Annotated in this window: 50 protein-coding genes (1 of these 50 only partly in view); 26 read left to right on the forward strand and 24 right to left on the reverse strand. The window is 73.5% G+C overall.

The window, feature by feature from the left end; all coding sequences use genetic code 11:
• On the reverse strand, nucleotides 1–492 hold the start of the coding sequence (uvrC, locus tag O2W53_RS21695; protein WP_269165145.1) for an excinuclease ABC subunit UvrC. 1,566 nt of this gene lie to the left of the window's left edge; only the first 492 of its 2,058 coding nucleotides appear in the window; it begins with the start codon at nucleotides 490–492; its stop codon lies beyond the left edge, outside the window.
• A gap of 265 nt (nucleotides 493–757) precedes the next feature.
• Here uvrC and O2W53_RS21700 point away from each other — a divergent pair, with 265 nt between their 5' ends.
• Complete coding sequence (locus O2W53_RS21700; protein ID WP_269165146.1) at nucleotides 758–1,318, forward strand: hypothetical protein; 561 nt, start codon at nucleotides 758–760, stop codon at nucleotides 1,316–1,318.
• Between the two features lie 192 nt (nucleotides 1,319–1,510).
• Here O2W53_RS21700 and O2W53_RS21705 read toward each other — a convergent pair whose 3' ends face one another.
• The 3 genes from O2W53_RS21705 to O2W53_RS21715 all read right to left on the reverse strand — a co-directional run bounded on the left by O2W53_RS21705 (nucleotide 1,511) and on the right by O2W53_RS21715 (nucleotide 7,017).
• Complete coding sequence (locus O2W53_RS21705; protein WP_269165147.1) at nucleotides 1,511–2,431, reverse strand: alpha/beta fold hydrolase; 921 nt, start codon at nucleotides 2,429–2,431, stop codon at nucleotides 1,511–1,513.
• Between the two features lie 55 nt (nucleotides 2,432–2,486).
• The gene (gene uvrA, locus O2W53_RS21710) at nucleotides 2,487–5,381 is read right to left on the reverse strand and encodes an excinuclease ABC subunit UvrA (RefSeq protein WP_269165148.1); all 2,895 of its coding nucleotides are present in this window, start codon (nucleotides 5,379–5,381) and stop codon (nucleotides 2,487–2,489) included.
• A gap of 181 nt (nucleotides 5,382–5,562) precedes the next feature.
• Nucleotides 5,563–7,017, reverse strand: a complete 1,455-nt coding sequence (locus tag O2W53_RS21715; protein ID WP_269165149.1) for an amidase — start codon at nucleotides 7,015–7,017, stop codon at nucleotides 5,563–5,565.
• A gap of 47 nt (nucleotides 7,018–7,064) precedes the next feature.
• Here O2W53_RS21715 and O2W53_RS21720 point away from each other — a divergent pair, with 47 nt between their 5' ends.
• Nucleotides 7,065–7,733: an MBL fold metallo-hydrolase gene (locus O2W53_RS21720; RefSeq protein ID WP_269165150.1), complete on the forward strand. Its 669-nt coding sequence runs from the start codon at nucleotides 7,065–7,067 to the stop codon at nucleotides 7,731–7,733.
• A 33-nt stretch (nucleotides 7,734–7,766) separates the two neighbouring features.
• On the opposite strand, the gene O2W53_RS21725 is transcribed toward O2W53_RS21720, so the two are convergent.
• Complete coding sequence (locus O2W53_RS21725) at nucleotides 7,767–8,045, reverse strand: hypothetical protein (RefSeq protein ID WP_269165151.1); 279 nt, start codon at nucleotides 8,043–8,045, stop codon at nucleotides 7,767–7,769.
• A gap of 175 nt (nucleotides 8,046–8,220) precedes the next feature.
• Between O2W53_RS21725 and O2W53_RS21730 the strand changes: the two genes are divergently transcribed.
• Nucleotides 8,221–8,469, forward strand: coding sequence for a hypothetical protein (locus tag O2W53_RS21730; protein WP_269165152.1), 249 nt, complete (start codon nucleotides 8,221–8,223; stop codon nucleotides 8,467–8,469).
• A complete protein-coding gene (locus O2W53_RS21735; protein ID WP_269165153.1) occupies nucleotides 8,466–8,900 on the forward strand; it encodes a hypothetical protein in 435 nt (144 codons plus the stop codon). The genes O2W53_RS21730 and O2W53_RS21735 overlap by 4 nt, the downstream gene beginning before the upstream one ends.
• 25 nt (nucleotides 8,901–8,925) lie before the next feature.
• On the opposite strand, the gene O2W53_RS21740 is transcribed toward O2W53_RS21735, so the two are convergent.
• Both O2W53_RS21740 and O2W53_RS21745 read right to left on the reverse strand, forming a co-directional pair.
• Entirely contained in the window at nucleotides 8,926–10,977 is a 2,052-nt protein-coding gene (locus O2W53_RS21740; protein WP_269165154.1) for a S9 family peptidase, read from the reverse strand.
• A 46-nt stretch (nucleotides 10,978–11,023) separates the two neighbouring features.
• Complete coding sequence (locus O2W53_RS21745; protein WP_269165155.1) at nucleotides 11,024–12,361, reverse strand: MFS transporter; 1,338 nt, start codon at nucleotides 12,359–12,361, stop codon at nucleotides 11,024–11,026.
• Nucleotides 12,362–12,444: 83 nt separating this feature from the next.
• On the opposite strand from O2W53_RS21745, the gene O2W53_RS21750 reads away from it, so the two are divergent.
• Nucleotides 12,445–13,689, forward strand: a complete 1,245-nt coding sequence (locus O2W53_RS21750; RefSeq protein WP_269165156.1) for a metal-dependent hydrolase family protein — start codon at nucleotides 12,445–12,447, stop codon at nucleotides 13,687–13,689.
• A 40-nt stretch (nucleotides 13,690–13,729) separates the two neighbouring features.
• Here O2W53_RS21750 and O2W53_RS21755 read toward each other — a convergent pair whose 3' ends face one another.
• The 3 genes from O2W53_RS21755 to uvrB all read right to left on the reverse strand — a co-directional run bounded on the left by O2W53_RS21755 (nucleotide 13,730) and on the right by uvrB (nucleotide 18,475).
• On the reverse strand, nucleotides 13,730–14,827 hold the full coding sequence (locus O2W53_RS21755) for a TerC family protein (protein ID WP_269165157.1): 1,098 nt from the start codon (nucleotides 14,825–14,827) through the stop codon (nucleotides 13,730–13,732).
• 111 nt (nucleotides 14,828–14,938) lie between these two features.
• On the reverse strand, nucleotides 14,939–16,063 hold the full coding sequence (locus O2W53_RS21760; protein ID WP_269165158.1) for a TerC family protein: 1,125 nt from the start codon (nucleotides 16,061–16,063) through the stop codon (nucleotides 14,939–14,941).
• 279 nt (nucleotides 16,064–16,342) lie between these two features.
• A complete protein-coding gene (gene uvrB / locus O2W53_RS21765; protein ID WP_269165159.1) occupies nucleotides 16,343–18,475 on the reverse strand; it encodes an excinuclease ABC subunit UvrB in 2,133 nt (710 codons plus the stop codon).
• Between the two features lie 581 nt (nucleotides 18,476–19,056).
• Between uvrB and glgX the strand changes: the two genes are divergently transcribed.
• Nucleotides 19,057–21,165, forward strand: coding sequence for a glycogen debranching protein GlgX (glgX, locus tag O2W53_RS21770; RefSeq protein ID WP_269165160.1), 2,109 nt, complete (start codon nucleotides 19,057–19,059; stop codon nucleotides 21,163–21,165).
• On the forward strand, nucleotides 21,162–23,510 hold the full coding sequence (gene treY, locus O2W53_RS21775; protein ID WP_269165161.1) for a malto-oligosyltrehalose synthase: 2,349 nt from the start codon (nucleotides 21,162–21,164) through the stop codon (nucleotides 23,508–23,510). Before glgX ends, treY begins: the two co-directional genes overlap by 4 nt.
• A 47-nt stretch (nucleotides 23,511–23,557) precedes the next feature.
• On the opposite strand, the gene O2W53_RS21780 is transcribed toward treY, so the two are convergent.
• Genes O2W53_RS21780 through O2W53_RS21790 form a run of 3 tightly spaced genes read right to left on the reverse strand, consistent with a single transcriptional unit; the run spans nucleotide 23,558 to nucleotide 26,516 of the window.
• Nucleotides 23,558–24,769 carry an ABC transporter permease gene (locus O2W53_RS21780; RefSeq protein ID WP_269165162.1) on the reverse strand — a complete coding sequence of 404 codons (1,212 nt, stop codon included), beginning with the start codon at nucleotides 24,767–24,769 and terminating at the stop codon, nucleotides 23,558–23,560.
• Nucleotides 24,766–25,494 carry an ABC transporter ATP-binding protein gene (locus O2W53_RS21785; protein ID WP_269165163.1) on the reverse strand — a complete coding sequence of 243 codons (729 nt, stop codon included), beginning with the start codon at nucleotides 25,492–25,494 and terminating at the stop codon, nucleotides 24,766–24,768. Before O2W53_RS21785 ends, O2W53_RS21780 begins: the two co-directional genes overlap by 4 nt.
• Nucleotides 25,491–26,516: an efflux RND transporter periplasmic adaptor subunit gene (locus O2W53_RS21790; RefSeq protein ID WP_269165164.1), complete on the reverse strand. Its 1,026-nt coding sequence runs from the start codon at nucleotides 26,514–26,516 to the stop codon at nucleotides 25,491–25,493. Before O2W53_RS21790 ends, O2W53_RS21785 begins: the two co-directional genes overlap by 4 nt.
• Before the next feature lie 217 nt (nucleotides 26,517–26,733).
• Here O2W53_RS21790 and treZ point away from each other — a divergent pair, with 217 nt between their 5' ends.
• From treZ to O2W53_RS21830, 8 genes are all read left to right on the forward strand, one after another.
• Nucleotides 26,734–28,485 (forward strand): malto-oligosyltrehalose trehalohydrolase, encoded by a 1,752-nt coding sequence (treZ, locus tag O2W53_RS21795; RefSeq protein WP_269165165.1) that lies wholly within the window; start codon nucleotides 26,734–26,736, stop codon nucleotides 28,483–28,485.
• Between the two features lie 2 nt (nucleotides 28,486–28,487).
• A complete protein-coding gene (locus tag O2W53_RS21800; RefSeq protein WP_269165166.1) occupies nucleotides 28,488–29,198 on the forward strand; it encodes a dihydrofolate reductase family protein in 711 nt (236 codons plus the stop codon).
• Between the two features lie 57 nt (nucleotides 29,199–29,255).
• On the forward strand, nucleotides 29,256–29,786 hold the full coding sequence (locus O2W53_RS21805) for a putative immunity protein (protein WP_269165167.1): 531 nt from the start codon (nucleotides 29,256–29,258) through the stop codon (nucleotides 29,784–29,786).
• Between the two features lie 87 nt (nucleotides 29,787–29,873).
• On the forward strand, nucleotides 29,874–31,418 hold the full coding sequence (locus O2W53_RS21810; RefSeq protein ID WP_269165168.1) for a DUF222 domain-containing protein: 1,545 nt from the start codon (nucleotides 29,874–29,876) through the stop codon (nucleotides 31,416–31,418).
• A gap of 202 nt (nucleotides 31,419–31,620) precedes the next feature.
• Nucleotides 31,621–32,694, forward strand: a complete 1,074-nt coding sequence (locus tag O2W53_RS21815) for an ATP-dependent DNA ligase (protein WP_269165169.1) — start codon at nucleotides 31,621–31,623, stop codon at nucleotides 32,692–32,694.
• 139 nt (nucleotides 32,695–32,833) lie between these two features.
• Nucleotides 32,834–34,393: an alpha/beta hydrolase gene (locus O2W53_RS21820; RefSeq protein WP_269165170.1), complete on the forward strand. Its 1,560-nt coding sequence runs from the start codon at nucleotides 32,834–32,836 to the stop codon at nucleotides 34,391–34,393.
• A gap of 56 nt (nucleotides 34,394–34,449) precedes the next feature.
• Nucleotides 34,450–35,517 carry a non-homologous end-joining DNA ligase gene (gene ligD / locus O2W53_RS21825; RefSeq protein WP_269165171.1) on the forward strand — a complete coding sequence of 356 codons (1,068 nt, stop codon included), beginning with the start codon at nucleotides 34,450–34,452 and terminating at the stop codon, nucleotides 35,515–35,517.
• Between the two features lie 30 nt (nucleotides 35,518–35,547).
• Nucleotides 35,548–36,399, forward strand: coding sequence for a hypothetical protein (locus O2W53_RS21830; protein WP_269165172.1), 852 nt, complete (start codon nucleotides 35,548–35,550; stop codon nucleotides 36,397–36,399).
• 23 nt (nucleotides 36,400–36,422) lie between these two features.
• On the opposite strand, the gene O2W53_RS21835 is transcribed toward O2W53_RS21830, so the two are convergent.
• On the reverse strand, nucleotides 36,423–37,331 hold the full coding sequence (locus tag O2W53_RS21835; protein WP_269165173.1) for an EamA family transporter: 909 nt from the start codon (nucleotides 37,329–37,331) through the stop codon (nucleotides 36,423–36,425).
• Nucleotides 37,332–37,399: 68 nt separating this feature from the next.
• On the opposite strand from O2W53_RS21835, the gene O2W53_RS21840 reads away from it, so the two are divergent.
• The 3 genes from O2W53_RS21840 (at nucleotide 37,400) to O2W53_RS21850 (ending at nucleotide 39,178) form a co-directional block, all read left to right on the forward strand.
• Nucleotides 37,400–38,254 (forward strand): LysR family transcriptional regulator, encoded by an 855-nt coding sequence (locus O2W53_RS21840; protein WP_269165174.1) that lies wholly within the window; start codon nucleotides 37,400–37,402, stop codon nucleotides 38,252–38,254.
• Between the two features lie 115 nt (nucleotides 38,255–38,369).
• Nucleotides 38,370–38,825, forward strand: coding sequence for a hypothetical protein (locus tag O2W53_RS21845; protein WP_269165175.1), 456 nt, complete (start codon nucleotides 38,370–38,372; stop codon nucleotides 38,823–38,825).
• 149 nt (nucleotides 38,826–38,974) lie between these two features.
• Nucleotides 38,975–39,178 (forward strand): cold-shock protein, encoded by a 204-nt coding sequence (locus O2W53_RS21850; protein WP_014741881.1) that lies wholly within the window; start codon nucleotides 38,975–38,977, stop codon nucleotides 39,176–39,178.
• Between the two features lie 98 nt (nucleotides 39,179–39,276).
• Here the strand turns inward: O2W53_RS21850 and O2W53_RS21855 are convergent, their stop codons facing one another.
• Entirely contained in the window at nucleotides 39,277–39,735 is a 459-nt protein-coding gene (locus tag O2W53_RS21855) for a hypothetical protein (protein WP_036338783.1), read from the reverse strand.
• A 221-nt stretch (nucleotides 39,736–39,956) separates the two neighbouring features.
• Between O2W53_RS21855 and O2W53_RS21860 the strand changes: the two genes are divergently transcribed.
• Nucleotides 39,957–40,505, forward strand: coding sequence for a hypothetical protein (locus O2W53_RS21860; protein WP_269165176.1), 549 nt, complete (start codon nucleotides 39,957–39,959; stop codon nucleotides 40,503–40,505).
• An 88-nt stretch (nucleotides 40,506–40,593) separates the two neighbouring features.
• The gene (msrB, locus tag O2W53_RS21865) at nucleotides 40,594–41,013 is read left to right on the forward strand and encodes a peptide-methionine (R)-S-oxide reductase MsrB (RefSeq protein ID WP_269165177.1); all 420 of its coding nucleotides are present in this window, start codon (nucleotides 40,594–40,596) and stop codon (nucleotides 41,011–41,013) included.
• Nucleotides 41,014–41,285: 272 nt separating this feature from the next.
• On the opposite strand, the gene hemQ is transcribed toward msrB, so the two are convergent.
• From hemQ to hemE, 4 genes are read right to left on the reverse strand one after another with little or no spacing between them, the layout of a single operon-like run.
• Nucleotides 41,286–42,002, reverse strand: a complete 717-nt coding sequence (gene hemQ, locus O2W53_RS21870; protein WP_269165178.1) for a hydrogen peroxide-dependent heme synthase — start codon at nucleotides 42,000–42,002, stop codon at nucleotides 41,286–41,288.
• Between the two features lie 47 nt (nucleotides 42,003–42,049).
• Nucleotides 42,050–42,970, reverse strand: coding sequence for a DMT family transporter (locus tag O2W53_RS21875; protein WP_269165179.1), 921 nt, complete (start codon nucleotides 42,968–42,970; stop codon nucleotides 42,050–42,052).
• On the reverse strand, nucleotides 42,967–44,340 hold the full coding sequence (gene hemG / locus O2W53_RS21880) for a protoporphyrinogen oxidase (protein ID WP_269165180.1): 1,374 nt from the start codon (nucleotides 44,338–44,340) through the stop codon (nucleotides 42,967–42,969). The genes O2W53_RS21875 and hemG overlap by 4 nt, the downstream gene beginning before the upstream one ends.
• Entirely contained in the window at nucleotides 44,337–45,383 is a 1,047-nt protein-coding gene (gene hemE / locus O2W53_RS21885; RefSeq protein ID WP_206330755.1) for a uroporphyrinogen decarboxylase, read from the reverse strand. Before hemE ends, hemG begins: the two co-directional genes overlap by 4 nt.
• Before the next feature lie 169 nt (nucleotides 45,384–45,552).
• Between hemE and O2W53_RS21890 the strand changes: the two genes are divergently transcribed.
• The 3 genes from O2W53_RS21890 (at nucleotide 45,553) to O2W53_RS21900 (ending at nucleotide 48,270) form a co-directional block, all read left to right on the forward strand.
• Nucleotides 45,553–46,173: a DUF3000 domain-containing protein gene (locus O2W53_RS21890; RefSeq protein ID WP_269165181.1), complete on the forward strand. Its 621-nt coding sequence runs from the start codon at nucleotides 45,553–45,555 to the stop codon at nucleotides 46,171–46,173.
• 127 nt (nucleotides 46,174–46,300) lie between these two features.
• On the forward strand, nucleotides 46,301–47,011 hold the full coding sequence (locus tag O2W53_RS21895; protein ID WP_036338804.1) for a LuxR C-terminal-related transcriptional regulator: 711 nt from the start codon (nucleotides 46,301–46,303) through the stop codon (nucleotides 47,009–47,011).
• Complete coding sequence (locus O2W53_RS21900; protein WP_269165182.1) at nucleotides 47,008–48,270, forward strand: ribonuclease D; 1,263 nt, start codon at nucleotides 47,008–47,010, stop codon at nucleotides 48,268–48,270. Before O2W53_RS21895 ends, O2W53_RS21900 begins: the two co-directional genes overlap by 4 nt.
• 3 nt (nucleotides 48,271–48,273) lie before the next feature.
• Here the strand turns inward: O2W53_RS21900 and O2W53_RS21905 are convergent, their stop codons facing one another.
• The 4 genes from O2W53_RS21905 to O2W53_RS21920 all read right to left on the reverse strand — a co-directional run bounded on the left by O2W53_RS21905 (nucleotide 48,274) and on the right by O2W53_RS21920 (nucleotide 52,145).
• Complete coding sequence (locus O2W53_RS21905) at nucleotides 48,274–48,810, reverse strand: DUF1697 domain-containing protein (RefSeq protein WP_269165183.1); 537 nt, start codon at nucleotides 48,808–48,810, stop codon at nucleotides 48,274–48,276.
• Nucleotides 48,811–48,903: 93 nt separating this feature from the next.
• Nucleotides 48,904–50,187, reverse strand: a complete 1,284-nt coding sequence (locus O2W53_RS21910) for a sugar ABC transporter permease (protein ID WP_269165184.1) — start codon at nucleotides 50,185–50,187, stop codon at nucleotides 48,904–48,906.
• A 9-nt stretch (nucleotides 50,188–50,196) separates the two neighbouring features.
• Nucleotides 50,197–51,003, reverse strand: a complete 807-nt coding sequence (locus tag O2W53_RS21915; RefSeq protein ID WP_269160459.1) for an ATP-binding cassette domain-containing protein — start codon at nucleotides 51,001–51,003, stop codon at nucleotides 50,197–50,199.
• A gap of 71 nt (nucleotides 51,004–51,074) precedes the next feature.
• On the reverse strand, nucleotides 51,075–52,145 hold the full coding sequence (locus O2W53_RS21920; RefSeq protein WP_269165185.1) for a sugar ABC transporter substrate-binding protein: 1,071 nt from the start codon (nucleotides 52,143–52,145) through the stop codon (nucleotides 51,075–51,077).
• A gap of 253 nt (nucleotides 52,146–52,398) precedes the next feature.
• Between O2W53_RS21920 and O2W53_RS21925 the strand changes: the two genes are divergently transcribed.
• Nucleotides 52,399–53,604, forward strand: a complete 1,206-nt coding sequence (locus O2W53_RS21925) for a thiolase family protein (RefSeq protein WP_269165186.1) — start codon at nucleotides 52,399–52,401, stop codon at nucleotides 53,602–53,604.
• Nucleotides 53,601–55,679, forward strand: coding sequence for a 3-hydroxyacyl-CoA dehydrogenase NAD-binding domain-containing protein (locus O2W53_RS21930; protein WP_269165187.1), 2,079 nt, complete (start codon nucleotides 53,601–53,603; stop codon nucleotides 55,677–55,679). Before O2W53_RS21925 ends, O2W53_RS21930 begins: the two co-directional genes overlap by 4 nt.
• Nucleotides 55,680–55,787: 108 nt before the next feature.
• Here the strand turns inward: O2W53_RS21930 and O2W53_RS21935 are convergent, their stop codons facing one another.
• A complete protein-coding gene (locus O2W53_RS21935; RefSeq protein WP_269165188.1) occupies nucleotides 55,788–56,192 on the reverse strand; it encodes a VOC family protein in 405 nt (134 codons plus the stop codon).
• 76 nt (nucleotides 56,193–56,268) lie between these two features.
• On the opposite strand from O2W53_RS21935, the gene O2W53_RS21940 reads away from it, so the two are divergent.
• Entirely contained in the window at nucleotides 56,269–56,859 is a 591-nt protein-coding gene (locus O2W53_RS21940; RefSeq protein WP_269165189.1) for a TetR/AcrR family transcriptional regulator, read from the forward strand.
• Nucleotides 56,860–56,878: the final 19 nt, after the last annotated feature.

The following is a 56,878-nucleotide window of genomic DNA, read 5'->3' on the forward strand; positions in this document are numbered from 1 at the left end:
GGCTCGCTTGAAGACGCCGTTGGAGCAGGTGCGGGCCGGGAAGACCCGGGTGAGCGTGTCGACCGTCTCGCGGATCGCCCAGGCGTGTGCGTAGGGGCCGAAGTACCGCACGCCCTTCCGCTTGGGGCCGCGCATGACCTGCAGCCGCGGGAACTCCTCGTTGAGCGTCACGGCGAGGCTGGGGTAGCTCTTGTCGTCCCGGTACCGGACGTTGAACCGGGGGTCGAACTCCTTGATCCAGTTGTACTCGAGCTGGAGGGCCTCGACCTCGGTGCCGACGACGGTCCACTCGACGCTCGCCGCGGTGGTGACCATCTGCCGGGTGCGCGGGTGCAGGCCCCAGACGTCGGCGAAGTAGCTGTTCAGCCGCTGCCGGAGGCTCTTGGCCTTGCCGACGTAGACGACCCGGCCGGCCGGGTCGCGGAACTTGTAGACCCCGGGGCTCTCCGGGATGCTGCCGACCGCTGGGCGGTACGTGGACGGGTCGGGCATGCCCCCAGGTTAGGTCTGCCCACCGACAACCCGTCGCCCGCTCCTGGCAGCCCCGCCGACGCGCGCGGCAACCGGGCGGATGGCGGCCGCCTGAGCAGCAGGTACCCGGTCCTGCCGGGGAGAGGCCGCACGTCCCGGTGGTGGACCGGGGTGCCGCGGAGCGGGTTCGTCGTGCACGGCGATCGGCCTGTGGACGACGCCGGCACCACACCGGCCGCGGCTGCCAGGGTGGCCCTCTCAGCGACGGGCGGAGGGCGGGACGGGCATGCGCGGGACGGCGAGCAGCGAACGGGGCGGCGTGGTGGTCACCGACCGCTGGGGCGGCAACTGGCGGGTCAGCTGCTTCCGCGCGGGGGTGTTGCCGGCCCCCGTGGCCCGGCCGGACGCCGCGGCGGTCGGGCGGCTGCTGCTGCCCTGGGGCACGCCCACGGGCTCACCCCCACCTCCGCCCCGGGCCAGCTGGGTGCTGGGGAGGTCGGCCCGCTGGCAGGGCTGGGCCGCTCCCGGGGCCGGGGCGGACCCGTGGCGAGAGGAGGTCTCCGCCCTCCGCCCGATCGCGTTGACGGCCGGGCTCGGGTCGGTCGCCGCCTTCGTCCTGCTGCTGCGCGGTCGCCGGATCAGGCAGCTGGCGGCGGCGGAGCGGACGCACCCGTGGCTGGTGGAGCTCACGGCCTGCGTCGGGCCCGCGCGGTCGGCAGTCTGGCTGGTCGAGGGGCCCGATGCGGCGCAGGCGGCCGTGGGCGAGGTGACCGGCGCGGTGCAGGCCGGACGGCCACCCGCGCCGAGCGGCGGTCGACTCCTGGACGTGCAGGACCGTCGCAGCTGACCCGTGCCCCCGCGGGGGCCGCGCACGGACCACCGCCGGAGCACCGGACGCCGCTGGCCGGGCGGGGCGCCCGGAGTCCACCGGACGCCGCCCGCCGGACGAGCGCCCGGCGCCCTGGAGGCCGACCGGCGCGGCAGCCGCTCCGGGGCGGCCGCCGAGCCTCCGCGTCGTTCGTCGAGGCGAGCCTCCCGGTCAACCGCCGAGGCGAGCCTCGAGCCAGCCGAGCAGGTCGGCGACGACCTCGTCGCGGTTGGTCTCGTTGAAGACCTCGTGCCGCGCCTCGGGGTAGACCCGCTGGTCGACCGGCAGGCCGCGTTCCCGGAGCAGCCCGGCCAGCGCGGTGACCTGCTCGGCGTCCCGGCCGCCGACCGGGTCGTGCTGCCCGGACAGCAGCAGCACCGGCAGCCCTCCGGGCAGTGCAGCGACCCCCTGCGGGCTGGCCGCACGGACCGACATGCCGAAGACGCCGGCCGCGTACCCGTGGGTCAGCGGCACCTGGTCGCCGGCGAGCGGGTCGGCCAGGTAGGCGTCGACCTCGGCCGGGTCACGCGACAGCCAGTCGTAGGGGGTGCGGGCCGGCTCGAACGGCTCGTTGAAGGCGCCGAGGGCGTCCAGCGGCTGGTCTCCCAGCCCGGCAGCCACGGCACCGTCCAGGGCGGACACCGTCTCGGCCAGCTCCGGCGACACCCCGATCGGTCCGGACAGCACCAACCCGCTCAGCCCGGCGCCGTCCCGCTCGGCGCTGGCCAGCGCGATGATCGAGCCCATCGAGTGGCCCAGGAGCACCCGTGGCAGGCCCGGGTGCTCCTCGGCGGCGAGCCGGTGCAGGGCCTCCACGTCGTCGAGGACGCCGTCGGCGCCGGGCGCCCCGAACCGACCGGGGCCGGTGACCTCGGCGGTGCGACCGTGCCCGCGCAGGTCCATCGCGTAGACGGCCAGGCCGCGCCCGGTGAGCGCACCGGCCAGGCGCTCGTAGCGGCCGGAGTGCTCGGAGGCGCCGTGGACCAGCTGCAGGGTGCCCCGGACCTCGCCGGCGGGCAGCCACCGTCGGTAGCGGACGTCCACCCCGTCGGGGCGCGGGAGCACGGGCAGGTCGCCGGACGTCGTCGTCACGGTGGGTCCTCTCGTCCGGGGCGCACGAGGCGGCCGCAACCGCCCCGTGCACCGGTCAGCTGGCCTTCTTGCGGGCCTTCTTCTTCGGGCCGGCGGCCGCCGCGGCGACGGCCTCCGGGTCGAGGATGTTGGCGAGGAACCTGCCGGTGTGGCTCTCCGGGACCGAGGCCACGAGCTCCGGCGGCCCCTCGGCCACGACCATGCCGCCGCGGAAGCCACCTTCCGGGCCCATGTCGATCAACCAGTCGGCGCTCTTGATCACGTCGAGGTTGTGCTCGATGACGATGACCGAGTTGCCCTTGTCGACCAGCCCCTGGATGACCTGCAGCAGCTTGTTGATGTCCTCGAAGTGCAGCCCGGTCGTGGGCTCGTCGAGGACGTAGATGGTGCGGCCGTTGGAGCGCTTCTGCAGCTCGCTGGCGAGCTTGACCCGCTGCGCCTCGCCACCGGACAGCGTCGTCGCCGGCTGGCCGAGCCGGACGTAGCCGAGACCGACGTCGGTGAGGGTGCGCATGTAGCGGGCGATCGCCGGGATGGCCGCGAAGAAGTCGGCGGCCTCCTCGATCGGCATGTTGAGCACCTCGGCCACGGTCTTGCCCTTGTAGTGCACCTCGAGGGTCTCCCGGTTGAACCGGGCGCCCTTGCAGACCTCGCAGGGCACGTAGACGTCCGGGAGGAAGTTCATCTCGATCTTCAGCGTCCCGTCGCCGGAGCACGCCTCGCAGCGGCCGCCCTTGACGTTGAAGGAGAACCGGCCGGGCTGGTAGCCGCGGACCTTCGCCTCCGAGGTGCTGGCGAACAGCTTGCGGACGTGGTCCCAGACCCCCGTGTAGGTGGCCGGGTTGGACCGCGGGGTGCGGCCGATCGGCGACTGGTCGACGCCGACGACCTTGTCCAGCTGGTCCAGGCCGGTGATGGTGCGGTGCCGGCCCGGCACCATCCGGGCGCGGTTGAGCTCGTTGGCCAGGGTCGTGTAGAGGATGTCGTTGACCAGGCTGGACTTGCCCGAGCCGGAGACGCCGGTGACGGCGACCAGCACGCCCAGCGGGAACGCCACGTCGATGCCGCGCAGGGTGTTCTCCCGGGCGCCCTTGACGACCAGCTCCCGGCCCGGCGTCCGCTCGCGACGGATCTTCGGGATGGTGATCTCCCGGCGGCCGGACAGGTACTGGCCGGTGATCGACCGCTCGCTGGCCAGCAGGTCCTCGTAGGTGCCGCTGACCACGACCTCGCCACCGTGCTCGCCGGCGCCGGGACCGATGTCGACGATCCAGTCGGCCTGCTTGATGGTGTCCTCGTCGTGCTCGACGACGATCAGCGTGTTGCCCATGTCCCGCAGCCGCACGAGGGTCTCGATCAGCCGGACGTTGTCGCGCTGGTGCAGGCCGATCGAGGGCTCGTCGAGCACGTAGAGGACGCCGACCAGCCCGGAGCCGATCTGGGTGGCCAGCCGGATGCGCTGCGCCTCCCCACCGGCCAGCGTGGCGGCCGGGCGGTCCAGGGACAGGTAGTCCAGCCCGACGGAGACGAGGAAGGAGAGCCGGGCCTGGATCTCCCGGAGCACCTGGACGGCGATCGCCCGCTCGCGCTCGCCGAGCTCCAGGGCGTTGAGCCACTCGGAGGCCTCGCCGATCGACAGCCCGGTGACCTCGGCGATCGAGCGGCCCATCAACTTGACGGCGAGGATCTCCGGCTTCAGCCGGGTGCCGTGACAGACGGGGCACGGCACGTCGCGCATGTAGCCCTCGTACTTGTCCTTCATGAACTCGCTGTCGGTGTCCTCGTGCCGGCGCTCGAGGAAGGGCAGCACGCCCTCGAAGGCGGCGTAGTAACTGCGTTCGCGGCCGTAGCGGTTCTTGTAGCGGACGTGCACCTGGTCCGGGGAGCCGTGCAGCACCGCCTTCTGCACCTTCGCCGGCAGCTCCTCCCAGGGCGTGTTCATGGAGAAGCCGATCATGTCGGCGAGCCCGCCGAGCAACCGCTGGAAGTACTGGTTGCTCATCGAACCGGCCCACGGGGCGATGGCGCCCTCACCGAGGCTCTTGCCGGGGTCGGGGACCACGAGGTCGGGGTCGACCTCCTTGCGGGTGCCGATGCCGGTGCACTCGGGGCAGGCGCCGAACGGCGAGTTGAACGAGAACGACCGCGGCTCGAGCGCCTCGAAGGACAGCCCGTCGTCGATGCAGGCCAGGTGCTCGGAGAAGGTGCGCTCCCGGTGTGCGTCGCCCTCGGGGAGGTCGACGAAGTCGAGCACCACCAGGCCACCGGCGAGCCCGAGCGCGGTCTCGACCGAGTCGGTCAGCCGTCGCTTGGCGTTCTCCTTGACCGTCAGCCGGTCGACGATCACCTCGATCGTGTGCTTCTCCTGCTTCTTGAGCGTCGGCGGCTCCGTCAGCGGGTGGATGGTGCCGTCGACCCGCACCCGGGAGAAGCCCTGGGTCTGCAGCGAGCTGAACAGGTCGACGTACTCGCCCTTGCGCGCCCGGACGACCGGCGCCAGCACCTGGAACCGGGTGCCCTCCTCCATGGCCAGCACCTGGTCGACGATCTGCTGCGGGGTCTGCCGCGAGATCGGCTTCCCGCAGTTGGGGCAGTGCGGCTGACCGGCCCGGGCGTACAGCAGCCGCAGGTAGTCGTAGACCTCGGTGATCGTGCCGACCGTCGACCGCGGGTTGCGGTTGGTCGACTTCTGGTCGATCGACACCGCCGGGGACAGGCCCTCGATGAAGTCGACGTCCGGCTTGTCCATCTGGCCGAGGAACTGGCGGGCGTAGGCCGACAGCGACTCGACGTAGCGGCGCTGGCCCTCGGCGAAGATCGTGTCGAAGGCCAGGCTGGACTTGCCCGAGCCGGAGAGCCCCGTGAACACGATCATCGCGTCGCGGGGCAGGTCGAGGTGGACGTCCTTGAGGTTGTGCTCTCGGGCGCCGCGGACGACGAGCCGGTCCATGTGATCCCTGTCGGTCGCAGTGGTTCGGTGCTGGTCCGGTCGCGGGGCGGCGGGGACCAGTGGTGCGGTGCTGAGGCCGGTGCGGTGCATCGGACCGTGGAACGGTGGCCCGGACGGTGCGCTTCCCGGCCCGGGTGTCGGCTGGGTCTCCCCCACCGCGGGCCGAGGCGACGCTGCCCGGTCAGCCGGCGGGGCCGCCGACCGGTCCGGCCGGGTCGAAGACCGGCGCGTGCCGGCGCCAGGGCAGCCGGCCCTCGAGCTCCCCGGCCAGCCAGAGTAGCCGCGTCTCGGCACCGGCCGGGCCGACGAACTGGACGGAGCTGGGGAGCCCCTCCCGGCCCGGACCGGCGGGCAGGACGAGCGCCGGCAGGCCGGCCACGTTCCAGGCCGACGTCCACGGCGCCCAGCGGGCATTGGCCGTGATGTTGGCCAGGAAGCCCCGCTCGTGCCAGGGCCGGGCGGCGAGCGGCGGACCGGAGACGACCGGGCTGAGCAGGACGTCGACGTCGGAGAAGAAGTCGGCCATCCGGGCCCGGAACGCCGCCGCCGTCTTGGGCCGGACCAGGCCGGCCCGGCGCACCCAGCGGCCCAGCCGGGCATGGGTGCGACTGCGCGGTTCCAGGGCCTGGCGGTCGAGCCCGAGGGCCTCGGCGTCGGAGTCGGCGCCGGCCAGCCACCGGGTGATGGTGCCCACCGCCGCAGCCGGGGTGATCAGCGGCTCCTTCTCGACCACGACGTGCCCGGCGGCCCGCAGTTCGGCCACCACGGCGTCCAGCGCAGCGCGGCCGGCGGCGTCCAGCCGGACGCCGGGCACGGGCGACCGGGTCGACACCGCGATCCGCAGCGGGCCGACCGGAGCCGCCGGCGGGGCCGGCTCGGTGCCGGCCAGCACGGCGAAGCCGACGGCCAGGTCGGCGACGGTGGTGGCCAGCACACCGTTCTCCGCCATGCCGGACCAGCTGTCGGCACCGATCAGGGCCGGGACCACGCCGGAGCCGGGCTTGAGCGTGACCAGCCCGCAGGCGGCGGCGGGCAGCCGGAGGGAGCCCATGCCGTCGTTCCCCTGGGCCAGCGGGACGACACCGGCGGACACCGCGGCGGCGCTGCCCCCGGAGGAGCCGGCGGCCGACCGTGCGGTGTCCCACGGGTTGCGGGTGACCGTGCCCGGACCGTCGGTGGCGCAGTAGAGACAGAGCTCGGGCACCCGGGTGATGCCGACGACGACCGCCCCCGCGGCCCGCAGCCGGGCCACCACCGGGTGGTCGGCGCTCGCCGGCGCCGGCAGGTGGGCCGACGACCCGTCGGTGGCCACCTCGCCGGCCACCGCGACGTTGTCCTTGACCGCGATCGGGACACCGGCCAGCGGCAGCCGGGCCCGGTCGGGGCGGGCGTCGACCGCGGCGGCCTCGGCCAGGGCGGCTTCGGTGCGGACGACCCGGAACGCCCCGATCCGCGCCTCCACGGCGGCCAGGTGCCGCAGATGTGCACGGACGACGTCGACTGCGGAGAGCTCACCGGCGCGGACCCTGGCGGCCAGCTCGGTCGCCGGCAGCCCGACCACCCCGTCGAGCGTCGGCTCGCCGGACCCCGCCGCGGCCGGCGCGCCGGAGGGCCTGGAACCTGCACTAGCGTCCATGCCGACGAACCTAGACGGCGGCACCGACAGTCTCAGACGGGAGCGGGATGAGCGGGCAGACGTACACCGGTGACGTGCAGGTCGGTGGCCCCGCCGACGTCCGCGAGCTCCCGGGGCTGACCATCCGGAAGCTGGCCGTCAGCGAGATGGCGAACAACGTCTACCTGCTCACCAGCACGGCCACCGGGGAGTCGCTGCTGGTCGACGCGGCGGCCGAGCCGGCGGCGCTGCTGGAGCTGATCGGCGACGCCGACGTCCGCACGGTGGTGACCACGCACGGCCACTGGGACCACCACCGCGCACTCCTGGAGGTGGTGCAGGCGACCGGCGCGGAGACCGTCGCGCACCCGGCCGACGCAGCCGACCTGCCGGTGCCGGTCACCCGGCCGGTCTCCCACGGCGACACCGTCCCCGTGGGCGACCAGACCCTCGCGGTGGTGCACCTGCGCGGGCACACGCCGGGCAGCATCGCGCTGGTCTGGCGCGGCCCCGAGGGCGCCGGCACGCACGTCTTCACCGGCGACAGCCTGTTCCCGGGCGGCGTCGGCAACACCCAGTCCGACGCCGCCCGGTTCACCAGCCTGGTCGACGACGTGGAGAGCCGGTTGTTCGGCGAGCTGCCCGACGACACCTGGGTCTACCCGGGCCACGGCGCGGACACGACGATCGGCGCCGAGCGCCCGAACCTGCCGGAGTGGCGCGCCCGCGGCTGGTGACCGGCGCGGCGCCGGGGCCGGTCCTCGAGGGCTCTAGTCCTCGAAGAGCTCGACGAGCTCCTCCGCCGTCCCGGCCACGTGCAGCGGCACCACCGAGATCGACCAGTCGGGGCGGCGCTCGTCGAGGTCGACCGCGAGGTCCCAGGCCGCCCTCGCGGTGAGCGGGCCGAAGCACGCGTCGTCCCCGTCCTCCCCCACCGCGATCTCGACCAGCCAGTTGTCGGAGAGATCGGCCGCGAGCTCGGCGAAGTCGGCCTCGCTGTCCTCGTCGGGCTCCGGGAGGTCGGCCTGGACGGGGTAGATGAGCGCCATGCGGACACGCTAGACCGGCCCGCGGCCCGGACCGCCCTCCTCCGCCGCGTGCTCCGGACGCCGGTTCGTCGACGCCATACCGGGTAGTGCACAACCGGAGCCGTGGACGAGCGCGCCCGCGGCACGTCCGGCAGCGCCGCGTCCGTGCGGCCACCGCCCGAGCGAGGAGAGCTCCATGACCATGTCGAACAGCGACACTGCGACCGGCAAGCGCGACATCAAGTCCCACGAGACGACCAGCTTCGCCGACCTGGGCAAGGAGATGTGGGCCTACCTGACGGGCAAGGGCGCGGCGATCAACTACGAGTTCGTGGACATGACCGTCGAGGTCCCGCGGGAGACCGGCCCCGACGCCCCCCGCGCCACCTGGAAGCTGAACGGGACGCTGCGCATCACCACCGCCGAGAACGCCAGCAAGGGATGAACCCGGAGGTGGCCCGCCTCGACGTGACGGGCGACCTGTCCATCGAGGTCGACGGCGCGCCCGTGCAGGTCACCGCCGCCGGCGGTGACGTCCACGTGGTCGCCGACGACGTCCGCGGGTTCGTGCTGGGCCTGCGCTCGGCGGCCACCGCCCGCGCCGGGACCCGGCCCGGCCGCGCCGATCTCGCCGAGCTGGCCGGCGCGCTGGCCGATGCCGGGCTCACCGCCCGGCTCGACTCACCGTCGCAGCACATCGTGACCGTCGGCGCGGGCGTCGACTCGTCGCTCGGTGGAGCGCTGCTGGGCACCCGGCAGGCGCACCCGGACGCCGTCGGCATCGTCCGCGCCAGCGTCCGGGCCCGGGCTGTCGAGACCGTGCTGGGCGCGACGCTGCTCGTCCTCGGCTACGCGGTGGTCCGCCGCCGCAGGTGAGCGGGGGCGTGGACCAGCGCGCTCCTCAGTCGACCCGGGTCGCCTGCACGGTCAGCGGTTCGGCCGGGTCCGGCCCGCCCGGGCCGGACCCGGCCGGCAGCGCGCCCATCGCCGCGCTGTTCTGCGGGGTCGGCAGCCAGCGGCTCCACCAGCGCAGCACGTGCTCGAGCCGCGCCCGGCGGTGCTTCGGCCGGCCGGACCGGGACAGCTCGTGCCCCTCCCCCGGGAAGAGCAGCAGCTCGGTGGGGACGCCGCGGCGCTTGAGCTCCACGTAGAGCCGGGTGCCCTGCTCCAGCGGGCAGCGCCAGTCCTCCTCGGAGTGGATCACCATCGTGGGGGTGGTGATGCGATGCGCCGAGGCCATCGGCGACTGCGCGACGATGCGCTCGGGATCGGTGCCCACGTACTCGTCGGGGAAGAAGAACCCGATGTCGGAGGAGCCGACGAAGCTCACCGGGTCGTTGAACCCCCGCTCGCTGATGCCGGCGACGAACCGGTCGGTGCGGCCGAGCAGCAGCGTGGTCATGAACCCGCCGTACGAGCCGCCCATCAGCCCGACGCGGGAGGAGTCCAGCCCTGGGTCGGTCAGCGCCTCGTCGAGGAAGGCCAGCACGTCGTCGGCGTCCAGCTCACCCATGTGCTCCTTGACCACCCGGCCGTGCGCCTGGCCGTAGCCCGACGACCCGCGGGGGTTGCACATCAGCACGGCGTAGCCGGCCTCCACGTAGGCCTGGGTCTCGTCGAACAGCGTCCAGCCGTACTGGCTGAACGGCCCGCCGTGCACGGTCAGCAGCACCGGGTGCGGCCCCGGCCCGGGCGGCGTGGTGACCCAGCCGTGCACCGGGTAGCCGTCCGGCGAGGTCGCCGTCGTCTCCCGCATCCGGTGCAGCCGGCCGGTGGCCTGCAACGGCGCACCGAAGCCGGTGATCAGCCGGCGCCGTCCCGGCGTGACCGCGATGAGCTCGCCCGCCGAGCGGTCGTGCGCGACGGTGGCGACGACGACGCCGCCCCCGACGGCCATCCCCCGCACCGTGTACTGCCCCTCGACCAGCACCTCGGGCTCGCCTCCGTCGAGCGGGACCCGCAGCAGCTCGACGGCGCCGCGGCGCTGGACACCGATGAGGGCGGCGCCACCGGCCACGACGGTCGCCGGCGTCTCGTCGCCGCGGTCGTGCTCCTCCGGGTCGAGCAGCGGCACCACCCGGCCACCCGCGGCGCTGACCTGCGCCAGGGTGGTGTTCCGGCCGACGAAGTCCCGGCCGACCGGGCCCAGGTCGGGGATCGCCGTGAGGTAGATGGTGCTGCCGGTGGGATCGTCCGGGTCGTAGGCCGGGTGGCTGCACGTGGACCGGGAGTCGGTGACCCGGCGCAGCCCGCTGCCGTCGGGCCGGACGACGTACACGTCGGAGACCAGGTCCAGGTCGGCGCCCTCGTGCCGAGCGGAGACGAAGGCGAGCTCGGCGCCGTCCGGACGCCAGGCCACGTCGGTGTCGTCGACGTCGCCGCCGGTGACCTGGAACGGCGTGGGCTGCTCGACGGCGTCGTCGTCGGTGTCCGCGGGCAGGTCGACGACGAAGACGTGACTGCGGCGGTCGTTGGTGAAACCGATGTCGTCGGCCCGGTACTTCAGGGTGGTGATCAGCCGGGGAGGCTCCGCGCCCGGCGACACGTCCTCGTCGGTGCCGTACCGCCCCTGCTCGGGCACCCGTGCCGTGTAGGCCAGCCGGCGGGAGTCCGGCGACCACACCGGGGTGCCCGCGCCCAGGTGGTGGTCGGTCAGCCGGCGGGCCGTGCCACCGCCGGCGGGCAGCACGTGCAGCTGCGGCCGCCCCTTCGGCTCGGCCGACAGGTAGGCCAGCCAGTGGCCGTCCGGGGAGAACACGGGTGCCGAGTCGTGCTGGCCGTGGGTGAGCGGTCGGGCCGGCGCGGAGCCGTCGGTCGGGACGGTCCACAGCTGGCCGCGGTACTCGTCGGCGTCCAGGTCCAGCCGGCTGACGGCGACGACGGCGGTCGCCCCGTCCGGGGACACCGTCGGCACACCGGGCACGCGCAGCAGGGAGAGGTCGGTCGGCCGCATGCGGGGCACGCTAGCCCAGCGCACGGCGGCGCGAAGATGAGCCCTGCTAAGGGGTGAGTGCTCCCGGGTCGCGCCGTTCCGCCCGGATGCTGCCGACCAGGCCCAGCGCACCGATCAGCGGCAGCACGGCGAGCAGCAGCAGACTGCGGTCCAGCCCGAGCACCTCGCCCGCACCGCCGACCACCGCCGACCCCACCCCGCCGCCGACCAGGAAGACCAGCGTGGCGATGCCCAGCGCGACGCCGCGCACCTCGTCGGGAACGGCACCACCCACCGCGGCCATCAGTGCCGGCTGGCCCAGCCCGAAGGCGACCGTCACCAGGACGACGGCCGTCACCAGGCCGGGGGCGGAACCAGCGGTGGCGCCCAGAGCAGCGACCAGCAGCGCGACGGTCGCGATGATCCCGGAGATGGCCAGCGAGCGGGCGGGGCCGAGCCGGGCCAGCAGTGGGCCGGCCAGCCGCGGGGCGAGGAAGCCGGTGACCGCGCTGGGCACCAGCGCCAGGCCGATGTGCAGCGGCGTCCACCCCTCGCCCGCGAGCACGGCGGGGACGGCGATCAGCAGCGCGAACCAGGCAGCCGGGACGGCGGAGGCGGCCAGCGCGCTGCGGACCACCACCGGCTCCCGCACGACGGCCCTGGGCAGGAAGCCCTCCGGCCGGCGGCGCACCTGCGCGGCGACCGCCGGGACGCCCAGCCCCAGCAGCGCAGCACCGACGGCGGCGATCACCACCCCGGAGGCCGGGGACTGCACGAGCAGCACCAGCCCGGCGGCGGTGCCGGCGACCAGGACCGCGCCCAGCACGTCCAGCCGGGCACCGGTGCCCACGGCGGGGACCGACCGCCACAGCACCGGCACCAGCAGCAACCCGAGCGCCGGCAGCACCACGACCGCCCGCCAGCTGGCGACGTCGGCCACCAGCCCACCGACCAACGGCCCCAGCGCGCTGACCGCCGCCGCGGTGCCGGCGACCTTGCCCAGCGCGGCGGTGCGCACCGCTCCCTCGTACCGCGCGCTGACGATCGCCATGCCGAGCACCGGGACCGCAGCCGCACCCAGGCCCTGGAGGATGCGGGCCCCCAGCAGCACCGGGTAGCTGGGGGCCAGACCGCCGAGCACCGCCCCGGCGGTCATCAGGGCCACGCCGACGACCAGCGGCAGCCGGATGCCGGCCAGGTCGGCGATCCGGCCGTACACGGCGGTCGCCACGGCCAGCATCAGCGCGTAGAGGCTGATCACCCAGGAGACGCCACCGGTCGTCAGGTCGAGGTCGGCGGCGATGGCCGGCAGCGTGACCGCGACCGCAGCACTGCCCATGCCGGCGAGTCCGAAGAGGATCCCGACCAGGCCGGCGACGCGGCCGACGTCGGTCGGGGGGCTCATGACCGGGAGCCAACCACGCGCCGGCCGACCTCCCCCGGCCGCACGGTCCTGCGGCCCACTGACGGATCGCTAGTGTGACCCGGATGACACGACGGGTGTTCGCCGGTGGCCAGGTGTTCGACGGCACGGGCGGGCCCGCTGCCCTCGCCGACGTCCTCGTGGAGGACGGCCGCGTCCTGGACGTCGGCACGGGGCTGGAGGGCGACGAGGTCGTCGACTGCGCCGGCGCGACCGTGCTGCCGGGCCTCTTCGACTGCCACGTGCACGTGATGCTCAGCGGCGTGGACATGCTGCGGCTGCTCCAGACGCCGTTCAGCTACGGTTTCTACGAGGCGGTGCTCAACCTCCGCCGCACCCTGGCCGTGGGCATCACCTCGGTGCGGGACGCCGGCGGCGCCGACCTGGGGGTGGCCCAGGCCGTGCGCGACGGGCTGATCGCCGGGCCGCGGATGCAGATCGCGATCAGCATGCTGTCCCAGACCGGCGGGCACGGCGACGGCTGGCACGTCTGCGGCGCCGAGCTGCCGCTGATGGGGCCGCACCCCGGTCGGCCGGGAACGGTCGTGGACGGCGCCGATGAGATGCGCCGCACCGTGCGCGAGCTGCTGCGCGCCGGCGCCGACGTGCTCAAGGTGGCCACGAGTGGCGGCGTCCTCTCCGCTCGGGACGACCCGCGGCACCCGCACTTCCGGCCGGCCGAGCTCGACGTGCTCGTCGAGGAGGCGGCGGCGGCCCGGGTGCACGTGATGGCCCACGCGCAGGGCGCGGAGGGGATCAAGGCCGCCGTCCGGGCCGGGATCCGCTCGATCGAGCACGGCATCTACCTCGACGACGAGGCCATCGACCTGATGCTGGCGCACGGGACCTGGCTGGTGCCCACGCTCGCCGCCCCCCGGGCGGTGCTCGCCTCGGTCGCCGCGGGAGCGTCGCTGCCCGAGGCCGTGATCGAGAAGGCCCGGACGGTGCAGGCCGTGCACGACGAGTCCGTCCGCCGGGCGGTCGAGGCCGGGGTGAAGGTCGCGATGGGCACCGACAGCGGGGTGGGCCCGCACGGCGACAACCTCTCCGAGCTCGGCCTGATGGCCGGCTGCGGGATGACCGCGGACCAGGCCTGGCACGCCGCGACGCTCTCGGCCGCCGAGCTGCTGGGCGTCGACGGCGAGCTGGGCAGCCTGCAGCCCGGCAAGCGGGCCGACCTGGTGGTCCTGGACGGCGACGCGGGCGACCTCACCGGCCTGGCCGGGCGGGTGCGCGAGGTGTGGCGGGACGGCGTCCTGGTCGCCGCCGGCGGCTCGACCGTCGAGCCGGGGACGATCCCGCCTCGCTGACTCCACGGCGGCGGCCCGGGAGGCCGGGCCGCCGCCGCACTCAGCTGGTGCGGTGCGGGTCCTCGCCGGTGGCGGCGCGGGCGCGCTGCTCGTCCTCGGTCAGCGCGGCGGGCCGGCCGGGCTCACCGGTGTCGGTGCCGGCCGGGTCGATCGCGGCACCCTCGGTGTCGGGCACCTCGCCGCGGGTCTTGACCAGGCTGGCCACGGTGGCGACCAGCAGGACCACCAGGATGACCGTCAGGGACAGCCAGGTCGGGATCGCCGGGATGCTCTCCAGCGGCTCACGCTCGCCGGCGAAGGGGTACTGGTTCTCGTGCAGCGCCTCGAGGATCAGCTTGACGCCGATGAAGGCCAGGATGACGGCCAGCCCCAGGGACAGGTAGACCAGGCGCTTGAGCAGGCCGCCGAGCAGGAAGTACAGCTGGCGCAGGCCCATCAGCGCGAAGATGTTCGCGGTGAAGACGATGAACGGCTCGCGGGTCAGCCCGAAGATCGCCGGGATGCTGTCCAGCGCGAACAGCAGGTCGGTCGTCCCCAGTGCCAGGAACACCACGATCATCGGCGTCCACAGCTTCTTGCCGTCCTGGACGACGCGGATCTTGCTCTCGTGGAAGTCCTGGGTCATCGGCAGGATCTTGCGCATCCGCCGGATGAGGCCGTTCTCCTCGTAGTCCTCGTCCTCCTCGCGGTGCCGGACCAGGTTGATCGCGGTGTAGACGAGGAACGCACCGAAGAGGAAGAAGACCCAGATGAACCGCTCGATGACGGCAGCGCCGGCGAGGATGAAGAGGCCGCGCAGCACCAGCGCGATGATGATCCCGACCATCAGGACCTCTTGCTGGAGCTTCCGGGGCACCCGGAAGCGGGCCATGATGATCACGAAGACGAACAGGTTGTCGACCGAGAGCGAGTACTCGGTCAACCAGCCGGCGTAGAACTCGGTCGCGAACTGCCCGTTGGTCACCGCCAGGACGATCCCGCCGAAGGCCAGCGCCAGGGCCACGTAGAAGACGACCCACGCCGTCGCCTCCTTGACGGAGGGCTCGTGCGGACGACGGACGACGAGGGCGAGGTCGGCGAGCAGCAGGACGGTGAGCCCCACGAACGTCGAGATCTCGAACCAGACGGGGAGCTCCACGTTCCGGCACTCTACGGGTTCGTTGCCCCGTGCATCGGTTGACGACCCGTGTCCCCGACCGCTGTGGCGCGGGGCCAGGAGCGACGTTCGTCACCCCTGACCCCGCGACGCTCAGTCGGTGCGCGACTCCGGCCGGCTCACCGGCACCTCGCGCGGGTCGGCCGGCGCTTCGGCCGTGTCGGCGTCCGGGTCGCCCGGTGCGTCGATGTGCCGCCCGGTGCTGTCGGCCGCCGGGTCGCCGGCGCCACGCTGCTCGCGCCGCTGGGCGTCCTTCTTGTTCTTCCGCAGGCTCGCCCAGGTGGTCACCAGCAGGGTCACCAGGATGACCAGCAGCGACAGCCAGGTCGGGATCTCCGGGACCAGGGTGACGTGCTCGCCGCCGTTGATGAACGGCAGCGTGTTCTCGTGCAGCGCGTGGATCAGCAGTTTGATGCCGATGAACCCGAGGATGATCGCCAGGCCGTAGGCGAGGTACACCAGCCGGTCGAGCAGGCCGTCGATGAGGAAGAACAGCTGGCGGAGCCCGAGCAGCGCGAACGCGTTCGCGCTGAAGACCAGGTAGGTCTCCTGGGTGAGACCGAAGATCGCCGGGATGGAGTCGACGGCGAAGAGGATGTCGGCGCTGCCGATAGCGATCAGCGCGATCATCAGGGGGGTGATGAACCGCTTGCCGTTGATCTTCGTGGTCAGGCGGTCGGAGTGGTACTCCTCGGTCGTCGGGAGCACCTTGCGGGTCAGCCGCAGGACCGAGTTCTCCTTGAACTCCTCGTCGTCGTCGTGGCCGCCACTGCGGGCCTGGGCGATCGCGGTCCAGATCAGGAAGCCGCCGAAGATGTAGAAGACCCAGCTGAAGTTCTCGATCGCCGCGGCCCCGAGGAAGATGAAGATCGTCCGCAGCACGAGCGCGAAGGCGATCCCGAACAGCAGGACCTTCTGCTGCAGCTCCCGAGGCACGGCGAAGCTGGCCATGATCAGCACGAAGACGAACAGGTTGTCGACCGAGAGGCTCTTCTCGGTCACCCACCCGGCGAAGTACTCACCGGCGTAGGTACCGCCCCAGAACACCAGCACCACCAGGCCGAACAGCACGGCGATGGCGACGTAGATCGCCGACCACTTGCCTGATTCCTTCAGGGTCGGCGCGTGCGGTGTCCGCACGTGGCCGTAGAAGTCGAAGACGAGCATCCCGATGATCGCAGCCACCGTGATGCCCCACACCCACAGGGGGACGTCCATGCACTTCCTCCGGTCGTCTGGCTCATGTCAGCACCGGAGGTCTCTCCCACCGACCCGCCAGGCAGGTCGGCCGGCAGCGCCGGGGACCGTGGGATCCCGTGTTGACGACACTGCCGCGGGCGGGATACTCCCCTCCACGTGGGGCCTGCCCGGTCCGGCGCGGCAACGCACCGACCCCGGCGGTCCAGGTCCCAGGGTCCCCTACGAACGACCGCCCCGCAGAGTTCCCGCGGACCGCGAGGACCTGTGCCCGCGGACGGCGAGGACCTGCGAACCGGCTCAGGCGTGCGCGGCGTCGAACTGCCGCAGCTCCCTCTTCAGCTCGGTCAGCTCGTCGCGCAGCCGGGCCGCCACCTCGAACTGCAGCTCGCGGGCCGCCGCCAGCATCTGCTCGTTCATCGAGGTGATCATGTCGGCGAGCTCGTTGCGCGGCAGACCCTGGACGTCGATCGACCCGGCCTTCGCCCGACTCTTCGACGACAGCCCGGGCACCGGCGACTTGCCGCGTGACTGCTGACGCCCCGAGCCGCCCAGCAGCTCGGTCGTGGCCCCGCCGGTGACCTCCTCGGTGTCCTCGGCGGCCTTGTAGATGCCGTCGAGGATGTCGACGATCTTCTTGCGCAGCGGTTGCGGGTCGACACCGTGCTCGGTGTTGTAAGCGATCTGCTTCTCCCGCCGCCGGTTGGTCTCCTCGATCGCCTGGGCCATCGACGGGGTGATCTTGTCGGCGTACATGTGCACCTGGCCGGAGACGTTGCGCGCCGCCCGGCCGATGGTCTGGATCAGCGAGGTGCCCGAGCGGAGGAAGCCCTCCTTGTCCGCGTCGAGGATCGCCACCAGCGACACCTCGGGCAGGTCGAGCCCCTCGCGCAGCAGGTTGATGCCGACCAGCACGTCGTACTCACCCTGGCGCAGCTCCCGCAACAGCTCGACGCGACGCAGGGTGTCGACCTCCGAGTGCAGGTAGCGCACCTTGATGCCGAGCTCGAGCAGGTAGTCGGTGAGGTCCTCGGACATCTTCTTGGTCAGCGTGGTGACCAGGACCCGCTCGTCCTTCTCCGTGCGCAGCCGGATCTCGTGGACCAGGTCGTCGATCTGGCCCTTGGTCGGCTTGACCACGACCTCCGGGTCGATCAGCCCGGTCGGGCGGATCACCTGCTCCACGACGTCACCCTGGACCCGGCCGAGTTCGTAGTGACCCGGGGTCGCCGACAGGTAGACGGTCTGGTGGATGCGGTCGGTGAACTCCTCCCAGCGCAGCGGGCGGTTGTCCATCGCCGAGGGCAACCGGAAGCCGTGCTCGACCAGCGTGCGCTTGCGGCTCATGTCGCCCTCGTACATGCCGCCGATCTGCGGCACCGTGACGTGCGACTCGTCGATGACGAGCAGGAAGTCGTCGGGGAAGTAGTCGATCAGGCAGGCGCCGGCGCTGCCGGGTGACCGGCCGTCGATGTGCCGGGAGTAGTTCTCGATGCCCGAGCAGAACCCGACCTGGCGCATCATCTCGATGTCGTAGGTGGTGCGCATGCGCAACCGCTGCGCCTCCAGCAACTTGCCCTGCTTGTCCAGCTCGGCGAGCCGCTGCTCCAACTCCGCCTCGATGCCACCGATCGCCCGTTCCATGCGCTCGGGCCCGGCGACGTAGTGGGTGGCGGGGAAGACGAAGAGCTCGTCGACCTCGCGGATGACCTCGCCGGTGAGCGGGTGCAGGTAGTACAGCCGCTCGATCTCGTCGCCGAACATCTCGATCCGGCAGGCGAGCTCCTCGTAGACCGGGAAGATCTCGATCGTGTCGCCGCGGACCCGGAACGTGCCCCGGGTGAAGGCCAGGTCGTTGCGGGTGTACTGCTCGGTGACCAGGGTGCGCAGCAGCTCCTCCTGGGAGCGCTGCTCCCCCACCTTCACCTTGAGTGCGCGCTCCACGTACTCCTGCGGCGTGCCCAGGCCGTAGATGCAGGAGACGGTCGAGACGACGATGACGTCGCGCCGGGTGAGCAGGCTGTTGGTCGCCGAGTGCCGCAACCGCTCGACCTCCTCGTTGACCGAGGAGTCCTTCTCGATGTAGGTGTCGGTCTGCGGGACGTAGGCCTCGGGCTGGTAGTAGTCGTAGTAGGAGACGAAGTACTCGACCGCGGCGTCGGGCATCAGCTCCTTGAACTCGTTGGCCAACTGCGCGGCCAGCGTCTTGTTCGGGGCCATCACCAGGGTGGGGCGCTGCACCTGCTCGATCAGCCAGGCTGTGGTGGCCGACTTCCCGGTGCCGGTGGCGCCGAGCAGGACGGTGTCCTGGTCACCGGCATTGACCCGCTCCGCGAGGGCCTTGATCGCCGTGGGCTGGTCGCCGGAGGGCTCGAACTCGCTGACGACACGGAACCGCCCCTGGGTGGGCCGAATGTCGGTGGATGCGCGCACGCCGACGACGGTACGACGGGCCTGTGACAGAAGTGGCCGGAGCGTCCCCCGGGCCGGTGACCCCGTCCGGATGGGCCGCACGGGACACGTGGGACGGGAGATCGACCGGCCGTCGCCGTGGGGAGTTGTCGACACGCCCGCGGACCCCTACCGTCAGCGCCCGCAGGAGCGAGCAGCACCGGTCGCCGCCAGTGCCACCCGGGTCACCGGGCGAGGTCGGCGGTGCCCGGGCTGCCGCTCCCGGCCCGGCCCGGTGCAGGCACTGCCGCAGCCGGGTGCCGACGCCCTCCCCGGTCCGCCGCGGAGGGCGTCGCCGTCCCCGCGACACGGCCGGCGTCGTCGTCCGCGCGGCGGAGCCGTGCCGCCGGCGGGTCGGCACTGCGCGGGCGAGCGGACCGGGCTTGGCAGACTCCCTCCGACGACCGCCCGCGCTCGTCCTCCGGACGTCGCCCGTGTCTCATCGCCACAGGTGTGCGGAGGCCGCTCAGCGGGCATCCGACGACGAACCCCTCGGTTCAGCCGTGACGACCCGCGCCCCTGCCCCGAGCCCAGGGGCGATCAGCTCAGGAGGACGACCTTTCATGACCACCCAGGTGTGGCCCGGTTCCGCGTATCCCCTCGGGGCGACCTATGACGGCACCGGCACCAACTTCGCGATCTACAGCGAGGTGGCCGAGAAGATCGAGCTGTGCCTGTTCGACGAGGCGGGCAACGAGGAGCGCATCCGCCTCCCCGAGATGGACGCCTACGTCTGGCACGCCTTCCTCCCCGGCATCCAGGCCGGACAGCGGTACGGCTACCGCGTCTACGGCCCGCACGACCCCGCCCAGGGCCACCGCTGCAACCCCCACAAGCTGCTGCTCGACCCCTACGCCAAGGCGATCGACGGCCAGGTCGACTGGGACGAGTCGGTGTTCGGCTACCACTTCGCCACCGGTGAGAAGAACGACGACGACTCGGCGGCGCACATGCCCAAGTCCGTCGTGGTGAGCCCGTTCTTCGACTGGGGCATGGACCGCCCGCCGCGGACCCCCTACAACAAGACGGTCATCTACGAGGCGCACGTCAAGGGCCTGACGATGACCCACCCGCGCATCCCCGAGGACCTGCGCGGCACCTACGCCGGCGTCGCCCACCCGGCGATCATCGAGCACCTGCTGGAGCTCGGGATCACCGCGATCGAACTGATGCCGGTGCACCAGTTCGTGCAGGACGACACGCTGCAGCAGAAGGGCCTGCGCAACTACTGGGGCTACAACACGATCGGCTTCTTCGCCCCGCACAACGAGTACGCCCAGTACACCGACGGCCAGCAGGTGCAGGAGTTCAAGGGCATGGTCCGGGCCATGCACGAGGCGGGCATCGAAGTCATCCTCGACGTCGTCTACAACCACACCGCCGAGGGCAACCACATGGGCCCGACGCTGTCGTTCAAGGGCATCGACAACTCGGCGTACTACCGCCTGGTCGAGGACGACAAGCAGTACTACATGGACACCACGGGCACCGGGAACTCGCTCAACGTCCGCACCCCGCAGTCGCTCCAGCTCATCATGGACTCGCTGCGGTACTGGGTGACCGAGATGCACGTCGACGGCTTCCGCTTCGACCTGGCCTCCACCCTGGCCCGCCAGTTCCACGAGGTCGACCGGCTGTCGGCCTTCTTCGACCTCGTCCACCAGGACCCGATCGTCAGCCAGGTGAAGCTGATCGCCGAGCCCTGGGACATCGGCGACGGCGGTTACCAGGTCGGCAACTTCCCGGCGCTGTGGACGGAGTGGAACGGCAAGTACCGCGACACCGTCCGCGACTTCTGGCGGGGTGAGAACGCCACGATCGGCGAGTTCGCCAGCCGGATCACCGGCTCCGCCGACCTCTACCAGCACTCCGGCCGGCGTCCGGTGGCCAGCATCAACTTCGTCACCGCGCACGACGGGTTCACCATCAACGACCTGGTCTCGTACAACGAGAAGCACAACGAGGCCAACGGCGAGGACAACAACGACGGCGAGAGCCACAACCGCAGCTGGAACTTCGGCGTCGAGGGCAAGACCGACGACCCCGAGATCCTGGCGTTGCGGGCCCAGCAGCGGCGCAACTTCATCACCACGCTGATGCTCTCCCAGGGCGTGCCGATGCTGCTGCACGGCGACGAGCTCGGCCGCACCCAGGGCGGCAACAACAACGGCTACTGCCAGGACTCCCCGATCACCTGGATCGACTGGGAGAACATCGACGAGGGCCTGCTGGAGTTCACCAAGCTGGTCACCAAGCTGCGCACCGACCACCCGACGTTCCGTCGTCGGCGGTTCTTCCACGGCCGCCCGGTGCGCCGCGCCGAGGGCGACCCGGTCCAGGACGTCGCCTGGTTCACCCACGCCGGTGAGCTGATGAGCGAAGAGGACTGGGACGCCCACTACGCCAAGTCGATCGGCGTCTACCTCAACGGCCACGGGATCCGCTCCACCGACGAGCGGGGCGAGCCGGTCGTCGACGACTGCTTCTACCTGGTGTTCAACGCCTGGCACGAGGACATCGAGTTCACCCTGCCCAGCAGCGAGTACGCCGAGGGCTGGACCGTGGTGGTGGACACCGCGGAGATGAGCGAGGTCGAACCGGTCGTGGTGAAGGCCGGGGACACGTTGACCGTCGCCGCCCGCGCCACCGTCGTCCTGCAGTCCGCCTCGTGAGCCAGCCGGCCGGGGGCCAGCCGTCCGAGAGCCGTCGCCGGGAGGTGCCCGCGGGCACCTACCGGCTGCAGGTGACCGCCGACTTCACCCTCGACGACGCAGCGACCGTGGCCGGCTACCTGGCCGACCTCGGTGTGACCCACGCGTACTCCTCCCCGCTGCTGCGCTCGGCGGCGGGGAGCACGCACGGGTACGACACGGTCGACCACGCGCACATCGACGAGCCGCGCGGCGGGCGGGCCGGGCTCGACCGGTTCGTGACCGCGTTGCACGAGCACGGGCTCGGCCTGGTGCTGGACCTGGTGCCCAACCACATGGGCGTCAGCGACCCGGCCGAGTCCCGCTGGTGGTGGGACCTGCTCCAGCACGGGCGGGAGTCGGCCCACGCCGACGCCTTCGACGTCGACTGGGACTTCGGCGGGGGCAGGATCCGGATCCCGGTGCTGGGCAGCGCGGACGACGTCTCCCAGCTGGAGGTCGTGGAGACCGACGACGGTCCCGAGCTGCGCTACTACGACAACCGCTTCCCGATCGCCCCCGGCACCGAGGCGGGCACGCCGCAGGAGGTGCACGACCGGCAGCACTACGAGCTGGTCGACTGGCGGCGCGCGGACGACCAGCTGAACTACCGGCGGTTCTTCGCGATCAACACCCTCGCCGGGCTGCGGGTCGAGGACCGGGACGTCTTCCGGGCCACGCACGCACTCGTCGTCCAGCTGGTGGAGAACGGCTCGGTCGACGCGCTCCGGATCGACCACCCCGACGGGCTCGCCGACCCGAAGGGCTACCTGGACCTGCTCGCCGAGGCGACCGGTGATCGGTGGACCGTGGTGGAGAAGATCCTCGAGCCCGGCGAGGAGCTCCCCGAGAGCTGGAAGACGGCCGGGACGACGGGGTACGACGCGCTCGCCGAGGTCGATGACGTGCTGATCGACCCGGCCGGCGAGGCCGCGATCACCGCACTGGACACCGAGCTGGCCGGCGGCCGGGTCGACTACGCCCAGCTCGTGCACGACTGCAAGCGCGAGGTCACCGACGGCATGCTCGGGTCGGAGGTGGCCCGCCTGCACCGGATCGTCGGTGAGCTGCCCGGTGTGCCCGCCGAGCAGGTGACCGAGGGGCTGGCCGAGCTGCTGGCCGGCTTCCCGGTCTACCGCAGCTACCTGCCCGACGGCCGCGAGCACCTGGACGCCACGGTGGCCGCGGTGAAGCTCCGCCGTCCCGACCTCACCGCCGCCGTCGACGCGCTGCACCCGCTGCTGGGGTCGGCCGGCACCGAGCTGGCCACCCGGTTCGAGCAGACCTCGGGTCCGGTGATGGCCAAGGGCGTGGAGGACAGCGCCTACTACCGGTGGTCGCGCTTCGTCGCGCTCAACGAGGTGGGCGGCGACCCGGCCCGGTTCGGGACGACGGTCGAGCAGTTCCACGCGGCGCAGCAGCACCGCCAGGAGGTCAAGCCGGCCTCGATGACGACGCTGTCCACGCACGACACCAAGCGCAGCGAGGACGTCCGGGCCCGGCTGGCCGTGCTGGCCGAGGTCCCGTCCGAGTGGGCTGGCCTGGTCCGCGGCTGGCTGGACCGGCACCCGCTGGCCGACCGCCCGCTGGCCCACCTGGTGTGGCAGAACCTCGTCGGCGCGTGGCCGCTGTCCCGGGAGCGGGCGCACGCCTACGTGGAGAAGGCGGCCCGGGAGGCGGGCACCTCGACCACCTGGACCAACCCGGTGCAGGAGTTCGAGAGCCAGTTGCACGCCCTGGTGGACGCGGCGTTCGACGACGCCACCACGCACGCGGAGATCGAGCGGTTCGTGCAGCGGATCGCGCCCTTCGGCTGGTCGAACTCGCTGTCGCAGAAGCTGCTGCAGCTGACCATCCCCGGTGTCCCGGACGTGTACCAGGGCACCGAGCTGTGGGACTTCTCGCTGGTCGACCCGGACAACCGGCGTCCGGTCGACTACGAGCTGCGCCGGGAGCTGCTGGCCCGGCTGGACGGTGGCTGGGTGCCGCCGGTCGACGAGACCGGTGCGGCCAAGCTGCTGGTGGTCTCCCGCACGCTGCGGCACCGGCGCGACGCCCCGGAGGCGTGGTCGGGGTACACCCCGGTGCCGGCCCGCGGTCCGGCGGCCGACTCCGTCGTCGCGTTCGACCGCGGCGGCGTCGTCACCGTGGCGACCCGGCGGCCGGTCCACCTGGCCGAGACCGGGTGGGGCGACACCGCGGTCGGCTCACGGACCGGGGCGTGGCGGGACCTGCTCACCGGCAACCGGCTGGTCTCCGACTCGGGCGGCATCCGGCTGAGCGAGATGTGCGCGCAGCTGCCGGTCGCCCTGCTCGTCCGCGACTGAGCCGATCCGATCCCCGCCACCATAGCCTGGTGGCGGGGACCGGACCGTCAGAACCGGATCGCGTCGATCACCTTCACCCGGACCGCGATCAGCGCGGGCACCAGACCGGCCAGCGCGCCGACCGCCGTCGCCGCGACCAGCCCCTCGACCGCCGCCGAGACCGGGAACCCGGGCGCGTCGACCAGGGGGACGCCGCCGGCCAGCCACCGCTCCAGCGGCAGGTTCCGGACGATCGCCACCGACAGGGCGACGGCAGCCAGCCCCGCCAGCGCGGTGGCCACGACGCTCTCCAGCACGACCGCGGAGAAGACCCGGGCCGAGGTCGCCCCGAAGCTGCGCCGGACGCCGATCTCCCGGATCCGCTGGCGCACGGTGACCAGCCCGATGTTCAGCACGCCGAGCCCACCGAGGGCCAGCACCACGAGCCCGGCGGCACGCACCGCGAGCCGGAGCTTGGCGATGGTGTCCTCCAGGTTCTCCGGGTCCTGCCGGTAGGCCTGCACCTCCGCCCCGGGCAGCAGTCGCGCCAGGTCGGTCTGCACCGCCGCCACCACCGCGTCGGCCTGCTCGGAGGGCACCCAGAGTTCCAACGTGGGCGGGGACCCGAACCCCGGGCCGCCGGCCGCGGTCGCGGCGTCGCCGGCCGAGGAGTCGATCCGGTAGGTGCTCGGCCAGCCCTCGTTCCAGGCGACCACCCCGACGATCGTGGCCAGCACCGGCTGGGAGCCGCCGATGACCACGGTCGGGCGGGTGCTGAGGTCGGTCACGCCGAGCAGCGTCAGGAAGTCCTGGTTGACGACCAGCGCGGGCGACATGCTCTGCCGGTCACCGGCGCGGAACCAGCGGCCCTCGACCGGCTGGATGCGGTGCAGCGGCCCGTAGGACGGCGAGACGCGCCGGGTCTCCACGGACTGGGTGCCCCCGGGGAACCGGTACAGCCCACTCTCCTGGGCGAGGGTGGCGATCGCCTGCTCGGGGAGTCCGTACCGGGCGACCAGCGCCTCGACCCCGGCGTCCCACTCCTGCCGGGGCACGTTCCCGGTCATCGGGTCGTACGCCGAGACCCCGATGGTCGCCGTCCGGCCGCCGCTGGCCTCGGCCTGCTCCTGCTGCACCTGGGCGGCGATCTGGCCCAGCGCGGTCACCGTGGTCATCGCCAGCACGGCCAGGAAGACCCCGACCAGGGACAGCAGGACCCGGGCCTTGTGCACCCGGACCTCTCCCCACGCCTCGCTGAAGGTGCCGAGCAGCCCGGTCATGCGTCGGTCCGGTCGCTGGTCGCGGCGGCGAGGGCGTCCCCGGTCGCCACCGGGGTGAGCCGTCCGGCGTCCAGCCGGAAGCGGCGCCCGGCCAGCGCGGCCACCGAGAGGTCGTGGGTGATCGTCACCAGGGCGGCGCCGTTCTCGGCGGTCACCTCGGCCAGCAGCGCCATCACGGCGGCACCGGTCTCGACGTCCAGCGCGCCGGTCGGCTCGTCGGCGAGCACCACCCGCGGCCCACGGACCAGTGCCCGGGCGATCGCCACCCTCTGCTGCTCACCGCCGGAGAGCTTCTCCGGAACCGAGAGCGCGCGGGCGCTCAGCCCCACCCGGTCGAGCATGGCCCGAGCCGCCCGGTTGCGGGTGAGGAAGTCCCGGCCGCGGGCGTAGAGCAGCGGGGCGGCGACGTTCTCCTCCGCGGTGCGCCGCGGCAGCAGGTTGAACTGCTGGAAGACGAAGCCGAAGGTCTCCCCCCGCAACCGGGACCGCCGCCGTCCGCCGAGGGAGTCGGTCGGCTGCCCGTCGAGCAGGTAGCTGCCGGCGGTCGGGCTGTCCAGCAGCCCCAGCACGTTGAGCAGGGTCGACTTCCCCGATCCGGACCGGCCCACGATCGACACGTGCTCGCCGGCCGCGACGCTCAGGTCGACGCCGGCCAGCACCGGCAGCAGGCTCCCGTCGGGGAGCCGCACGTCCCGGCCGATCCCGGAGAGCTCCAGCAGGCTCACCCGTACGGCCCGCCCATGCCGTAGGGGTCGGCGGCCGCGTCGTCGGGCACCGGCACGAACTCCAGCACCGACTCGCCCTCGGTCAGGCCGCCGGTGACCTCCACCTGCTGACCGTCGGTGAGCCCCAGGGTGACCGGCCGTTCCTCGGGGGTGCCGTCGGCACCGGGCACCCACACCATGCCGTTCTGCACCGAGCCCTGCACCGCGGTCACCGGCACCACCAGCGCGTCGGCGACCTCACCGGCCTGGATGGCGACGGTCGCCGCCATCCCGGCGAAGACGGTCACCCCGGCCGGGACGGCACACCGGGCGGTCGTGGTCGCGGCGATCGGCATGCCGGTCATCGGGTCCACGCCGGCGTCGGCCTGGTCGCCCTCTCCCGGCGGGGCACCGAGGGTGAGCCCGGTGCAGGTGAACGGCGCCGGACCGCCGGTGACGGTGACCTCGGCCGTGCTCGGCGGGCTCAGCAGGCGGAACTGGTCGGCCTGGGAGAGCGACGCGGTCACCGAGAGGGTGCCCGGGGAGATGGTGCCGACGGCGTCCCCGACGGCGACGACCTGGTCCTTGAGGACGTCGAGGGTGGCCAGCCGGCCGGCCGCCGGGGCGGTGACGGTCACCACCTTGACCAGGGGGTCCCGCGGCGTCGAGGTCGGGTTGCCCTCGGCGTCCGTCCCGACGACCGGGTCGCGCTCCTCCTCGTACCGGACGTCGAGCAGCTTGTCGCCGGCCGCCACCGTCGCCCCGGCGCTGACGTGCAGCCGGCTCACCGTCCCGGCGGCGGTGGCCTTGACCGGCACGGCGGGGTCGGCGGCGATGGCGCCCTGCACGGAGACGGTGTTGGTCACCGTGCCGCGGGCGACGGGGATCGACGGTGACCCCAGGTCCACGCCGGGGGCGCTGGTGGCGCCGGCGGGCCCGGTGTCGCCGCTGCCGCGGAAGGCGAGGACGACCAGCGCCACCGCGATCACCGCCCAGATCAGGATTCTCAGCACGGGCAGGACCCAGGTCCGGACCACCGTCATGTCGGCTCTCTTCGTCGCGCGGAACGGAAGCGTCGCCGAACGTAGCGGTGCAGCGACCCCGCTGTGGTCATCCCGGCGACGGAAACGCCGCGCTGACCAGGTCGTCCTGCAGGTGGACGACGTCCGACGCGAGACGTGGGCGCCGGCGACGGTTGACCGCCGGGCGCCCGGGCATGATCGACCTGCCCGTTCCCCGCACCGCCCTGGAGGCCCCCGCATGTCCGAGCCCGTCGACTTCGCCGTCTGGGCGCCGCTCCCGGAGCGGGTCCGCCTGCAGGTCGACGGCGAGGTGCACGACATGCAGCGCGACGACGCCGGCTGGTGGCGCGCCACGGTCGCCGCCTCCCCCGAGGCCGACTACGGGTACCTGCTCGACGACAACCCGACGCCGCGACCCGACCCGCGCTCCCGGCGTCAGCCCGACGGCGTGCACGGGCTCTCCCGCCGCTACGACCCGTCCGCGTACCGCTGGGGTGACACTGCGTGGACCGGGCGCCCGCTCGCCGGCGGGGTGGTCTACGAGCTGCACATCGGCACCTTCACCCGCGAGGGCACCTTCGACGCGGCGGCTCGGAACCTGGACCACCTGGTCGACCTGGGCATCGACTTCGTCGAGCTGCTGCCGGTGAACGGCTTCAACGGCACGCACAACTGGGGCTACGACGGCGTCGCCTGGTACGCGGTGCAGGAGACCTACGGCGGCCCGGCGGGCTACCAGCGCTTCGTCGACGCCTGCCACCAGCGAGGGCTGGGCGTCATCCAGGACGTCGTCTACAACCACCTGGGCCCGTCGGGCAACTACCTCCCGGAGTTCTTCCCGGTCTTCGCCGAGGGCGCGAACACCTGGGGCAACTCGGTCAACCTCTCCGGCCCGGACTCCGACGAGGTGCGGCGCTACATCCTGGACAACGCCCTGATGTGGCTGCGCGACATGCACGCCGACGGCCTGCGGCTGGACGCGGTGCACGCGCTGGTCGACGAGCGGGCCACGCACGTGCTCGAGGAGATGGCCGGTGAGGTCGCCAAGCTCTCGGTCGCCGAGGGCCGCCCCCTGACGCTGATCGCGGAGAGCGACCTCAACGACCCGCGGATGGTCACGCCCCGGGTGGCCGGCGGCACCGGCCTGGACGCGCAGTGGAGCGACGACTTCCACCACTCGCTGCACACCCAGCTGACCGGCGAGGGGCAGGGCTACTACGCCGACTTCGAGGCGGCCGGGCTCGGCGGGCTGGCGAAGGTGCTCACCGGCGCCTTCTTCCACGCCGGCGACTGGTCCAGCTTCCGCAGGCGGCACCACGGCCGGCCCGTCGACACCGCGGCCCTGCCGGGCTGGAAGTTCCTGGCCTATCTGCAGGACCACGACCAGATCGGCAACCGGGCGGTCGGTGACCGGATCTCCGCCTCGCTCTCCCCCAGCCTGCTCGGCGTCGGTGCCACCCTGGTGCTGACCAGCCCGTTCACCCCGATGCTCTTCATGGGCGAGGAGTGGGGCGCCTCCACCCCGTGGCAGTTCTTCACCAGCCACCCGGAGCCCGAGCTGGGGCGGGCCACGGCCGAGGGTCGGATCGGCGAGTTCGCCGAGCACGGCTGGGACGCCGCCGTGGTGCCCGACCCGCAGGACCCGGAGACCTTCACCCGCTCGAAGCTGGACTGGTCGGAGCTGGCTCAGGAGCCGCACATGCACGTGCTCGCGGTGCACAAGGCGCTGCTCGCGCTGCGCCGCCGGCACCCGGAGCTGGTCGACCCCGACCTGTCCGCGGTGCAGGTGCACTGGGACGACGCCGACCGGTGGCTGGTCGTGCACCGCGGCTCCCTGCGGGTGGTGGCCAACCTGTCCGACCAGCCGCGGGAGATCGACCTGGACACCCCGGCCACCCAGGTGCTGTTCGCCAGCGGGGAGCTGCCCGAGCTGGACGGGGCACAGGTGACGGTGCCGGCGGAGAGCGCCGTCGTCCTCGCCACCCACTGAGCGTGGACCGGCTCCCCCGGGACCCAGCCGAGCTGGCCGACGCCTACCGGGTGCCGACCGGTCGGCACGTGCGGGTCAACTTCGTCGCCTCGCTGGACGGCGCCATCAGCGTCGACGGCCGCAGCGGCGGGCTGGGCTCGGACGGCGACCGGCGGGTGTTCCGCACGCTGCGCGCGCTCTCCGATGCGGTGCTGGTGGGCGCTGGGACGGCGGCGGCCGAGGGCTACCGGCCGGTGCTCCCCGACTCCCCCGTCGGCCGGCTGCGCGCCCAGCTCGGCCGCCCGTCGGTGGCTCCGGTCGTGATCGTGTCCCGGCGGGCCTCGCTGGCCCCCGGCGACCAGCTGGTCACCGATGCGGTGACGCCGACCCTCCTGGTCACCTGCGCCGCGGCCGATGCCGACCGGCGGACGGCGCTCGCGTCGGCCGGCGTCGAGGTGCTGGTCTGCGGCGAGGACGACGTCGACCTGCCGACCGCGCTGGACGCCCTGGCCGGACGGGGCCTGGAACAGGTGCTGTGCGAGGGCGGTCCGGCGCTGTTCGCCGCCGCCCTGGCCGCGGGAGTGGTCGACGAGCTGGACCTGTCGATCGCCCCGCTGCTGGTCGGCGGCGGTCCCGGCCTGTTGCCGTCGGCTCTCCCGGCGCCGCCCCGGGCCGAGCTCGTGCAGGCGCTCACCGAGGACGACGTCCTCTTCACCCGCTACTCCCTGCGCTGAGACACCGGCCTCCGGAGTCCGGGTGGTCCCGGTCGGTGAGTGGGCCAGGATGACGCCGTGGCGGAGACCGGGACGGCGCTCAGCATGCAGGAACTCCGTGCGGTGACCAGGTACGCCGCGGAGAGCGCACAGGAGGTGCTCGAGGTCTTCGAGCGCGCTCGACCGGCAGATCGCAGGCCGCGCGAAGCCCTCGACGCCGCGTGGACGTTCGCCCATGGCGGCGAGCGCGGGAAGCGTCTGCGGGACACCGGCTGGGCCGCCCACAGAGCTGCCCGCGACGCCGGTACCGGAGCCGCCGTCGACGCGGCACGGGCAGCGATGCATGCAGCGTCAGCCGCGTACCTGCACCCGCTGGCCGACGCCCACCAGGTCAAGCACGTCCTCGGGGCCGCGGCACACGCGGCGAGGGTGGCCGAGCTCATCGCGGGCGACGACCACGAGGTGGGTGCCCACCAGCTCGAGCGAGCGCGCCACCGCGCGACGCCCGTCATCGTGGAGGTGCTCAGCCGCTACCCCGCGGCCCCTCCTGGTGGGGGCCGCGTCGGGGAACTGCTCCGCGAGCTGGACGCCGCCCTCCGCCGACCTTGAGAGCCCTGCGGGTGCCCGCCGCCGGCGGCCGATCGCCATGTCGACCGGCGTCCGGAACTGTCAGACCCCGTACGTATGTTCGAGTGCGTGACGACGACGGCGATGCCACCGGGGTTCTGGGGTGTGGCGGTCGACGTCTGCTTCACCGGCGAGTGGCACCGCGACCAGGGGGCGGTGTCGCCCGATGAGCGGCTGGCGGCCCGGTTGCGGTCGGTGCAGCGCCAGCGGGCGATGGACGCCGCGGAGGAGGCCGAGCTGATCCTGGCCCTGGCCGGCCATCGTCCTGCCGCGCTGGACCCGGACGGCCCCGGTGCCCGCCGGCCGGGCTGGGCCAGTGAGACCGGTGGCGCGGAGATCAGCGAGTTCTTCCTCGCCGAGCTGTCCACCGTCCTCAACCTGGGCCGTGGGACGGCGGCGGTCCGGTTGCGGCGGGCGTTGACCTGGTCGGAGAAGCTGCCCGCCACCTTCGCCGCCCTGGCCGCCGGGCAGCTGGACGAGCGGCGGGCGCAGGTGCTCGCCGACGTCCTGGAACACACCCCGGCGGTGATCGCCGGGAAGGTCGAGGCCGCGCTGCTGGGTGAGGCGACCGAGCTGTCGGTGGCGCGGCTGGAGAAGCGGGCCACCGAGGAACTGCTCCGCCTCGATGCCGCCGCAGCCGACGAACGCCGGGAAGCCGCCGCGAAGAACGCCGACGTGCGGGTGTATCCCTCCCCCACCGACGGCCGGTCGACGCTGTCCGCGGACCTGCCCACCGATGAGGCCGTGGAGTGCCACGACCTGGTCGACCAGTTGGCCCGGATGCTCAAGGCCGACGGTGATCAGCGCCCGATCGGCGCCCTCCGCGCCCACGTGCTGTCCACACTGATCCGCCGCCCATCCGACTCCGGGCTGCCCGCCGTGGCCGCCAACGTCACCATCACCGCCGACCTGCACGCCCTCGCCGGGGCGAGCAGCACCCCGGGTGAGGTGAACGGGCTGCCGATCACCGCCGCCCACCTGCGCGAACTGCTCGCCCGCGTCGGCGCCCTCGGCCTCACCACCCCCGACGGCGGCAGCCTCACCTACGCCCTCACCGGCCCCGACGGGGAACTGCTGGCCACGATCACCCCCGCCGAACTGGCCCGCCTGTCCCGCCGCGGCTGCCCGCACCACCCCGACCGTGGCAGCGACCGCGACGCCAGCGACAGCAGCAGCGGCGACGGCAACAGCCAGCCGTGCGGCTGCCCGGTGCTCGGCCCGCCACCGGCCACCACCGCCTACACCCCCACCGACCGCCAGCGGTCGTTCGTGACCACCCGCGACCGGCGCTGCCGGTTCCCCAACTGCGGCCAACGCGTCGGCTGGACCGACCTCGACCACGTCACCGCCCACGCCTGCGGCGGCCCCACCGACTGCACCAACCTCTGCTGCCTGTGCCGCTCCCACCACCGGCTCAAGACCTTCGCCCCCGGCTGGCAGTACCGCCTCGACAGCAACGGCACCCTGCACGTCACCACCCCCTCCGGCGTCACCCGCATCACCCGACCACCCGGCCAGCGCCCACCCGACTCCCGACCACCGGACACCCGGACCCGAGAGTTCGGACCACCACCGGGAGCACGACCACCGGTCGACGACCCACCGCCCTTCTGATCAGTGGACGAGGCCGGGCCGCGCAGCCGACCTGCGCGGCCCGGTCATGCCGTCGACGCCTGCCGCCGGCTCACGCGCCCTGCCGGCTCACGCGCCCTGCCTGGCCAGCCCTCGCGCCATCGCGGGCCCGCTCCCCCGCGGTCCCTGGCCGACAGCGCGGACCGGCTGCCTCGGCGTCGTCCCGACTGCTTGACTGGCCGGCATGGACCTGCCCGTGAACCCCCCGGTCAAGCCGATGCTCGCCAAGCCGGTGGCCACGCTGCCCACCGGCGACGGCTGGTTCTACGAGCCGAAGTGGGACGGGTTCCGGTGCATCGTCTTCCGGGACGGCGACGAGGTCGAGCTGGGCAGCCGCAACGAGCGCCCGCTGACCCGCTACTTCCCCGACGTCGTCGAGGCGGTGAAGGCCCAGTTGCCCGAGCGCTGCGTGGTCGACGGGGAGATCGTCGTCCCGCGCGGGGACCGGCTGGACTTCGAGTCGCTGCTGCAGCGGATCCACCCGGCCGCCTCGCGGGTGACCCGGCTGGCCGAGGAGACCCCGGCGTCCTTCGTCGCCTTCGACCTGCTCGCCCTGGGGGACGACTCGCTCATGGACTCCCCGTACGCCGACCGGCAGGCCCGGCTGCGCGAGGCGCTGGCCGGCGCGCAGGCGCCGGTGTACGTCAGCACGGTGACCTCCGACGCGGAGGTGGGGCAGCGCTGGTTCGCCGAGTTCGAGGGCGCGGGCCTGGACGGCGTCATCGCCAAGCGGGGCGACCAGCCCTACTCCCCCGACCAGCGGGTGATGACCAAGGTCAAGCACGTCCGGGCGGCGGACTGCGTCGTGGCCGGGTTCCGCTGGCACAAGAGCGGGCCGGTGGTCGGCTCGCTGCTGCTGGGCCTCTACGACGACGCCGGCACGCTGCAGCACATCGGCGTCGCGGCGTCGTTCACCATGAAGCGCCGGGCCGAGCTCGTCGACGAGCTCGCCCCCTACCGGGCCGAGGCGCTGGACGGACATCCGTGGCAGGACTGGGCCAACGCCCAGACGGGTGAGGACGGCGAGCACCGGATGCCGGGGGCGACCAGCCGCTGGAACGCCGGCAAGGACCTCTCCTGGGTGCCGCTGCGGCCGGAGCTGGTGGTGGAGATCAAGTACGACCAGCTGGAGGGCAGCCGGCTGCGGCACACCGGCCACTTCCTGCGCTGGCGGACCGACCGGGACGCCCGGTCGTGCACCTACGAGCAGCTGGAGGTCCCGGTCCGTTACGACCTCGCCGAGGTCCTGGGCGGCTGAGCACCGGGTGGGTGGACACCGGGGCGGGGTGAGCACCGGGGCGGGGTGAGCAGCGGGCGGCTGGATTCGCGGCGCGCTGAGCGGTTCCCACGCCGTACCTGGCTGCCACTCCCAGGTTCGCCTCCTACCCTTGCCGATCATGACCGCGCACCGCCGCCTGGCCACCACCGGAGGAGCGTTCCTCGCCCTCGCCCTGACCCTCGCCGGGTGCACCTCCTCCGACGAGGGCGAGACGGCCGCGACCAGCGCCGCTCCGGAGGCGCCGGCAGAGCCGGAGCCGCAGCTGATCGACTGGACCGACTGCGACAGCCAGATCGACCCGATCATCGCCGGGCGGCCCGGTTCGGAGCGCGACCTCCTCTTCTCCTGCGGGACGACGACGGTGCCGGTCAGCTACGACGACCCCGAAGGCGGCACCCTGCAGCTGTTCCTGGTGCGGGCCAGCCTCGCCGGGCAGACCTACCCGATCGGCTCGCTGATGGTGAACCCCGGCGGCCCCGGGCAGTCCGCGGCCGATGCGGCCATCCAGGCGGCGCTGACGCTCCCCGAGGCGGTCGTCAACCAGTTCGACATCGTCGGCCTCGACCCACGCGGGACGGGGCTGTCCACCCCCGTCGAGTGCATCTCCGACGAACAGAAGGACGAGCTGTTCGCAGCCGACCCGCGGGCCACCGACGCCGCCTCCCAGGACGCCCTGTTCAGCCAGGTCGAGGAGGTCGCCGCCGGCTGCGCCGAGGAGTACCAGGAGGCGCTGGGCGCCTTCACCACGGTCGACGCGGCCCGCGACATGGACCTGGTCCGGCAGTCCCTCGGTGACGACCAGCTCAACTACCTGGGCTACTCGTACGGCACCACGCTGGGCTCCACCTACGCCGAACTGTTCCCCGAGCAGGTGCGCGCCATGGTGCTCGACGGCGCGGTCGACCCCGACGCCACCGCGCAGGAGGCGGCCGAGGCGCGGGCCCAGGGCTTCGAGGCCGCGTACGACGCCTTCGCCGCCAACTGCCTGTCGCTGATCAGCGGCTGCCCGCTCGGCCCCGACCCGCGCGCGTTCCTCAACGACCTGCTCGCCCAGGCCGCGGCAGCTCCCATCCCGAGCAGCCGGGAGGGTGAGACCCGGCAGGCGACGCCCGGCCTGATCCTGGGTGGCGTCCGCTCGGCGCTCTACCAGCCCTCGGCCTGGCCGCAGCTGACCCAGTCGCTGGCCGCCGCCCGCGACGGTGACGCCGCCGGCATCCTGACCCTGGCCGACACCTACACCGGCCGCAACGACGACGGCACCTACAGCAACGTGGTCGACGCGAACCTGGCGGTGAACTGCGCCGACACCGACGAGGAGTACGCGGCCACCGACGTCCAGGCCCTGGTGGCGGACTGGAACGCCCGGTACCCGCTCTTCGGCGCCGACGCCGCCCTGGGGCTCTACACCTGCTCGGCCTGGGAGGCCCCGCGCACGCCCCTGCCGGAGCGGGACGCTGCGGGCAGCCCGCCCATCCTGGTCATCGGCACGCAGGGCGACCCGGTCACCCCGGTGGCCGGCGCCGTCGACCTCGCGGAGGACCTGGAGAACGGGGTGCTGCTCACCTGGCAGGGCAACGGGCACACTGCCTACCCGAAGACCGAGTGCGTGACGGCGGCCGTGAACGCCTACCTGATCGATCTCGCCGTCCCGCAGGACGGGCTGACCTGCCCCGCGTGACCGGCTCCGGCAGGATCGGCCTCCCACCCGGTCCTGCCTGACCCGAACGGAGCCCCATGGCCAGCAGCAAGGACGCCGTCGTCCTGGAGCTCGACGGCCACGAGGTGCGGGTGAGCAACCCGGAGAAGCCGTACTTCGGGGACAAGGGCATCCGCAAGATCGACGTCGTCGAGTACTTCGTCGCCGTCGGCGAGGGCATCCTGTTCGCGCTGCGCGACCGGCCGACGACGCTGGAGCGCTGGCCGGGCGGGGTGTTCGAGGGCGCCCGGCTCTCCACCCGGGTCGACAACACCGGCGACGCGTTCTACCAGAAGCGGGTGCCGAAGAACGCCCCCGAGTGGGTGCCCACGGCGCACATCACCTTCCCCAGCGGGCGGACGGCCGACGAGATCGCCCCGGACTCGGTCGCCGTCGTCGCGTGGTGCGCCAACCTCGGGACGCTGACCTTCCACCCGTGGCCGGTGTCCAAGGGCGACGTCGAGTCCCCCGACCAGATCCGGATCGACCTCGACCCGCAGCCGGGCACCGACTTCTCCGACGCCGTCTGGGTCGCCCCGCACGTGCGCGAGCTGCTGCACGAGTTCGGCATGGAGGGGTGGCCGAAGACGTCGGGCGGCCGGGGCGTGCACGTCTACGTGCCGATCCAGCCGCGCTGGACCTTCCCCGAGGTGCGCCGGGCGGTGATCGCCTTCGGCCGCGAGCTGGAACGGCGCATCCCCGACCGGGTCACGATGAACTGGTGGAAGGAGGAGCGCGGCGAGAAGATCTTCATCGACTACAACCAGATGGCCCGGGACCGCACGATCGCCAGCGCCTACTCGATCCGGGCCAAGGCGCACGCGCCGGTGAGCGCCCCGGTCGACTGGGACGAGCTGCCCGACGTCTCGCCCTTCGACTTCGACGTGCTCACCATGCCTGCCCGGTTCGCCGCCGTCGGTGACAAGCACGCCGGCCTCGCCGACCACGCCTTCGACATCACGCCGCTCGTCGAGCTGGCCGACCAGCAGGAGCGCGACCTCGGGCTGGGTGAGATGCCCTATCCGCCGGACTACCCCAAGATGCCCGGCGAGCCGATGCGGGTGCAGCCCAGCCGCGCGAAGAAGGTCCCCGCCGCGGAGGACTGAGCCGAGGGCTCGCCGCGCTAGCGTCGCACCGTGGCCGATCACCCGACGCAGGCCTGGGACCTGGTGGCGGAGGGGCGCCGGCACCGGGTGGAGACGACCGGTTCCGTCTCGCGGACGGTGCGGTGGCGCGTCGACGGGCGGGTGGTGGCCGCCAAGAAGTCCAGCGAGGACACCGTGCGGCTCAAGCCGGGTGACCGGCTCAAGGGCGAGGACGACGTCAGCGAGGACGACGTCAGCCCGGACGACCAGCCGGCCGACGTGGAGCAGGACATCGGCTCGGTAACGGTGCAGTACACCGGCCTCGGGAAGCCGAAGCGGGCCACCTGGTACCCGCTCGCAGACGGCGCCGCCGTGCGCGCGGCGCTCGGCACCGGCGGGATCGACCTGGAACCGGAGACGGGGTCCCCGGCCGCGCTCCGGGAGGAGCGGATCCGTCAGCACCCCCGCCGGTACGCCGTGCTCGCCGTCGCCGGCGGCGTGGCGAAGGTGGTCCTCCCGCTGCTTCTCGGGCTGCTCGCCGTCCGGCTGACCGTCGCACTCCCCTGGCCCGACTGGGACCTGCCGTCGATCCCGTGGCCCGACTGGGACCTGCCGTCGATCCCCTGGCCCGACGTGGACCTGCCCGACGTGGACCTGCCGGACTGGCAGGCCCCGGCCTGGGTGCGGTGGATTGCCGACAAGGCCCAGTTCGTCTGGCCCGTCCTGCTGGCCGCCTACCTGGCCCGTCGGGAGATCCGCCGCCGGCGCGAGCAGGACGCCCTGCGGGCGCAGCGCCGGGCAGAGCAGCAGTCCGAGGCCGGTCACGAGGCCGGTCACGAGGCGAGCCGCGAGGCCGGTCACGAGGCGAGCCGCGAGGACGACGACCGGCCGCCGTCCCCCTGACGGGCCGCCGCGGACGGTGGCGCTCAGCCGGCCGGGCGACGGGCGGGCAGTTGACCGGCGACGTTGGCGCCGACGATCGCGGCGATGGCCAGCCAGGCGTCCCAGGGCTGCCCCTGCCCCAGCACGACCAGGCCGACCACGGTGGCGATCACCGGGTGGATGCTCATGAACACCCCGTAGGCGCCGGCGGGCACCCGGCGCAGCGCCAGCAGGTCGACGAACAGCGGGACGGCGGAGGCCAGCACCCCCGCGGTGACGGCGTACCCCGCGACCACCAGCGACGGCGGGTGCGCGACCAGCACGACGATCCCCACGGGGAGGAACAGCAGCGCCGACAGCCCCGCCGCGGTGGCCGGGCCGGTGCCGCCGGGCACCCGGGCACCGAGCTGCCGGTTGACCAGGATGTAGCCGGCCCAGCAGGCGGCGGCCAGCAGCCCCAGGGCGATCCCGGTGTGGTCGGTCGTCGGCTGCGGCCGGCTGAGCGCGACCACGCCCGCGAGGGCCACCAGCGCGCAGACCAGGTCGCGCCGCCGCCGGGAGGCGGCCAGCGCCACGCCGAGCGGACCCAGGAACTCCAGCGTCACCGCCAGGCCCAGGCCGATCCGCTCGATCGCCGCGTACAGCGACAGGTTCATCGTCGCGAACACCACGGCCAGCAGCAGGACCGGCCGCCACTGGGCCGCGGTGAGCCGCCACGGCCGCGGCCGGACGACGCCCACCAGCACGATCCCGGCCACCCACTGCCGCACAGCGACGACGCCGACCGCACCGATCACCGGGAACGCCAGCGCCCCGACCGCCGCGCCGACCTGGTTCGCCAGCGCGCTGCTCAGCATCAGCGCCACACCGACGCCCGCCCCTGAGGGGAGGCCGGGCAGACGTCCTGCCCGCTGGTCGGCTGCGGCCTGGTCGATCTGCTGGGCGCTGCTCACCGGTCGACCCTGACCCGGACGGGTGCATGCGCAAAATGCAATCACCGCGGGATGCATACGCTGCACGCATGACCGTTGAGCTGCGGCACCTGCGGTGCCTGGTCGCGATCGTGGAGACCGGCACCTTCACCGACGCCGCCATCGAGCTCGGCGTCTCGCAGGCCGCCGTGTCCCGCGGCCTCGCCGCCCTCGAGGGCGAGCTCGGCACCCGGCTGCTGCGGCGCTCCGCACGCCAGGTCACCCTCACCACGGCGGGACAGCGGGTGCTCGACCGGGCCCGGCGGGTCCTCGCCGAGGTCGGCCAGCTGGTCGAGGAGGCCGGCGGTACCGCGACCCGGCTGCGGATCGGGCACGCCTGGTCGGCGATGGGCCGGCACACCCTGGACTTCCAGCGTCGCTGGGCGGTCCAGCAGCCGGGCACCGAACTGCGCCTGGTGCGCACCAACTCCCCCACCGCCGGCCTGGCCGACGGGGCCTGCGACGTGGCCGTCCTCCGGGTCCCGCCGGACCCGCAGCGCTTCGACAGCGCGCTGGTCGGGGTGGAGCGGCGGGTGTGCGCGGTCGCCACCGACGACCCCTGGGCCCGCCGCCGGTCGCTGCGGATGGCCGAGATCGCCGAACGGACCCTGCTGGTCGACCGCCGGACCGGCACGACGACGCCGGAACTGTGGCCCGAGGGGGCGCGCCCGGCGGTCTCGCACACCCAGGACGTCGACGACTGGCTCACCGTGATCGCCACCGGCCGCTGCGTCGGGGTCACCGCGGAGGCGACCGCTGCCCAGTACCAGCGCCCCGGGGTCACCTACCGGCCGATCCGGGACGCCGAGCCGGTCGCCGTCCGGCTGGCCTGGTGGCGAGACGACCCGCACCCGGCGTCACCGGCCGCCGTCGCCCTGCTCACCGAGCTCTACCGGCGCAGCTGACGACGGCTCCCTCACCCGCAGGGGTGAGCGAGCCGGACAGCGCTGTCGCGCGGGGCGCTTCCTGTCGTTGAGGAGACGTTCGGTCCCACGGTCAGACAGGCGGAGGAACAGGGTCATGCGGGTCGCGCTCTTGGTGTACGGCGTGCTGTACGTCGTCATCGAGGTCGTCGGGTACCAGCTGGAGCAGGTCAGCTGGCCCGAGCTCACGCCCCTGGACGTCGCCACCGCGCTGACCAACGCCTTCCTGACCGTCGCCGTGCTCGTCGCCGTGCTGGTGGGGATCGACCTCGCCGGACACCGCTGGCGCCGCCACCTGCGGACGGTCGCGCAAGAGCGGGCCCGGCTGGCACTCGAGGAGTGGGCGGCCCCCGAGCCGCTCACCGTGCAGGCCTGGCGGCCGGGGCCCCTGGCGCTGCCCGCCGCCGCGGCTCCCCGTCCGACGGGGAGGACGCGGACCAGGACAGGCCCGGCGCAGGAGGGCCGCGCGCCCGACGCCCACGCACCGAACGCCTACGCCCGCCAGGCCTGGTCGGAGGACGCCTCCCGGGACGCCTCCGGACGCCTGCTCTGATCCTCCGCGCCACGGCCCGGATCGGCTCGCCGGGGATCTTTGTGCCCCTGACCTCCCACAGATCGACAGAACCCGCTAGGGTCGTACTCGTCGGGAAGGCCCTGCGCATTGGCAGGACCCCGACGCACGACCTCAGCTAGGAGCGAGCAATGCCCGAAGGAACAGTGAAGTGGTTCAACGCAGAGAAGGGGTTTGGCTTCGCCACCCCGGACGGCGGCGGCCCGGACGTCTTCGTCCACTACTCGGCCATCCAGACCAGCGGGTACCGCTCGCTCGATGAGGGCCAGCGCATCTCGTTCGACATCGAGCAGGGCCAGAAGGGCCCGCAGGCGGCGAACGTCAACCCGGTCTGATCTCCAGACCGAGGAGCTGAACGCAGCCCTCTCGAACCACCGACAGTGCCCCCGCCCGGGAAACCGGACGGGGGCACTGTCGTGTCCGGCCCCGGTGGTCAGCGCGCCCGGGGCACGTACCCGCCGATCAGGGCGGACATCAGCAACGCTCCGTCGTCGGGCCCGATCGCAGCCGCGGCGTCGGCGAAGGCCCGCCAGCGCTCCCGCTCCACGTCGGTCATCGCGCTGGCAGCCCGGGCGCCGGCCTGCTCCAGCAGACGGTCCCACTCGCTCTGCGGTGTCGGCCAGAGACCGGTGAGCCGGCGAGCCTCCCCCGAGACGGCGGTGAACCGGACGATCTCGCCGGCGTGGTTGGTGAGCGCCTCGGCGTAGCCGGCGGTGACCAGCGCGTTGGCCGCCGAGACGACCTGCGGCTTGGGCAGGCCGCTGGCCGGCACGACCGCGCCGAGGTAGGGGGCGCTGCCGTGCGGCGGTTCGTCGATCAGCCGGACGATCGCCCGCAGGACGGGGAGATCGCGGGTGAACCAGGTGTCGGCCAGGGGCTGCGGGGTGCTCATGGGTCCTCTCGGCGGACGGCGGCGCCACCGGACGCGGCGCCGCGCCCACGGTACGAGCACCGGACCAGGGCAGCGCAGCCGCACATCACCGGCCACCCGGCCGCTGCTTAGCGGGGCGAACTTCGTTACCGGATGTTGATCGACCCTTGCGCTGGGCGATGACAGGATCGGGGTGTCCACCGCCCCGCACGCGAGCTCGCGCCGCCCGCTCGAGGAGACCCGTGTCCCGACGCAGCACGCCCCGCGCCGTCGTCCTCGGCCCGGTCCTCGGCTCCCTCCTCGGTCTGACCCTCGTGGCGTCCACCGTCGGGCCGGCCGGCGCTGCCTCCGGCGCCGACCCGGTACCCGTAGTCGTCTCCTCGACGGCGGTCGACGGGCTGGACGGTCCCGGCGACCTCGTGGCCGACCCGCTCGCCACGGCCGCTGACCCGGGCTCGACGGTCGCCGCCGACGCCGGACCCGCCGCGACGGTCAGCGACCCGTGGCCACTGCGGGAGGAGGAGGTGACCGTTCTGGGGACGGGGTTCTCGCCGGAGGAGAAGGTCACCGCCGAGCTGCCCGCACGCCTCCGGGGCCAGCTCGGCACTGCGGTGGCCGGCCCGGACGGCACCGTCGCCATCCCCGTGCGGGCGCCGACGGCGCTGCAGGCCGGCGCACACGAGGTCCTGCTGCGTGGCACCTCGGGTGCCACGGCGAGCACGAGCATCCAGCTCCGTCCGGTGGTCGAGGACCAGCTCACCCGGCTCGCCCGCTGGTGGCCGCGCGGCTGACCGCAGCCTCCGGCGCCTGACCGCAACGCCGCTGACCAGGGCGGCAGGGGCCCCGGCACGGGTGGCGGAGCCGCCGTACCGTGGGGTCATGACCACTTCCGCCCACCAGCCCCAGGTCGTCAAGAGCGACGAGGAGTGGCGCGCCCAGCTGTCGCCGGAGGAGTACGCCGTGCTCCGCCAGGCGGGTACCGAGCGGCCGTGGACCGGTGAGTACGTCGACACCAAGGCGGTCGGCACCTACTCCTGCCGGGCCTGCGGCGCCGAGCTCTTCCGCTCCGAGACGAAGTTCGACTCGCACTGCGGCTGGCCGTCGTTCTACGAGCCCTCCGAGCAGGACAACGTCGTCCTCCGCGACGACACCGCGCTCGGGATGCGACGCACCGAGGTCCTCTGCGGCAGCTGCCACAGCCACCTCGGCCACGTCTTCGCCGACGCCCCCCAGACCCCCACCGGCGACCGCTACTGCATCAACTCCGTCAGCATCAAACTGGACCCCAGCAAGAGCTGACACCCAGCACGACAGAGAGGCCCGTACCCCAGTGGGGCACGGGCCTCTCTGCGTGACCGGGAACGAGTACGGACCCGCCGCTGTGTCGCGCCAGCGACCCCGCGGGACCCGGCGCGGGCCCGGAGGGTCCCGCCGGGGACGGCGGCCAGCGGCTCGGCGATCCTGACGCGGGGCCCGGAGGGTCCCCGGCAGGACCGCCGGGAACGGCTCAACGCCAGCCGGGCACGACTCCTGGCCGCGGTGTCATCGCGGAGCGATGACCATGTGCATCATCACGGCAGGTCCGCCACCAGCTCCGCGACCTGCTTGCGGGTGCCGGTGTAGAACGGCACCTCCTCGCGCACGTGCCGGCGGGCCCGGCTGGCGCGCAGGTCGCGCATCAGGTCGACGATGCGGTGCAGTTCGTCGGCCTCGAAGGCGAGCATCCACTCGTAGTCGCCGAGCCCGAACGAGGAGACGGTGTTGGCCCGCACGTCGGGGTAGGGCCGGGCCTGCATGCCGTGCTCCTTGAGCATGTCCCGCCGCTCCTCCTCGGGGAGCAGGTACCACTCGTAGGAGCGCACGAACGGGTAGACGCAGACGAAGCGGCGCGGCTCCTCGTCGGCGAGGAACGCCGGCACGTGGCTCCGGTTGAACTCGGCGGGGCGGTGCAGCGCCATCTGCGACCAGACCGGCTCGAGGCGGCGACCCAGGGCGGTGCGGCGGAACCGGCCGTAGGCCTCCTGCAGCGCCTCCGGGGTCTCGGCGTGCCACCAGATCATGAGGTCGGCGTCGGCGCGCAGGCCGGCGACGTCGTAGACGCCGCGGACGACGACGTCCTTGCCGGCCAGCTCCTCGAACAGGGCGGTGACCTCGTCGGCGGCGGCGCCGCGCTGGTCGTCGTCGAGCGGACGGGCCAGCTTGAACACCGACCACATCGTGTAGCGGATGAGGGCGTTCAGCTCGTTCGCCCGCTTGCCGATGCTGCGCTCTTCGGTCTGCTCGCTCATGTCCTCATTGTCGCGCGCCCGGCGGGGACCGCGTCGTCGGGATCCGGTCAGCCGACGGCCGTCCGGCGTCCTGGCGGGCGCAGCACCAGCGCGACGCCGACGGTCGTGACCACCACCCCGAACAGCGACAGCGGCAGCAGCTCCTCGCCGAACAGCAGGTAGGCCTCCACCGCGGTCGCCGGCGGGACCAGGTACAGGAGGCTGGAGACCCCGGAGGCGCTGCCGCGCCGTAGCAGGAGGAGCAGCAACAGGACCGCCCCCAGGGACAGCGGCAGCACCAGCCAGACGAGGGCGAGGACGAAGTCGGCCGTCCACTGGATGGCCATGCTCTCGGTGAGGCCGGCGACGGCGACCAGCGCGAGGGCGGCGGCGGCGTACTGCACGGCGGTGCCCGACAGCAGCGGGATGTGGTCGCCGTGCTTCTTCTGCCACAGCGTGCCCGCCGTCCCGCACAGCAGCGCGACCAGGCACGAGACGACGCCGACCGGCGGGACCGTGCCCTGCTCCCCCGCCGCCCCGGCGAGCCCCGGGGCGAGGACCAGCGCCACGCCACCGACGCCGAGGACCAACCCCAGCCACTGCACGGCCCACAGCCGCTCGCCGAGCAGCCGGGCGGCCAGCGCCGCCGTCAGCACCGGCTGGAGGCTCACCGTGACCGCGGCGACGCTGGCGGGCAGGCCCGAGTCGATGGCGAAGAAGACCCCACCGAGGTAACCGGCGTGCAGCAGCAGCCCCGCGACCCCGGCCCGACCGGCCGACGTCCGGCCGGCCGGCCACGCCGCCCGCAACGCGACGGCGAGCGCCGCCAGCAAGACCCCCGCCAGCGCCAGCCGTAGCGCGAGGAAGGTGAACGGCTCGGCGTAGGGCAGCCCGTACTTGGCGCCGACGAACCCGGTGCTCCAGAGCAGCACGAAGACGACGGGGGCGACGGCGATCGCCGCGCGCCGGACGCGGGCCGGTGCGCTCACAGCAGGGCGTGGACCGCCCGGCGGGCGTCGCGGACGCAGGCCGGCACCCCGACCCCGCCGTAGGCGGCCCCGGCCACCGCGAGCCCGGGGACGGCGTCGACCGCCGAGCGGATCGCAGCGACCCGCTGCGGGTGCCCAACCAGGTACTGCGGCAGCCCGTCGACCCAGCGCACCAGCTCGGTCTGCACCGGTTCGGGCCGCTCGAGGTCGAGCAGCTCGGCGACGTCGGCGACCACGGCGGCGGTGAGCTCGGCGTCGTCCCACTGCAGGGCGGCGTCGTCGCCGAAGCGGCCCACCGACGACCGGACCCGGAGCACCGGTGCACCCTCGGGGCCGGACAGGTGCGGCCACTTCGACGAGGAGACGGTGACGCCCTTGACCAGCCGGCCGGTCACCGGCGGCACGAGCAGCCCCGAGCCGGCCGCGACCGGCTGGTCGGGGAAGGCCATGGCGACCACGGCCATCGACGCGTACGGGATGCCCTGCAGCGGCTGCACCGCATCGGGGGCGACGTCGGCGAGCAGCCGGGCGGCCGGGCCGGCCGGGGTGGCGAGCACGACGGCGTCGGCGGTCAGCGTCCCGCCGCCGTCGACGTCCAGCTCGAAGCCGGCGGGGGTGCGGCGCAGCGCCGTGACCCGGGTCCGCAGCCGCACCTCGGCGCCCGAGGCACGCACCAGGGCGTCGGGCAGCGAGCCGATGCCCTCGCGGACCGTGACGAACACCGGGCCGTCGACGTCGCCGCGGCTGCGGGCTCCGGCGTCCCGGGCGGCGACGGCGGCCCCCAGCAGGGAGGTGGCAGCCGGCAGCTCGGCGGCGAGCGCGGGCATGGTGGCGGCGAGGGAGAGGTCGTCGGGGCGGCCGGCGTAGACGCCGCCGAGCAGCGGCTCGACGAGCCGGTCGACGACCTCGTCGCCGAGCCGCTCCCGCAGCAGGCCGCCGACGGAGACGTCGCCGTCCAGCTGCAGCGGAGGCAGTTCCGCCTCGGCCCGCACCCGGGCGACCCCGGCCGGGGTCAGCACACCGTCCAGGCCGTCGGCGGTCGTCGGCACGCCCTGGAGCGTGCCGGCCGGCAGCGGGAAGCGGCCCTCGGGCAGCACGATGGCGGCCTGGGTGGTCTGCGCAGGCACCAGCTGGTCGGCCAGGCCGAGCTGCTCGATGAGCTCGACGGCCTCGGGCACCCGGGCCAGCACCGCCTCGGGGCCGGTGTCGTACCAGCGACCGGCGAGGTCGACCCGGTCCAGCTTCCCGCCGATGCGGTCACCGGCCTCCAGGACGACGACCTCCCCGTCGGGGTGCGCGCGGCGCCACTCGAACGCTGCGGTGAGCCCGGTGATCCCGGCGCCGACGACGACCAGCCGGCGGGTGCTCATCTCGCGGTCAGCTCGTGCACCAGCTCCACGACGTGGGTGAGCACGCCCGGGTCGGTGTCGGGCAGCACGCCGTGGCCGAGGTTGAACACGTGCCCACGGGCGGCCCGGCCCTGCTCGACGATGCGGCGCACCTCGCGGTCGACGGTCTCCCGGTCGGCCAGCAGGACGGCGGGGTCGAGGTTGCCCTGCAGTGAGTACCCGGGGCCGACGCGGCGGGCGGCCTCGTCCAGCGGCACGCGCCAGTCGACGCCGACGACGTCGGCACCGGCGTCGCCGATCAGCGGCAGCAGCTCCCCCGTGCCCACGCCGAAGTGCACCTTGGGCACCTCCGGGCGGGCCAGCCCGTCGAAGACGGCACGCGAGTGCGGCAGCACGCGCCCGGCGTAGTCGGCCGCGGACAGGACCCCCGCCCAGGAGTCGAAGAGCTGCACCGCGCTGGCGCCGGCGTCGACCTGCACGCGCAGGAACGTGGCGGCGCTGACCGCGAGCCGTTCCAGCAGCCGCTGCCAGGCCGCGGGCTCGGCGTACATGAACGCCTTGGTGCGGGCGTGCTCCTTGGAGGGGCCGCCCTCGATCAGGTAGGTCGCCAGGGTGAACGGCGCCCCGGCGAAGCCGATCAGCGGCGTGGCACCGAGCTCGGCGACCAGCCGCTGGACGGCGGTGGCCAGGAACTCCAGCCGGTCGGGCTCCAGGGCGGGGAGCGCGTCGACGTCGGCGACGGTGCGCAGCGGCGAGGCGATCACCGGCCCGACGCCCGGCTTGATCTCGATGTCGACCCCGGCCACCACCAGGGGCAGCACGATGTCGGAGAAGAGGATGGCCGCGTCGACGCCGTGCCGGCGGACCGGCTGCATCGTGATCTCGGTGACCAGGTCGGGGTCCTGGCAGGCCTGGAGCATCGCGGTGCCCTCACGCAGCGCGCGGTACTCCGGCAGCGACCGGCCGGCCTGGCGCATGAACCAGACCGGCGTGCGCGAGACCGGCAGGCCCCGCATCGCGCGGACGAGATCGGAGTCGGCGGCCGGTCCTGCAGCTGTTCCCACGGACGCCGATCCTCCCAGACGTCACCGTGGCCGGCTCCGCCCCTCCACCAGGCCCTGCACCGGATCCCTCCAGCGGGCCGGGCGCAGCGGAGGTCACGGCTGTGCGTCGGCTGGGCGGGGCGGCGCGTCGGGGCGGGCACTCCGGTCGTGGGCGACCTACCCTGCGCAGGTGGCCCAGCAGCGCAAACGCCTCGACGACGGCACCCCGCCGCCGGAGCGGCCGGTCGCGTTCCAGGCCGCCCTGGAAGCACTGGCCACGGTGCGCCCCCGGCCGGAGGTCGTCGTCGAGCAGATCCCGGCGCCGCAACGACTCGCCCCGTGGTCCTCCGCGATCGGCGTGCGGGTCGCCCACCCCGACGACGAGGAGGAGGAGGAGCTGGCCAGCGGCCGGTTCATCCTGCTGTACGACCCGGAGGGGCACGACGCCTGGCAGGGCACCACCCGCTGCGTCGGCTACGTCTCGGCCAGCACCGACTCCGACATGGTCGACGACAGCATGTTCTCCGAGGTCGCCTGGAGCTGGCTGACCGACGCGCTGGCCGAGTCCGGGGCCGCCCACCACTCCGTCGGCGGCACGGTCACCCGCACCGCCTCCACCCGCTTCGGTTCGATCGCCGCCCCGGAGCACTCGGTCGACGTCGAGATCCGCGCCTCCTGGACGGCGGAGGGCACCGACCTCGACCGGCACCTCACCGCCTTCCTCGAGGTGCTCGGCACGGCCGCCGGCCTGCCCCCACCGGGGATCCGGCTGCTCGCCGCTACCGAGCAGACCGGCCCCGACGACGCCTAGACTCGGCGTCCGTACTCCACTCGGCGTAATCGGACGTCGGCCGAGTGCGCGGACACGCCGGGCCGTTCGCCGGGTGATCACCCGTTGATCACCTGGTCGTCGACCCGGTCCGACGACGGGAGGGTCGATGCCCCAGGGCCAGCCGTGGTCCGACGGCGTCCTCTTCGGTCCGCACGCCAGCGCCCTGGTCGTCGACCCGTTCCCGCTCGTCCGGGAGGCCCTGGCCGGCCGGCTGCGCACGCTGGGCGCCCGGGACGTCGAGGAGGCCGCCTCCCTGGAGGAGGCGCGGGTCCGCGCGCACGTCTCCGGCCCGCGGGCACTGTGCGTGCTGGAGGTCGACCTGCCCGAGGTCGAGCCGGAGGCCGCCGGCCGCGGCGGGGACCACGGGCGCGGGCTCGAACTGCTCCCGACCCTGCGCACCGAGGGCTGGCCGGTGACCGTCGTGCTGACCTCGGTCACCGACCCGGCCGTCGTCCGGGCGGCCTTCCTGGCCGGGGTGCAGGGCTACCTGCTCAAGACCAGCCCGCTGGCCACGGTGACCGGAGGGCTGCGGGCGTCGCTGTCCGGGGAGGTCTTCGCCGACCCCGGGATCGCCACCAGCCTGGCCCGAGGGCTCACCCGGAGCGGGGTGGAGGAAGCTGTCGGGGAGTTGTCCGCCCGGGAACGGGACATCCTGCGGCTCGTCGCCGACGGGCACACGAACAAGGAGATCGGCGAGAAGGTGGACCTGTCCGCACTGACCGTGAAGAGCCACCTGGCGCGCATCGCGCGCAAGCTGGGCACCGGCGACCGGGCGCACATGGTGGCGCTGGGCCTGCGCTCGGGGGTCATCGAGTGACCACCGACCCGGGCACCGAGGTGCCCACCGACCCCGGGGTGGAGCCCGCCCTCGACGAGGGCCCGCCGGCGACGCCGCTGCTCGCCCCGCGCGACGGGCTGCCCCCGGTCGTCGAGACCTCGACCGCACTGGTCGCCTACGCCGACGCACTGGCCGCCGGCAGCGGCCCGGTCGCCGTGGACGCCGAACGCGCCTCCGGCTACCGCTACGGCCAGAGCGCCTACCTGGTGCAGATCCGCCGCGCCGGCGCCGGCACCGGCCTGATCGACCCGGTGCCGCTGCCGGACCTGACGGCCGTGCAGACCGCGATCGGCGACGCCGAGTGGGTGCTGCACGCGGCCAACCAGGACCTGCCCTGCCTGGCCGAGCTCGGTCTGGTGCCCACCCGGCTGTTCGACACCGAGCTCGCCGCCCGGCTGGCCGGGCTGCCCCGGGTGGGGCTGGGCGCCGTCGTCGAGTCGCTGCTGGGCCTCTCGCTGCAGAAGGGGCACTCGGCGGCCGACTGGAGCACCCGCCCGCTGCCCGAGGACTGGCTGGTCTACGCCGCGCTGGACGTCGAGGTGCTGGTGGAGCTCCGGGACGCCCTGGCGGAGATCCTGGCGGAGCAGGGCAAGACCGAGTGGGCCCGGCAGGAGTTCGCCGCGATCCTGGCCGCCGGTCCCCCGGCGCCCAAGGTCGACCCGTGGCGGAAGACCTCCGGGATGCACGGCCTGCGCAACCGCCGCCAGCTGGGCATGCTGCGGGCGCTGTGGCAGGCCCGCGACGACCTCGCCCGGCGGCGCGACATCGCCCCCGGCCGGGTGCTGCCCGACGCCGCCATCGTCTCCGCGGTGCAAGCCGACCCGAAGACCGAGGGCGCGCTGCTGGAGCTCCCGGTGTTCCGGGGTCGGGCGAACCGGAAGCTGGTGAACACCTGGTTCGGCGCGCTGAACCGGGGCCGCGAGCTGCCGGAGGACCAGCTGCCGCCGCACAGCCGCCCCGGTGACGGGCCGCCGCCGGTGAACCGCTGGGGCGACCGCGACCCCGCCGCCGCCGCCCGGCTCAAGGCCGCCCGGGCCGCGCTGGCCCAGGTGTCGGAGCAGTGGTCGGTACCGGTGGAGAACCTGCTCTCCCCCGACCTGGTGCGTCGGCTGATGTGGGCGCCGCCCAGGCCGGCCGACGCGGCGGCCGTGGCCGAGGTGCTGCGCGCCGGCGGTGCGCGGGAGTGGCAGGTCGAGCTCACCGGCAGCCTGCTCACCGAGGCGATCGCCGCCGGCTGACGGTCAGCCGCGGAGCAGGTCGGCCAGCCTGAGCACGGTCCGCCAGTTGCGGGTCGTGCTCACCGGCCCGCCGCCCCGACGGGCCAGGGCTCCGGCGAGCGGGCTGGCCAGCTGGCCGTGCGGGCACCACAGGAACAGCTCACGGCCCTGCACCGCGAAGGCGTCGTCCCCCGGGTCGACCGTGCGCAACCACTCCCCCAGTTCGACCGGCAGCTCGGCGGCGGCGAAGGCGACGACGTAGCGGGTGGGGTCGGTCACCACGGCGCCGAGGGGGTCACGGGTGACGACGTCGAGGAACTCCTCGGCGGTGCGGACGACGACCGGGACCGGGAAGCCGAACCGGTGTTCCAGCGCCTGCTCCACCGACCGGCCCAGCTCCTCGGCCGGCGCGGACGCCTCGAGCACGACGTTCCCGCTCTGCAGCAGCGTGCGCACCTCCCGGTGCCCCGCGGCGACGAGCAGCTCCCGCAGGTCCGCCATCCCGACCCGGTGGGTGCGGCCGAGGTTGATCCCCCGCAGCAGCAGCACGTACCTGTTCATGCCGTCGGGCTCCGCCGCACTGTCAGCTCGTGCACCACGGGCACGGCGCGCGCCACTGCACGCCGTGCCCGTGGCCGGCCCGTCGTCACGGCATCAGCGTGCCGTGGCCGCCCGGCGGCGGGCCAGCGCGTCCACCGATGCGGCCAGCAGCAGCACCCCGCCGGTGATGACGAAGTTCAGGTACGCCGCCACCCCGAGCAGCCCCAGCCCGTTGGCGATGATCGCGATGACCAGGCCACCGAGCAGTGCGTCGCGGGCCCGTCCCCGCCCGCCGAAGAGGCTGGTGCCACCGATGACCGCGGCACCGACCGCGTACAGCAGCGTGTTGCCCGCACCGGCGTCCGGCGTCACCGAGCTCAGCCGCGAGGTGGCGAGGATGCCACTGATCGCGGCCAGGCTGGAGGAGATGACGAACGCCATCACCCGGATCCGGGTCACGTTGATGCCCGCCCGGCGGGCCGCCTCGGCGTTGCCGCCGACCGCGTACATGTGCCGGCCGAAGCTGGTGCGGGACAGCACGAAGGTGACCACCAGCAGCAGCAGGATGACCAGCGGGATGGCGTACGGGATGCCGGCCAGGTCGACCGCCGCCGACAGCGCCCGGTCCTGGCTGAGGATCGCGGTCACGCCGATCACCACCACGGCCATCAGCACCACCCGGAGGACGACCAGCACCAGCGGCTGGTGGGCCAGGTCGCGGGCACGCTTGGCCCGCCAGCGCCAGAGCTCGATCGCGGCGTAGCCGACCGCCACCAGCACGGCCAGCGCCCAGCCGACCGCCAGCGGCAGGTTCTCGTTGGCCAGTGCCCGGATCACCGGTTCCCGCACCGGCACGGTGCCGCCCTGGCCGATCAGCCGCAGGGTCACGCCCTGCCAGCCCAGGAACAGCGCCAGGGTCACCACGAACGACGGGATGCCGACCATGCCGACCAGGCTGCCGGTGAACACCCCGATCACCGCACCCGTGGCGATCGCGGCGAGGACGGCGACCGGCCAGCCGAACCCGCTCTGCACCAGCACCTGGGCCAGGACCGCCGAACAGACCCCGCTGACCACCCCGGCCGACAGGTCGATCTCGCCCAGCAGCAGGACGAAGACCAGGCCCATCGCCAGCACGACGATGGGGGTGGCCTGCACGGCGAGGTTGGCCAGGTTGAGCGGAGTCAGGAAGGTGCCCGGCCGCAACACCGTGAAGAGGATGCCGAGGGTGATGATGCCCAGGACGGCCGGGAGGGCTCCCAGGTCACCGCCGCGCAGCTTGTCCAGGTACCCCCGGACGGCGCCGCCGAGGGTGTTGTCCTGCCGGTCGCCCTCGAAGCCCGCGGCGGGCTTCTGCGGACCGCTCGCCTCGGCGGCGGTCAGTGTGTTGCTCGACATGACGTCCTCTCAGTCCTCGAGGTCTTCGGCCGAGAGACCCAGGTCACCGGACCGGCCGGAGGTGATGAGCTCGATGACCTGGGTGCGGTCGACCTGGTCGATCGGGACGTCGGCGGCCACCCGGCCCAGGTAGAGCGCAGCCACCCGGTCGGCGACCTCGAACACGTCGACCATGTTGTGCGTGATGAAGACGACGGCGTGGCCGGCGTCGGCCAGCCGGCGGACCAGGTCCAGCACCTGCCGGGTCTGTGCGACCCCTAGTGCGGCGGTCGGCTCGTCGAGGATGACGAGCTTGGACTCCCACAGCACCGCCTTGGCGATGGCCACGGTCTGCCGCTGTCCGCCGGAGAGGCTGGACACCAGCTGCCGGACGGACTTCAGGGTGCGGACCGACAGCTTGGCCAGCGTCTCCCGGGCCGCCACCTCCATCGACTGCTCATCGAGCAGAACGCCGCGCTTGCGCTCCCGCCCCAGGAACATGTTCTGGACGACGTCGAGGTTGTCGGCCAGCGCGAGGTCCTGGTATACCACCTCGATCCCGAGCTTGGCGGCGTCCCGGGGGCTGTGCAGCGTGACTCGCTCGCCCTCGAACTCCACCTCGCCCGAGTCGAACGGGTGGATGCCCGCGATGCCCTTGATCAGCGTGCTCTTGCCCGCTCCGTTGTCACCGACCAGTGCGGTGACCTTCCCGGGGTAGACGGTGAGGTGGACGTCGTGCAGCACCTGGACGGCGCCGAAGCTCTTGTCCACCCCCCGCAGTTCGAGGGTGGGCCGGCCGACGGCCGTGGTGCCGTGATCGCGCTCTGGAGCGGACACGTGAGTCCCTTCTCGGCTGGACAGGCCGACAGGGGCGCCCCCCGGAGAGGGCGCCCCTGCTGGCAGGTGGACTACTGGATGCCGAGCTCGGTGCAGGCGGCGGCGTACTCACCGGTGCACAGGTCGGCGGCGTCGACGTAGCCGTCGTCGACGACCTCCTTGACGTTGTCCCGGAAGACCGAGACCGGGTCCAGCAGCACGGCCGGGACGGTGCGGTCGCCCTCGACGTCCTCCACCTCGCCGTCGACCTCCGGGGTCTCACCGTTGACCAGGGCCACCGCGAGCTCGGCCAGCGCGGTGGCCTCCGCCTCGATCGGCTTGTAGACGGTCATGCACTGGTTGCCGGCCAGGATGTTCTGCAGGCCCTCGGTGGTGGCGTCCTGCCCGGTCACCGGCACGGTGCCGGCGACGTTGTTGCGGCCCAGGATGGAGATGACCGCGTTGGCGAGGCCGTCGTTGGCGGCCAGCACGCCCTGGATGTCACCGCCGGCCTGGGTGTACATCTGCTCGAAGATCGTCGCGGCCTGCTGGTTGTCCCACTCGGGCACGGCCTGCTCGGCTGCAACCGTGTACTGGGTCATCGGGTCGAGGACCTCGTGCGCGCCCTCGGAGAACAGCGTGGCGTTGTTGTCGTCCGGCGACCCGTTCAGGAACGCGATGTTCGCAGGCTCGTCGCCGAGGCACTGGGCCAGGCCCTCGCCCTGCAGGCGGCCGACCTCGGTGTTGTCGAAGGAGACGTAGTAGTCGGACTCCCCACCGAGGGTGAGCCGGTCGTAGTCGATCGTCTGGACGCCCTGCTGCTCGGCCTGCCGCTGGATGGCGGCGCCGGAGGCGGAGTCCAGGTTGACGATCGCCAGGACGGTGACCCCACCGGTGATCATCTGCTCGGCGATCGTCGCCATCCGCTGGGCATCGCCCTGCGCGTTCTGGATGTCGGCCTCGACGCCGGCCTCCTCGAACGCGGCCTCCAGCAGCGGGGCGTCCGCGCTCGCCCAGCGCGCCGAGGACGCGGTGTCGGGGAGGATCACCCCGACCTTGCCGGCGGCCTCGCCGCCGCCACCGCCACCGCCACCGCCGCCGCCGTCGTCGTCACTGCCGCAGGCGGCCATCGAGAAGACGAGTGAGGCTGCGAGAGCAGTCATCAGGGTGCGCTGTCGCGCCATGTTCGACCTGCCGTTCCTTCGTTGGATCCGGGAGATTTCCGGAAGTGATCGTTTACTGCCTCGGGTGTGACCGCAAGCACATGGCGGCACTGTTGCCGGACCGTGATCTAGAACCGGCCGGTCACCCCGGAGGGTGTGGAGCCTGCGGTTACCAGCGGGTAACTTCGCGGTGCCGCCCTGTCCGGGGCGGCACCGAGCTCATCGCGGAGGTCCTGTGTCATCTGGAGAGCGGTTGCCACGCCAACTGCGTGAGGTCGTCTTCGTCGACGGCGTGCGCACCCCGTTCGGCAAGGCGGGTCCGGCGGGCATCTACGCCGAGACCCGCGCCGACGACCTCGTCGTGCGCTGCATCCGCGAGCTGCTGCGCCGGAACCCGTCGCTGCCGGCCGAGCGGGTCGACGAGGTCGCCATCGCCGCCACCACCCAGATCGGCGACCAGGGCCTGACCATCGGCCGCACCGCCGCACTGCTGGCCGGGCTGCCGAAGAGCGTGCCCGGCTACGCCATCGACCGGATGTGCGCCGGGGCGATGACCGCGGTGACGACGACGGCCAGCGGCATCGCCTTCGGCGCCTACGACGTCGCGATCGCCGGCGGCGTCGAGCACATGGGGCACCACCCGATGGGCGAGGGCGTCGACCCGAACCCGCGGTTCGTCAGCGAGAAGATCGTCGACGGCTCCGCGCTGGTGATGGGCTCGACCGCGGAGAACCTGCACGACCGGTTCCCGCACCTGACCAAGGAGCGGGCCGACGCCTTCGCCCTGGCCAGCCAGCAGAAGTACGCCGCGGCGGTGGCCGCGGGCCAGATCGGCCCGGAGCTGGTGCCGGTGGCGACCCGCTCGGCCGACGCCGGCTGGGGCCTGGCCACGGTCGACGAGCCGCCACGGCCGAACACCACGCTCGAGGGCCTGTCGACGCTGAAGACGCCGTTCCGCCCACACGGTCACGTCACCGCCGGCAACGCCGCCGGGCTGAACGACGGCGCGACCGGGTGCCTGCTCGCCGCCGAGGAGGTCGCCGAGGAGCTGGGGCTCGACGTCGGCATGCGGCTGGTCGGCTTCGGCTTCGCCGGGGTCGAGCCCGAGGTGATGGGCGTCGGGCCGATCCCGTCGACGGAGAAGGCGCTGGCCCGCACCGGGCTGTCGATCACCGACATCGGCCTGTTCGAGCTGAACGAGGCCTTCGCCGTCCAGGTGCTCGCGTTCCTGGACCACTTCGGCATCGCCGACGACGACGCGCGGGTCAACCCGTGGGGCGGCGCGATCGCCGTGGGTCACCCGCTGGCCTCCTCGGGCGTGCGGCTGATGACGCAGCTGTCCCGGCAGTTCGCCCAGCGACCCGACGTCCGCTACGGCCTGACCGCCATGTGCATCGGCATCGGCATGGGCGGCACCGTGATCTGGGAGAACCCGAACTGGGAAGGGGCTGCGGCATGAGCGCCGTCTTCGCCGACGAGGTCGTCACCCGTGCGCTGGTCCGGTACCTGCGGGTGCCCGGGCTGGCCGGGGAGCTCGCGCTGATCACCCTGGACAACGGGCACGACCACACCCGGCCCTCCACGTTCGGGCCCGGCGGGCTGGCCTCGCTGGACGCCGCCCTGGACGAGATCGCCGCCCACTCCCCCGCCCCGGCTGCCATCGCCGTCACCGGGAAGCCGTTCATCTTCGCCGTCGGCGCCGACCTCTCCGGCGTCCCGTCGATCACCTCGGCCGCCGACGCCCGGGAGATCGCCGAGACCGGGCACCGGGTGTTCCGCCGGCTCAAGGAGTCGACGATCCCGACGTTCGCGTTCGTCAACGGCGCGGCGCTCGGCGGCGGCCTGGAGCTGGCGCTGCACTGCCACCACCGGACGATCGCCAGCACCGCCGTCGTGGCCTTCCCCGAGGTCTTCCTCGGCCTGGTGCCCGGCTGGGGCGGCACCCAGCTGCTCCCGGAGCTGATCGGGATCGACGCGGCGGTCACCGTGATCGTGGAGAACGCGCTGGCGCAGAACAAGGTGACCCCGGCGCCGAAGGCCGCGAGGCTGGGCATGGCCGACGCGGTGTTCGAGCCGGCCGACTTCCTGGAGCGTTCGCTGGCGTGGGCGGCCGGGGTGCTCACCGGGGACGTCGCCGTCCGCCGTCCCGAGGTCGACCGGACGGCCTGGGACGACGCGATCTCCCGCGCCCGGCAGCTCGTCGCTGCCCGCACCCGCAATGCGTCCCCCGGGGCGCTGCGTGCGGTGGAGCTGCTCGACCTGGCCCGGGCCGGCGACGCCGGCTTCACCACCGGGACGGCGGCCGAGGACGACGCGCTCACCGACCTGCTGATGAGCGAGGAGCTGCGGGCCGGCCTGTACGCCTTCGACCTGGTCAACAAGCGGGCCAAGCGCCCCGCGGGTGCGCCGGACCGCAAACTGGCCCGGAAGGTGACGAAGGTCGGCGTCGTCGGTGCCGGGCTGATGGCCTCCCAGCTGGCGCTGCTGTTCGCGCGCCGGCTCGAGGTGCCCGTGGTGCTCACCGACGTCGACCAGGCCCGCGTCGACAAGGGCGTCGGCTACGTGCACGGCGAGCTGGAGAAGCTGGCCGGCCGCGGGCGGCTCTCCCCCGACGCCCTCAACCGGCTGAAGGGCCTGGTCACCGGCTCGCTGGACAAGGGCGCCTTCGCCGACGCCGACCTGGTGATCGAGGCGGTGTTCGAGGAGCTGTCGGTCAAGCAGCAGGTGTTCGCCGAGGTGGAGGCGGTGGTCTCTGCCGAGTGCGTGCTGGCGACCAACACCTCGGCGCTGTCCGTGACCGAGATGGCCGCGCGGCTGCAGCAGCCCGAGCGGGTCGTCGGCCTGCACTTCTTCAACCCGGTCGCCGTCCTGCCGCTGCTGGAGGTGGTGCGCGCCGAGCGCACCGACGACGCCACGCTGGCCACCGCCTTCGCCGTCGGCAAGGCGCTGGGGAAGTCCTGCGTGCTGGTCGCCGATGCCCCGGCGTTCGTGGTCAACCGGCTGCTCACCCGGTTCCTCGGCGAGGTCACCGCGGCCGTGGACGCCGGCACGCCGGTGGCGGTCGCGGAGACGGCGCTGGAGCCGCTGGGCCTGCCGATGACGCCGTTCGAGCTGCTCACGCTGGTCGGTCCGCCGGTCGCGCTGCACGTGGCGGAGCGGATGCACGAGGCCTTCCCCGACCGCTTCGGCGTCGGCGCGGGGCTGCGTCGGATGGTCGAGCTGGGCAAGACCTCCGTCTTCACCGAGCCCGGCGTCATCGACACGGAGCTGGCCGGCATCGACGCGGGTGACTCGCCGCTGACCGCCGACGAGCTGCGCTCCCGGGCCGAGCGGGCGCTGGCCGAGGAGATCGGGCTGATGCTCGACGAGGGCGTCGTCCAGGCCGTGCAGGACATCGACCTGGCGATGCTGCTCGGCGCCGGCTGGCCGTTCTGGCTGGGCGGGATCAGCGCGTACCTCGACCGCGCCGGGGTGTCGGAGGCCGTCACCGGTCAGCGGTTCCTCCCGAGGGGCGTGGCCTCGCTCCCCGCGTAGTCGGCGGTCGCCGGCCCCACCTCCCAGGTGCCGACCTCACGTCGCAGCGTGAGGTCGGCACCCGGGGCGCGAGGACGGCGACCACGGGCCACCCCGGCAGGTCCTGCGTCAGCGGAACTGCTCGACGAACTCGCCCTCCGGCGGGATGGGCGTGATCACGTCCACCAGCACGCCGTCCGGACCGGACACGATGAAGTGGCGCTGGCCGAACGGCTCGGAACGCAGCGGTAGGACGGCGGTCAGCCCACCCTCGACGACCATCCGCTGGTGCTCGGCGTCCACGTCGTCCACCTCCACGTTCAACAGCACCCCGGCGGCGGGGCGGCCCCGGTGCGTCGCCGGCACGGTCGGGTGGTCCGCGGCCAGCACGGCGAGCTCCCACTGATCGCGCCGGAGGCTGACGTACCAGTCCGACTCGAAGGTCGGCTCGAACGCCAGGTGCTCGCGGAAGAAGCGCGCCGACCTGTCGAGGTCAGCGCTCATCAAGACGGGGTACACGCTGGTCAGTGCCATCTCGGCTCCTTACGTACACTGTGTCTGTAAGTGCAGCGACCCTATACGTACAGCGTGTACGTCACAAGGAGGAACCGTGCCGCGCCGTTCCCGCGCCGAGAGCGACGCCACTGCAGCGCGCGTGCTCGAGGTCGCCGCCCAGCTGTTCGCCCGGGATGGTTACGCCCATGTCGGCCTCGAACTCGTCGCGACCGAGGCCGGCGTCACCCGTGGCGCGGTCTACCACCACTACGCGGGCAAGTCGGCGCTGTTCCGCGCGGTGCTCAGCCGCCTGCAGGAAGGCGTCGCCGAGGCGGTCGCCCGCGCCGCCCAGGCGGCGGACGACCCGTGGAGTGGCCTGGAAGCCGGTTGCCGCGAGTTCCTGACGGCGAGCTCGGGCCCGGCCACGCGGCGCATCCTGCTCGTCGACGCACCCGCGGTGCTGGGGTGGGCCGAGTGGCGCGCCATGGACGCCGTGCACTCCGGCCGACTGCTCGAGGACGCCCTCACCGAACTGGCCGCCGCCGGCGCCATCGGTGCACACCCGGTCGCCGCGACGGCGGCGCTGCTGTCCGGGGCCATGAACGAGGCGGCACTGTGGATCGCCGCCAGCCCCGACCCCACCGCGGCGACCAGCGACGCATGGCTGCCGCTGCAGGCGATGCTCCGAGCGCTGCGCACCGACTGAGCCGGCCTGCCCGCGGCGG

It is taken from the genome of Modestobacter sp. VKM Ac-2978 (genome assembly GCF_026968025.1).
Classification (GTDB): Bacteria; Actinomycetota; Actinomycetes; order Mycobacteriales; family Geodermatophilaceae; genus Modestobacter.

Bases quoted from the DNA above. Each gene is read 5' to 3' on its own strand.
- O2W53_RS21935 (WP_269165188.1), bottom strand. From the start codon at position 56,192: ATGGCACTGACCAGCGTGTACCCCGTCTTGATGAGCGCTGACCTCGAC.
- ligD (WP_269165171.1), top strand. From the start codon at position 34,450: ATGGCCAGCAGCAAGGACGCCGTCGTCCTGGAGCTCGACGGCCACGAG.
- hemQ (WP_269165178.1), bottom strand. From the start codon at position 42,002: ATGAGCGAGCAGACCGAAGAGCGCAGCATCGGCAAGCGGGCGAACGAG.
- O2W53_RS21760 (WP_269165158.1), bottom strand. From the start codon at position 16,063: ATGGACGTCCCCCTGTGGGTGTGGGGCATCACGGTGGCTGCGATCATC.
- O2W53_RS21745 (WP_269165155.1), bottom strand. From the start codon at position 12,361: ATGAGCCCCCCGACCGACGTCGGCCGCGTCGCCGGCCTGGTCGGGATC.
- O2W53_RS21790 (WP_269165164.1), bottom strand. From the start codon at position 26,516: ATGACGGTGGTCCGGACCTGGGTCCTGCCCGTGCTGAGAATCCTGATC.
- O2W53_RS21895 (WP_036338804.1), top strand. From the start codon at position 46,301: ATGCCCCAGGGCCAGCCGTGGTCCGACGGCGTCCTCTTCGGTCCGCAC.
- O2W53_RS21905 (WP_269165183.1), bottom strand. From the start codon at position 48,810: ATGAACAGGTACGTGCTGCTGCTGCGGGGGATCAACCTCGGCCGCACC.
- O2W53_RS21815 (WP_269165169.1), top strand. From the start codon at position 31,621: ATGGACCTGCCCGTGAACCCCCCGGTCAAGCCGATGCTCGCCAAGCCG.
- O2W53_RS21855 (WP_036338783.1), bottom strand. From the start codon at position 39,735: ATGAGCACCCCGCAGCCCCTGGCCGACACCTGGTTCACCCGCGATCTC.
- O2W53_RS21840 (WP_269165174.1), top strand. From the start codon at position 37,400: ATGACCGTTGAGCTGCGGCACCTGCGGTGCCTGGTCGCGATCGTGGAG.
- O2W53_RS21735 (WP_269165153.1), top strand. From the start codon at position 8,466: ATGAACCCGGAGGTGGCCCGCCTCGACGTGACGGGCGACCTGTCCATC.
- msrB (WP_269165177.1), top strand. From the start codon at position 40,594: ATGACCACTTCCGCCCACCAGCCCCAGGTCGTCAAGAGCGACGAGGAG.
- O2W53_RS21930 (WP_269165187.1), top strand. From the start codon at position 53,601: ATGAGCGCCGTCTTCGCCGACGAGGTCGTCACCCGTGCGCTGGTCCGG.
- O2W53_RS21720 (WP_269165150.1), top strand. From the start codon at position 7,065: ATGAGCGGGCAGACGTACACCGGTGACGTGCAGGTCGGTGGCCCCGCC.
- O2W53_RS21780 (WP_269165162.1), bottom strand. From the start codon at position 24,769: ATGACCGGGCTGCTCGGCACCTTCAGCGAGGCGTGGGGAGAGGTCCGG.
- uvrA (WP_269165148.1), bottom strand. From the start codon at position 5,381: ATGGACCGGCTCGTCGTCCGCGGCGCCCGAGAGCACAACCTCAAGGAC.
- treZ (WP_269165165.1), top strand. From the start codon at position 26,734: ATGTCCGAGCCCGTCGACTTCGCCGTCTGGGCGCCGCTCCCGGAGCGG.
- O2W53_RS21845 (WP_269165175.1), top strand. From the start codon at position 38,370: ATGCGGGTCGCGCTCTTGGTGTACGGCGTGCTGTACGTCGTCATCGAG.
- O2W53_RS21750 (WP_269165156.1), top strand. From the start codon at position 12,445: ATGACACGACGGGTGTTCGCCGGTGGCCAGGTGTTCGACGGCACGGGC.
- O2W53_RS21740 (WP_269165154.1), bottom strand. From the start codon at position 10,977: ATGCGGCCGACCGACCTCTCCCTGCTGCGCGTGCCCGGTGTGCCGACG.
- O2W53_RS21820 (WP_269165170.1), top strand. From the start codon at position 32,834: ATGACCGCGCACCGCCGCCTGGCCACCACCGGAGGAGCGTTCCTCGCC.
- O2W53_RS21730 (WP_269165152.1), top strand. From the start codon at position 8,221: ATGACCATGTCGAACAGCGACACTGCGACCGGCAAGCGCGACATCAAG.
- O2W53_RS21725 (WP_269165151.1), bottom strand. From the start codon at position 8,045: ATGGCGCTCATCTACCCCGTCCAGGCCGACCTCCCGGAGCCCGACGAG.
- O2W53_RS21700 (WP_269165146.1), top strand. From the start codon at position 758: ATGCGCGGGACGGCGAGCAGCGAACGGGGCGGCGTGGTGGTCACCGAC.
- glgX (WP_269165160.1), top strand. From the start codon at position 19,057: ATGACCACCCAGGTGTGGCCCGGTTCCGCGTATCCCCTCGGGGCGACC.
- O2W53_RS21920 (WP_269165185.1), bottom strand. From the start codon at position 52,145: ATGACTGCTCTCGCAGCCTCACTCGTCTTCTCGATGGCCGCCTGCGGC.
- hemG (WP_269165180.1), bottom strand. From the start codon at position 44,340: ATGAGCACCCGCCGGCTGGTCGTCGTCGGCGCCGGGATCACCGGGCTC.
- O2W53_RS21910 (WP_269165184.1), bottom strand. From the start codon at position 50,187: ATGTCGAGCAACACACTGACCGCCGCCGAGGCGAGCGGTCCGCAGAAG.
- O2W53_RS21715 (WP_269165149.1), bottom strand. From the start codon at position 7,017: ATGGACGCTAGTGCAGGTTCCAGGCCCTCCGGCGCGCCGGCCGCGGCG.
- O2W53_RS21850 (WP_014741881.1), top strand. From the start codon at position 38,975: ATGCCCGAAGGAACAGTGAAGTGGTTCAACGCAGAGAAGGGGTTTGGC.